Here is a 56,034-nt window from a genome sequence, read left to right as displayed (position 1 = left end):
AATGACGACGGATTGGGGTACAGCGAGGTTTTTGCCGAATGCCCCGGCTGCCATGCCCAGCTGATGAAAAAAAATGCGTACGGGGCAATCGACTCCGTGGAAGATGCATTACATATTCTGCAAAATGAGTGACTTCAAAGGTCCTTGCGTTGAACTGCCGATCGGCAGTTCTTTTTCTAGATTGAGCAAAACAAAAGCCCCTGACCGTAAAGGCCAGAGGCTTTGAATCCTTGATACACAAGGAATATTAACGTTTCGAGAATTGTGGCGCGCGACGAGCCGCTTTGAGACCGTATTTTTTACGTTCTTTCATACGTGGGTCACGAGTCAGGAAGCCTGCTTTTTTCAAAGCTGGACGGAATTCAGGGTCAGCTTTCAGCAACGCACGGGAAATGCCGTGACGGATTGCGCCCGCTTGACCGGAAATGCCGCCGCCGTTAGCGATAACAAGCACGTCGTATTGACCAAGCGTTTCAGTCAATGCCAGCGGTTGTTTAACGATCAGCTTGAGGGTTTCCAAACCGAAATATTCATTGATGTCGCGTTTATTGATGACAATGCGTCCTTCACCCGGTACAAGGCGAACACGTGCTACCGAATGTTTACGACGACCTGTCCCATAGTATTGTACTTGTGCCATGAAACTTGTCCTCCTTTTAATTATCCGCGAAGTTCGTAAACTTCTGGTTTTTGTGCTGCATGTGGATGCTCGGTGCCTGCATATACTTTCAGTCTAAGCTTCATTTTTTCGCCCATACGGGTTTTAGGAAGCATGCCGTGAACAGCGGATTCCAGTACACGTTCAGGTTTGCTGTTCAGCAGGTCTTGAGCGTTGGTCACTTTCAGACCGCCTGGATGCAGGGAGTGACGGTAGTATTTTTTGTTTTGCAGTTTTTTGCCTGTCAGATGGATCTTCTCAGCGTTGATGATCACAACGAAATCGCCGCCGTCAACGTGAGGTGTGAATTGTGGCTTGTGTTTGCCGCGGATCAAAGCAGCTGCTTCGCTCGCCAAACGTCCAAGCGTTTTGCCTTCGGCATCAATGATGTGCCATTTGCGCTCAACTTCATTTGGCTTCGCCATATAGGTGGTACGCATGAATAGTTCCTCCTTGGTTTCATCCGAAAATCATTTATCTTCGTTCATCTTTGTTATTAAAGAAAGTCATTTTGTAATGTTAGGTTGTCGTTTCCTTACTGGGGGCTGTGGGATAGCCATAAGAAAACACAACTTTTATTTTACAGTATAGGCAGATAAATCGCAAGCCGATTTTCAATGTTTTTGATCAAAATTCTCATACTCTACATTCCACAGCATAAGTCCCTTCGATTCAGCCGTCGGCCCTGCCTTCATCCGGTCTTGGGCCTGAAGAATCTTGGCGATGTCTTCAGGTTTCTTACGGCCTTTTCCCACCTCCAGCAATGTGCCCACAATAATGCGGACCATATGCTGCAGAAAACCGTTCCCCGTAATATAGACATGGATCAAGCCCTGATCCCGGGTCCCCGGACGGCACATGGATTGATCCCTTTCGATATGGGCATCATATACCGTGCGAATATGAGAAGGCTTGGTAGAGTGGCGCGAAGCAAATGAAGTAAAGTCATGGGTCCCAATCAAATGCTGCAGTCCTTCGGACATCGCCTCGACATTCAGCCTGCCGGGATGATGGAGTTCCGTATTCCTGCGGAACAGATCCGGGAACTGATTGGCATTGATGGTGTAACGGTACGTCTTACGCTTCGCGTTCCTTCTGGAGTGGAAATCGAGCGGAACCTCCCTGGCCTCGGTGACCATAATGTCGTGAGGGAGTCTGGAGTTCAGCGCCAGGCACCATCGTTCCACCGGAATTTGGGATTCCGTATGAAAATGAAACACCTGACCGACCGCATGAACGCCGGCGTCCGTGCGACCCGATGCGTGTATCTTCACCTGCTCGCCCGTCAGCATTTTAATGGCCTTCTCCAAATGATCCTGAATGGCGTTTCCATCCGGCTGCGTTTGAAAACCGTTGTAATTCGTACCGTCATAGCTGACTTTCATGCATATGTTGCGCATTCCCCATCCTCCTGAACTTGCGTCTGCTACGAACTTGAGTGGCTCGCCGCTTGATGCGCAAACATAAAACGGCTCCGCCGTAATTCACGGCGAAGCCGTTCCAAGGTATTGTTCATGGAACACGAATCGGGGCCTGTTATGCGGATAAGAACAATCTTATTCCGTATTCAGGCCCCGGACGTGAAAAAAAGGGTTCGATCAGAATCATGCGATTCCTTCCCCCCTTTCCCCATCCTCACCTGTTTACGCGCGGTCAACCAGTTCCAGATAAACCATAGGCGCGGAATCACCGCGGCGAGGTCCGAGCTTCAGGATACGAGTGTATCCGCCTGGACGCTCAGCGTAACGGGTAGCCAGCTCGCTGAACAGTTTTTGGATAGCGTCTTGCTCTCCGTCAACCGTTTCACGACGAACGAATGCTGCCACTTGTCGGCGAGCATGAAGGTCACCCTTCTTCGCTTTCGTGATCAGTTTCTCAGCGATGGAACGGACTTCCTTCGCTTTCGCTTCCGTTGTTTGAATGCGCTCATATAAGAACAGGTCGGTTACCAGGTCACGGAACAAAGCTTTACGTGCGCTGGAATCGCGGCCCAACTTTTGGTATGCCATGTTTTCCCCTCCTTCGCTAACGAATCTAAGATGCTATTCTTCTGTACGAAGTCCCAGTCCAAGTTCCTCGAGCTTTTCCTGTACTTCTTCCAAAGACTTGCGGCCCAGGTTGCGGACTTTCATCATGTCTTCTTCCGTTTTGGTAGTCAGCTCTTGTACCGTGTTGATGCCGGCACGTTTGAGGCAGTTGTAGGAACGAACAGAGAGATCCAGCTCTTCGATCGTCATTTCAAGCACTTTTTCTTTTTTGTCTTCTTCTTTTTCGACCATGATTTCCGCATCTTTCGCTTCATCGGTCAAGCCGACGAACAGCATCAAATGCTCGGTCAAAATTTTGGCGCCGAGGCTTACAGCCTCTTCCGGACGAATGCTGCCATCAGTCCAGATTTCAAGCGTCAATTTGTCGTAGTTGGTCACTTGACCAACCCGCGTATTCTCCACGCCATAGTTGACGCGGCTAATCGGGGTATAGATAGAATCGACCGGGATGACGCCAATCGGTTGATCATCACGTTTATTCTTATCTGCTTGGACATAGCCACGACCGCGGTTAGCAAAAATACGCATGTGAAGTCTCGAACCTGGCCCCATGGTAGCAATATGCAGGTCTGGGTTGAGAATTTCAACGTCGCTGTCCGCCCGGATGTCTCCTGCCGTCACGACTCCTTCGCCCTCTGCATCAATCTCGAGGACTTTCTCCTCATCGGAATGAATTTTCAGGGAAAGAGCCTTCAGGTTCAGAATAATTTCCGTCACGTCTTCCATTACGCCCGGAACCGTTGAGAACTCGTGCAGCACGCCGTCGATTTGGACGGATGTTACGGCTGCGCCTGGCAGCGAGGAGAGAAGGATCCGGCGAAGGGAGTTCCCCAACGTCGTACCATATCCACGCTCAAGCGGTTCTACTACAAACTTGCCATAGGCCCCGTCTTCACTGACGTCTACGGTCTCAATTTTCGGCTTTTCGATTTCAATCACGCAAGTACCCCTCCTTCAAGCGTCGCTCCTATTTGAAACTGTTACCTTACCCTTGTGTTATCATGTAGTATGCCTAAACAACCATTATTAGCAGATTGTGCCGGAAATATACCACATTTTCTCAGGTTTGCTTCAATTAGACACGACGACGCTTAGGCGGGCGGCAACCGTTGTGCGGAACTGGAGTTACGTCTTTGATCAGGTTGACTTCCAGACCAGCAGCTTGCAAAGAGCGGATCGCTGCTTCACGGCCAGCACCTGGACCTTTAACCATAACCTCTACCGATTTCATTCCATGTTCCATAGCAGCTTTAGCCGCGGATTCAGCAGCCATTTGAGCTGCGAACGGAGTCGACTTACGGGAACCTTTGAATCCAAGGCCGCCGGAGCTTGCCCAGGAAATCGCGTTTCCATGAGGATCCGTAATCGTTACGATAGTGTTATTGAACGTGGAACGGATATGAGCCACTCCGGATTCAATATTTTTGCGGTCACGACGTTTAGTACGTACGACTTTTTTCGGTTTAGCCATTGTCTTTTATCCCCCCTTCTTATTTCTTCTTGTTCGCTACAGTACGACGAGGGCCTTTCCGTGTACGAGCATTCGTTTTAGTACGTTGTCCACGAACCGGCAGACCGCGGCGATGACGCACTCCACGATAGCAGCCGATCTCAACGAGACGTTTAATATTCAAGGAAATTTCACGACGCAGGTCACCTTCAACCTTAACCGTTTTGTCGATCGTTTCACGCAGTTTGCTGACTTCATCTTCCGTCAAATCACGAACACGAGTGTCCGGATTGATGCCTGTTTCGCTCAGAATTTTCTGGGAAGTCGTTTTACCGATTCCGAAAATATAAGTCAAGGCGATCTCAACGCGTTTGTCACGTGGCAAATCCACACCAGCTATACGAGCCATTTTACGCTACACCCCCTTCTCTTAACCTTGTTTTTGTTTGTGCTTCGGATTTTCACAGATAACCATTACAGTCCCTTTGCGGCGAATGACTTTGCATTTTTCGCAAATAGGCTTTACAGAAGGTCTTACCTTCATGTTAATTACCTCCCTCAAGTTTTGCAAAAAACAAAACTCGCTTCGTAAGGATTGACTAAAGCTTTGCTTTACGCAAAACTCTCTTCAGAGAATTTACTCCCATCGTGAAGGAAGCAAATTCATATTTAGATCAACAGGACTTTACAAGTGTAAACCTGCGGTCAAACATTTTCAAGCGCCCTATAGGATCATAACATCCAGGGCAACCTAATGAAAGAAACGGTAAAATTTACTTGCGGTACGTTATACGGCCTTTGGTTAAATCATAAGGCGATAACTGTACGACCACTTTGTCGCCTGTCAGAATACGGATAAAGTGCATCCGCAGCTTACCGGAAACATGGGCAAGAATTTGATGACCGTTCTCAAGCTCAACTTTGAACGTTGCGTTCGGCAGCGGCTCGATGACCGTGCCTTCCACTTCAATAACATCTTCTTTGGCCACAGTCAGTCTCCTTTCTCTTCAGCATGGGTTTCGGTGGACTTCATAAACTTCATCACCGCGTAACGCAGTTTTCCGTTTGTGACCCGACCGCTTTCATTTAAACTGTTTGCGACCTCGCTGCTAATGAAGGACTGGGGCTCGAGATGAAGAAGGTTTTTCTTCTTTCTCTGATCAAACTTTCGTTTGTTCCCGTCCGCAATATACACGAACCTGCTGTCTTCGATGGATACGACCACGGCCACCTGACCGGCGTCTTTGCCTTTCAGGATCTTCACAATCTGGCCGATTTGCAGGGTGCTTTGATGACTCAAGAACAATCACCTACATATCAGAGTTTTGTGAGAATTTCATGACCATCGGCAGTAACGGCAACCGTATGCTCAAAATGGGCACACAAGGAACCGTCGACCGTAACGACCGTCCAATTATCTTCCAGCGTTTTGACATAACGGGATCCGGCATTGACCATCGGTTCAATCGCCAGCACCATGCCGGGTTTGAGCCGCGGGCCCCGGTCCGGAACGCCAAAGTTCGGAATTTGCGGTTCTTCATGCAGTTCTGCCCCAACTCCGTGTCCGACATACTCCCGAACAACCGAGAAGCCGGCGTCTTCGATGACGCGTTGGATGGCATGTGAGATCGTGAACAGGCGCACATCTGGTTTGACAAGCTCCAAGCCTGCGTACAAAGATTGTTCGGTAACGTCCAGCAGACGCTGGGCTTCCTCCGAGATCTTGCCTACAGGATAGGTCCAAGCGGAGTCTCCATGGTAACCACGGTACTGCGCACCGATGTCTAGCGTAACAATGTCGCCTTCGTTTAATTTGCGTTTGCCGGGAAATCCGTGCACCAACTGATCATTGACTGAAGCGCAAATGCTGGCAGGAAAACCATTGTAGCCCTTAAAAGACGGCAGTGCATTCTGACTGCGAATGTAGTGGTCAGCAATAGCGTCCAGTTCCCCGGTCGTGATGCCCGGTTCGATGTGCTTTGCCATAAGACGGTGCGTTTCCGCCACGATTCGCCCTGCTTCCCGCATAAAGCCGAGTTCCGTTTCGGACTTACAAATGATCATTACGACTAACCTCGCAGCACCGATACGATTTCTTTCGATACCGCATCGATTTCTTGATCACCATCGATCTGACGCAAAAGACCTTTGTTCTCATAAAATGCAAGGAGTGGTGCTGTTTTGTTGATATATTCGTCCAGACGGGTACCGACGCTCTCTTCGTTGTCATCCGAGCGCTGATACAACTCGCCTCCGCATTTATCACAAACACCTTCCTGTTTAGGAGGGTTGAAGATCACATGGTACGTGGCGCCGCAGCTTTTGCAAATCCGCCGGCCCGTCAAGCGGGCGAGCAGTTTGTCGCGGTCCACTTTCAGATTGATGACATGATCCAGCTTGGTATTCAGTCTGCCAAGGATATCATCCAGCGCTTCCGCTTGCGAAAGAGTTCTTGGAAAGCCGTCCAATAAAAAACCTTTTTCGCAATCGGACTGCTGCAGACGTTCCTCCACGATGCCGATCGTGACATCATCCGGTACCAAAAGCCCTTGGTCCATGTATTCTTTGGCTTTAACCCCAATAGGTGTTCCCTGTTTAATCGCCAGACGAAACGCATCGCCGGTGGAAATGTGGGGAATGCCGAATTCATTGACAATGACTTCTGCCTGCGTTCCTTTCCCTGCCCCAGGAGGGCCCATGAATAGTATGTTCACGTTTCTCTCTCCCTCCGACTTGCTCCTTACAAGAAACAAGGCAATAAGTTGCCGGGAAGCGCCAAAACGACTTCACCGGAACCTATTACTTATTTATTGATGAAACCTTTGTAGTGGCGTTTGATCAACTGACTTTCGATGGTCTTCATCGTATCGAGCGCAACCCCGATGACGATCAGAAATGAAGTCCCCCCGATTTTAACTGCGCTAGGCAATTGCGCCAGTGTACCGAGGCCGATCGGCAAGAGAGAAATAGCAGCCAGGAAAAGTGCACCGGTCATGGTAAGCCGGGACATTACGCGGGTCAGATATTTCTCGGTCGCTTTACCTGGGCGAATGCCCGGGATATAGCCGCCGTTTTTCTTCATGTTGTCTGCCATCTGGTTCGGGTTCATCTGCACGAAGGTGTAGAAGAACGTGAAACCGATGATCATCAGGACATACAGAACCATACCAAGAGGGTAATCATATCTCAAGTTTGTTTGGATCCATTGGGCCCAAGCATAAGTGTTAAAGAATCCCGCGATAATGGTAGGGAACTGAAGCAAGGATACGGCGAAGATGACTGGAATAACGCCGGCCGCATTGATTTTCAATGGGATATGCGTATTCTGACCACCGTACATCTTGTTACCGACCACACGTTTGGCATATTGCACAGGAATTTTACGAATCGCCTGCTGGATGTAGATGACACCCACGATAATCGCCACGATGACAATCAGGAGGATCACCGTTTTCAGCGTATTCATAAAGGCCTGGCCTTCTTGAATGAAATTGGATTGAGCCGTAGAACGGATATATGTCGGAATGTTGGCGACAATCCCGGAGAAGATCAAAATGGAAATACCGTTGCCGATTCCTTTTTCCGTAATTTGCTCACCCAGCCACATCAAGAACGCGGTACCTGCCGTTAACACGATCGCAATCAGCAAGTAATCCACGAAAGTGGCGTTGGGAATCATCTGCGTACCGTACAAACGGTTAAAACCGATGGACATCGCAAATGCTTGGATGAGACCCAACACGATCGTACCATACCGGGTCAATTGAGCCGATTTCTTTTTCCCGTGCTCGCCTTGTTTTGCCCACTCGGCCAGCTTCGGAATAACGTCCATCGAGAGCAATTGCACGATAATGGACGAGGTAATATACGGCACGATCCCGAGGGCAAAGATAGAGAACTGATGCAGTGCTCCCCCTGAGAACGTGTTTAAGAGACCAAACAATTCTGAACCTTGCTGATTCGTCTGTTCCAGGACATCTTTATTGACGCCAGGAACAGGAACGAATGAACCAATACGATAAATGATCAGCACTAACAAGGTAAACAAAATTCTTTTTCGTAGGTCCTCAACCCGCCATATATTCTTCAGGGTCTTAAACATTAGATCACCTCGGTTTTACCGCCGGCAGCCTCGATCTTCTCTACCGCAGATTGAGAGAACTTATTTGCTTTTACAGTCAACTTCACGGTCACTTCACCGTTGCCAAGAATTTTGATGCCGCTTTTCGTGTTTTTCACTACGCCGCTCTCCACCAAAATTTCAGGAGTAACTTCTGTGCCCTCTGCAAAGCTGTTCAGTTCCTCGATGTTAACAATCGCATACTCTTTCCGGGTAGGATTTACAAAACCACGTTTTGGCAAACGACGATACAGCGGGTTTTGGCCACCCTCGAATCCAGGACGTACACCGCCGCCGGAACGAGCGTTTTGACCTTTGTGACCGCGACCGGATGTTTTGCCCGTACCGCTACTTGTACCGCGACCTACGCGCTTGCGGTCTTTACGGGAACCCGCAGCAGAAGTAAGTTCATGTAACTTCATCGTTCGTTGCACCTCCTTAATATTTGTAGGTTAATCTGCCTGTGAGATTAACCTTCAATTTCTTTTACAGATACCAGATGGCTTACTTTGTTGATCATACCGCGAATCGCGGGATTGTCGTTGTGCACCACGCTGGAGTTGATTTTACGCAAGCCGAGAGTTTTCACGGTTGTACGCTGAGTTTCAGGACGACCGATCACACTGCGGACGAGGGTAATTTGAAGTTTAGCCATGACATTCCCTCCTTAACCGAGCAGCTCTTCGACAGATTTGCCACGAAGTTTGGCAACCTCTTCAACGCGTTTCAGACGGGACAAGCCTTCCAAAGTCGCGTTGACCATGTTCATGGAGTTCGAAGAACCCAAAGATTTTGTCAAGATGTCACCTACACCTGCCAGCTCAAGTACTGCACGAACAGGACCGCCGGCGATTACTCCGGTACCTTCGGAAGCTGGTTTCAACAGAACGCGTCCAGCGCCAAAGTGGCCGGTAACCAGGTGAGGAATGGTTGTTCCTACGATCGGAACGTGGATCAAGTTTTTCTTCGCATCTTCGATGCCTTTGCGGATCGCGTCAGGTACTTCACCGGCTTTACCGATACCTGCACCGACCCAGCCTTTGCCGTCGCCGACAACAACCAGTGCGCTGAAGCTGAAACGGCGTCCGCCTTTTACAACTTTAGCTACGCGGTTAATATTTACAACTCTTTCAGTCAGTTCTAAAGTGTTCGGATCTACACGCAAGTCGTTTACCTCCTTTTTAGAAATTCTTAGAATTCCAAGCCTGCTTCGCGTGCCGCTTCAGCCAGGGCTTGAATCCGTCCATGATACAGATATCCTCCACGGTCGAATACAACCGCTGTGTGTCCTTTTTCTTTCGCACGTTTTGCAACCAGTTCGCCGACTTGACGAGCTGCTTCCACGCTGCCGCCGTTTTTCACGGAACCGCTCAGTTCTTTGTCAACCGTAGACGCGGATACAAGCGTTACGCCTGCAACGTCATCGATCAATTGAGCATAGATATGTTTAGAAGAACGGAATACGTTCAAACGTGGACGAGCTGCAGTACCTTGGATTTTCTTGCGTACACGCAGATGACGTTTGACACGTGCTTTGTTCTTATCCTGTTTTGTAATCATGACTTCCTTTTCACTCCTTTCAGTTTGCCATTACAGCTTCACTTTAAGACGCACAAGGCAAAAGACCGGTAAGCTTAGAAAGCTTATTTCTTCTTACCAGCTTTACCTTCCTTACGGATAATGCGTTCGCCTTCGTACTTAATCCCTTTGCCTTTATACGGTTCAGGTTCGCGAACGGAACGGATTTTAGCGGCGTATGCACCTACGCGCTCTTTGTCGATCCCGCGAACGATGATTTTCGTATTTGCAGGCACTTCGAATTCAATACCCGGTTCTGGAGTGATTTCAACCGGATGAGAGTAACCAACGTTCAGGACCAGTTTCTCTCCAGCCTTGTTTGCACGATATCCGACCCCAACAAGTTCCAGAGATTTCGAGAATCCTTCGGTTACGCCGCTTACCATGTTGTTGACAACGCTGCGGGTCGTGCCGTGAAGGGAACGATGCAGTTTGTTGTCGGATGGGCGTTCAACGACGATTTCGTTGTTCTCAACCGTTACTTTCATATCTTTGTGAAGTTCACGAGTCAAAGAGCCTTTAGGTCCTTTAACAGTGATTACGCTGTTGCTCAGTGTGACATCCACACCGCTAGGTACTGCGATTGGTTTGCGACCAATACGGGACATGTGTTGCACCTCCTTGTTCTGTGACGTGTATTACCAAACGTAGCAGACAACTTCTCCGCCAGCTTTGGATTGACGAGCTTCTTTGTCGGTCATAATCCCCTTAGAAGTGGAGATAATCGCAATGCCGAGACCGCCGAGTACACGAGGAATTTCGTTGCTCTTCGTGTATACGCGCAGACCTGGTTTGCTGATTCTCTTCAACCCGGAGATAACGCGTTCGTTGTTAGGACCGTATTTCAGGAAAACACGGATAATCCCTTGTTTGTTGTCTTCGATATATTCTGCATCACGGATGAAACCTTCACGCTTCAGGATTTCAGCGATTTGTTTTTTCATCGTCGAAGCAGGCATCTCAACTGTTTCGTGACGCACAGTGTTCGCGTTACGAATACGAGTAAGCATATCTGCAATTGGATCAGACATAGTCATGTGTGTGAACCTCCTTCCCGATTATAAACTTCTTACCAGCTTGCTTTTTTCACGCCAGGAATCTGGCCTTTATAAGCTAATTCACGGAAACAAATTCTGCAAATTTTGAACTTTTGCAGTACCGAATGTGGACGACCACAACGTTCGCAACGTGTGTAAGCACGAACTTTGAATTTAGGCGTACGTTGTTGTTTTACTTTCATCGAAGTTTTTGCCACTTAGCCTGACACCTCCTAAAAATTTTCGGAGAAATGGATTCGCGATTACTTCGCGAAAGGCATTCCCAATTGAGCGAGCAGCTCGCGGGACTCTTCGTCAGTTTTAGCCGTCGTTACGATAACGATGTCCATGCCGCGGACTTTATCCACTTTATCGTACTCGATCTCAGGGAAGATCAGTTGCTCCTTGAGGCCAAGCGTGTAGTTTCCGCGTCCGTCGAATGCTTTCGTGGACACGCCGTGGAAGTCGCGCACGCGTGGAAGGGTGATGTTGAACAATTTGTCCAGGAAGTAATACATGCGCTCACCGCGCAGCGTTACTTTCACACCGATCGGCATATTCTCACGCAATTTGAATCCAGCGATGGATTTTTTCGCACGAGTGATAACCGGTTTTTGACCAGCGATCAGCTGCATATCATTTACTGCGGAATCAAGCACTTTCGAGTTGGATACGGCATCACCCACACCCATGTTGATGACAACCTTCTCGACTTTAGGTACTTGCATTACCGTCGAATAGTTGAACTTCTGCATCAAAGCAGGAGTAATTTCGTTCAGAAAACGTTCTTTCATTCTTGCTGCCATGAATCATAAACCTCCTTTCTTTAGCTCTCGATTAGTCGATAACTTCTCCGGATCTTTTCGCTACGCGAACCTTTTTACCGTTATCGAGCACTTTATAACCGATACGGGTTACTTTGCCGCTCTTCGGATCAAGATGCATCACGTTGGATACGTGGATTGGCGCTTCTTGTTCGATGATTCCGCCTTGCGGGTTCATTTGGTTAGGCTTTTGGTGTTTTTTCACCATGTTCACGCCTTCCACCAGCACGCGGTTTTCACGAGGATAAGCTGCAATGACACGGCCTTTTTTGCCTTTGTCTTTACCGCTGATCACCATAACCGTGTCGTCTTTTTTGACGTGAAGCTTGTTGTTGTGGGATTCCAGAACCTTTTTCACTTTTGGCATTTGTTACACCTCCTGCAGCTTGCCGCTTTGGCAAGATAACTTGGAACGATCTATTCTATCGGTTATCCGATCGATTCAGTCTTAGATAACTTCCGGTGCCAAGGAAACGATTTTCATGAAGTCTTTATCACGAAGTTCGCGTGCCACTGGTCCGAAAATACGAGTTCCGCGCGGGCTCTTGTCTTCTTTAACAACAACCGCTGCGTTTTCGTCAAATGCGATGTAAGATCCGTCCTTACGGCGTACGGAACGTTTCGTACGAACGACAACAGCCTTGACTACGTCACCTTTTTTGACAACGCCGCCTGGTGTTGCTTGTTTTACGGAACAAACGATCAAATCGCCGATTGCTGCAGTACGACGTCCTGTTCCTCCCAATACGCGGATACACATCAGTTCCTTCGCACCGGAATTGTCAGCTACTTGCAGACGTGTAAATGGTTGAATCATTGAAATTTCCTCCTTTCGGAAAAACTGTCGCTATATCTTTAGATGATAACCGCTTTTTCAACGACTTCTACCAGTCTCCAGCGTTTGTCTTTGGAGATTGGACGAGTTTCCATGATTTTAACGGTATCTCCGATTTGTGCAGTGTTGTTCTCGTCATGCGCTTTAAATTTTTTCGTGTATTTAATGCGCTTGTGATAGAGATCGTGTTTCTTGTAAGTTTCAACAGCTACGACGATGGTTTTATCCATTTTGTCGCTGACAACTTTACCGATTTGCACTTTACGAGCATTGCGTTCTTCGCTCATCGTTAGCCTCCTTCCTGAATACAGGCAAAAATGACTGCATCAATTAACTAATCCCAAGTTCTCTTTCACGGATGACGGTTTTAGCACGAGCTATTTCCCTGCGCACATCACGGATCCGAGTCGGGTTATCAAGCTGTCCGGTAGCCAATTGAAAACGGAGGTTAAAGAGTTCTTCTTTAAAGCCCGCAATCTTTTGCTCAATTTCTGCAGTGGTCAAGTTACGCAGATCATTAGCTTTCATTTGCTTCACCACCCAATTCTTCACGTTTCACAAACTTCGTTTTGATCGGCAGCTTGTGAGCGGCGAGACGCATCGCTTCGCGAGCAACTTCCTCCGGCACGCCTCCAAGTTCAAACATAATCTTGCCTGGTTTGACTACTGCCACCCATTTTTCAACGTTACCTTTACCGCTACCCATACGAACCTCAAGAGGTTTTTGAGTGATCGGCTTATCTGGGAAAATTTTAATCCAAACTTTACCGCCGCGGCGGATGTAACGAGTCATCGCGATACGCGCTGCTTCGATTTGACGGTTCGTAATCCAGGATGGCTCCAAAGCTTGCAAGCCGTATTCGCCGAAGCTCACTTCAGTGCCGCCTTTTGCCATACCTTTCATGTGACCGCGCTGTTGCTTGCGGTGTTTTACACGTTTTGGTACCAACATGATTAGTTGCCTCCTTCCTGAGCTACTTGTTTCTTAGCTGTAGGAAGAACCTCTCCACGATAGATCCATACTTTTACGCCGATACGGCCGTAAGTCGTATGCGCTTCAGCTGTACCGTAGTCGATGTCAGCACGAAGTGTATGAAGTGGAACAGTTCCTTCACTGTAGCCTTCTGTACGAGCGATTTCAGCGCCGCCAAGACGTCCGCTGACTTGAGTTTTGATACCTTTAGCGCCTGCACGCATCGTTCTTTGGATTGCTTGTTTCAGTGCACGACGGAAAGAAACGCGGCGTTCCAATTGTTGTGCAATGCTTTCTGCAACCAGAATAGCGTCCATGTCCGCTTGCTTGATTTCAGAAATGTTGATGTGAACTTTTTTGCCGCCTGCAATTTTCGTAACTTGGTTCCGCAGTACTTCGACTTCAGAGCCACCTTTACCGATAACCATGCCTGGTTTCGCAGTGTGGATCGTTACGTTCACACGGTTTGCCGCTCTTTCGATTTCGATGCGAGATACGGCAGAGTCTTTCAATTTATTTTTAAGGTATTCACGAATTTTAACGTCTTCCAGCAAAAGATTTCCGAAATCTTTGCCTGCATACCATTTCGATTCCCAATCACGGATAATACCGATCCGGAGTCCGACTGGATTTACCTTTTGGCCCACACGTTATCCCTCCTTATTTTTCAGATACCACCAAAGTAATGTGGCTGGTGCGCTTGTTGATTCGGCTCGCACGGCCCATGGCGCGTGGACGGAATCTCTTCATGGTTGGCCCTTGGTTCACGAAAACCTGGCTAACAACCAAATTGTTAATGTCCATCGAGTAGTTATGCTCAGCATTGGCGATCGCCGAGTTCAGCAGCTTCTCTACGACCAGGGAAGCCGACTTTGGAGTGTGGCGAAGAATCGCGATGGCCTCGCCAACTTGCTTACCACGGATCAAGTCAACCACGAGCTTGACTTTACGAGGAGCAATCCGGATCGATCTGGCATGTGCTTTTGCTTCCATTTGTTTTACCTCCTCTCAAACAAAGAGCTTCAAATTTATCTTCTTGTTTTCTTGTCATCGTCCGTATGACCTTTGTAAGTACGCGTCGGCGCGAATTCGCCCAACTTGTGACCTACCATGTCTTCCGTTACGTATACAGGAACGTGCTTGCGTCCATCATATACACCGAACGTGTGACCGATAAATTGCGGGAAAATCGTAGAGCGGCGGGACCAAGTCTTGATAACAGCCTTTTTGTTCGACTCGTTCATCACTTCTACCTTTTTCAGCAGGTACCCATCAACGAAAGGTCCTTTTTTCAAACTGCGACTCATCTATAAAATCCTCCCTTCGTCCAATCTCTCGTTACTTTCGGCACTTCACAAAGTTATGCACAGCGTGCATTATTTTGTGCGGCGGCGAACGATATATTTGTCAGAAGCTTTTCCTTTTTTACGCGTTTTGTAACCAAGGGTTGGTTTGCCCCATGGAGACATAGGCGATTTACGTCCGATTGGAGCGCGGCCTTCACCACCACCGTGAGGGTGATCGTTAGGGTTCATGACGACACCGCGAACTTCAGGACGTTGTCCGAGCCAGCGGCTGCGGCCTGCTTTACCGATTTTGACCAATTCATGGTCTCCGTTGCCCACGGAACCGATCGTTGCGCGGCAAACTTTCAGAAGCTTGCGAACTTCGCCGGAAGACAAACGTACGGATACGTATTTTTCTTCTTTACCAAGAAGCTGAGCTTCCGTACCGGCAGCGCGAACCAATTGTCCGCCTTTGCCTGGCTGCAGTTCGATGTTGTGGATAACGGTACCTACCGGAATGTTTTCCAGCGGAAGCGCGTTACCGATTTTGATGTCGGCGTTAGGGCCGGATTCGATCTTATCTCCGACTTTCAGACCTTTTGGAGCGAGAATGTAACGTTTCTCTCCGTCTGCATAGTGGATCAGAGCGATATTGGAAGTACGGTTCGGATCATACTCGATCGTAGCAACGGTACCTGGTATGCCGTCTTTCGTACGTTTGAAATCGATGATGCGGTATTTACGCTTATGTCCGCCGCCGTGGTGACGAACAGTAATTTTACCTTGGTTGTTGCGGCCGGCTTTTTTGCTCAGCGGCGCAAGCAACGATTTCTCCGGCTGGTTTGTCGTGATCTCTTCGAACGTAGAGACAGACATGTTACGTCTTGCCGGGGAAGTCGGTTTATACTTTTTAATAGGCACGTTTACTCCTCCTTACTCTACAGATTCAAAAAACTCAAGCGGCTTGCTGTCTTGGCTCAGCGTTACGATGGCTTTTTTCCACTCGGTCGTGTAACCGTTGTAGCGGCCATAACGTTTTGGCTTCGCTGGGACGCGCATAGTATTAACGTTAGTCACTTTCACTTTGAAAATAGACTCAACGGCTTGCTTGATCTCGGTTTTGTTGGCACGGATATCAACTTCAAAAGCGTATTTCATGTCGCTCATGTAGTCGGCCGTACGTTCCGTAATCACCGGACGTTTGATAATATCACGAGGGTCTTTCATTACGCGAGCACCTCCTCTACCTTCTGAACTGCTTCTTTCGTAATGATCAGCTTGTCGTACAGAAGTACGTCAAGAACATTAATGCCGTCTGCCGCTACGAATTTCACACCAGGAATATTACGAGCGGAAAGAGCCACATTATCATCATAGCTAGGAGCCACGATCAGAGCTTTGCGTTCCACTTTCAGGTTGTTCAGGATGGTTGCGAATTCCTTGGTTTTAGGAGTGTTCAACGCAAGTGCATCCAGAACGATGATGTTGTTGTCGATCACTTTGGAAGACAACGCGGATTTGATCGCCAGACGACGAACTTTCTTAGGAAGCTTGAACGAGTAGCTGCGTGGCGTTGGGCCGAACACAGTACCGCCGCCTTTCCATTGTGGTGCACGGATCGAACCTTGACGAGCACGGCCTGTGCCTTTTTGTTTCCAAGGCTTACGTCCGCCGCCGCGTACTTCAGAACGGCCTTTCACTTTATGCGTACCGCGACGCAAAGATGCTCTTTGCAGCAATACCGCTTGGTTCATGACATGAACGTTTGGCGTAATACCGAATACCGCTTCGTTCAGTTCCAATTCTTCAACTTGGCTTCCGCTAACGTTAAACACGGATACTTTTGGCATTTATTGTTCCTCCTTTCCTTAGGTGATTATTTTTTCACCGTTTCACTAATTTTCACGAAGCTGTTTTTAGGGCCTGGGATGGCGCCTTTGATCAGCAGCACATTGCGTTCTGCGTCAACTTTAACAACCTCAAGCTTTTGAACCGTAACGGTCACATGACCCATATGTCCTGGAAGGTGTTTGCCTTTAGGAACACGGTTTGCTTGAATGGAGCCCATGGAACCAGGTCCGCGATGGTAACGGGAACCGTGAGCCATTGGTCCGCGGCTTTGTCCCCAACGTTTGATAACGCCTTGGAAACCTTTACCTTTGGACGTGCCAGTTACGTCAACATACTCGCCTTCCGCAAAAATGTCAGCTTTCAGCTCTTGGCCAACCTCGTATGCTCCGAGGTCAACACCGCGGATTTCGCGAACGTAGCGCTTAGGTGCAGTATTAGCCTTTTTGGCATGTCCTGCTTCCGGTTTATTGGCACTTTTCTCTTTTTTGTCGGAGAAACCGATTTGAATCGCTTCGTATCCATCGTTCTCGACATCTTTCTTTTGCAGAACAACGCAAGGACCTGCTTCCACTACAGTTACAGGAATTACATTACCTTCAGCGGTAAATACTTGAGTCATTCCGAGTTTTTTTCCTAAGATACCTTTCATGTTGACACCTCTTTTCCCTTCTTAATCCCTTTGATTCGGAAATTACAGTTTGATTTCGATATCTACACCGGACGGCAGGTCCAAGCGCATAAGAGCATCCACAGTTTGTGGAGTTGGGTTCACAATGTCGATCAGGCGCTTATGAGTGCGCATTTCGAATTGCTCCCGAGAATCCTTATACTTGTGTACCGCACGGAGAATGGTAATGATTTGTTTTTCAGTCGGAAGCGGAATCGGTCCGGATACACCTGCACCAGAACGTTTCGCAGTCTCAACGATTTTCTCAGCGGATTGATCAAGAATTCTGTGATCGTAAGCTTTCAAACGAATACGAATTTTTTGCTTTGCCATTTTAGTCCCTCCTTCTATCGCCCAATTTGGTATCGGACATACTCCGTGAAAATTTTCTAACACACTGCTCCATGGCAAAGGGGCCGGGTGTGTCAGTAACCTCTCACATCATCGCAACGTCTCAGAACAACATTCACTATTATATAGAAAGAATGGGCGTAATGCAAGCTTTAATATGAAAAAAAGCAAAAGGCACTTCCCGGAAAAAGAAGCGCCTTTTGCGATCCTTGCGTTTACATCACAATGTTACTCGTTCCAGCACAATGTTGCATATCGTAAGGCTTGCGCCTTTATTTGAAATCGAAGAATTCTTAAGCTTCAAAAAAGCGAATTCATTCTAGGATCATTACTTGATGATGCTTGCTACCGCACCAGCGCCAACCGTACGTCCGCCTTCGCGAATGGAGAATTTCGTTCCTTCTTCGATCGCGATTGGGGAGATCAGTTGTACAGTTACAGTGATGTTGTCGCCAGGCATAACCATTTCAGTTCCTTCTGGCAGGTTGATGATACCAGTTACGTCCGTTGTACGGAAGTAGAACTGTGGACGGTATCCAGTGAAGAAAGGCTTGTGACGTCCGCCTTCTTCTTTAGTCAGTACGTAAACTTGAGCAGTAAACTCAGTGTGCGGGTTTACGGAAGCCGGTTTAGCAAGTACTTGACCGCGTTCGATTTCTTTACGGTCTACACCGCGAAGAAGAGCACCGATGTTGTCGCCTGCTTGAGCGGAATCAAGCAATTTACGGAACATTTCAACGCCCGTAACGACGGATTTCTTCGTTTCTTCAGCGATACCAACGATTTCAACTTCGTCGCCGACTTTAACTGTTCCACGCTCTACGCGGCCTGTAGCAACGGTACCGCGTCCAGTGATGGAGAACACGTCTTCGACTGGCATAAGGAAAGGCTTGTCAGTGTCGCGTTCTGGAGTTGGGATGTACTCGTCGATGATGTTGAACATTTCAACGATTTTTTCAGCCCACTCGCCGTCTGGGTTTTGCAGAGCTTCACGAGCAGAACCTTGGATGATTGGAGTGTCGTCGCCTGGGAATTCATATTCGCTCAGGAGATCGCGTACTTCCATTTCAACCAGTTCAAGAAGTTCAGCGTCTTCAACCATGTCGCATTTGTTCAAGAATACAACGATGTAAGGAACGCCTACTTGGCGGGACAACAGGATGTGTTCGCGAGTTTGCGGCATTGGGCCGTCAGCTGCGGATACAACCAGGATTGCGCCGTCCATTTGAGCTGCGCCGGTGATCATGTTTTTAACGTAGTCGGCGTGTCCTGGGCAGTCAACGTGTGCATAGTGACGAGCAGGAGTTTCGTATTCTACGTGTGCAGTAGAGATCGTGATACCGCGTTCGCGCTCTTCTGGAGCTTTGTCGATTTGGTCGAATGCTACGGCAGCGCCACCGTATTTTTTGGACAATACAGTTGTGATCGCTGCAGTCAAAGTAGTTTTACCATGGTCAACGTGACCGATCGTGCCGATGTTAACGTGCGGTTTAGTACGTTCAAATTTAGCCTTTGCCATTTTGAACAATTCCTCCTTAAATGGAATAAATGTGTATGTTTATGCTGGCCGGCATTTATGCAGGGTTTCTTGGATGTTGATGGTCCGGCCAGTCTTAAAAACGAAAAACTTATTACTCGGCAGAGCCTTTGGACTTGGAGATAATCTCTTCAGCGATGTTCTTAGGAACCTCTTCGTAGTGGGAGATTTCCATGGAGAACACGCCGCGTCCTTGGGTACCGGAACGAAGTGTCGTCGAGTATCCGAACATTTCGGACAGAGGCACCTTCGCACGGATGATTTGAGCACCGGAACGGGAATCCATACCTTCGATCCGTCCACGGCGGGAGTTGAGCATACCCATTACGTCGCCCATGTATTCCTCAGGGACCGTAACTTCGACTTTCATGATTGGCTCGAGCAGAACAGGACTACATTTGTCCTTAGCTGCTTTAAGCGCCATGGAACCGGCAATCTTAAACGCCATTTCATTGGAGTCGACATCATGGTAGGAACCGTCTACGATTGTAGCTTTAATGTCTACAAGCGGGAAGCCGGCGAGTACACCATTCTTCATGGCTTCCTCGATACCATTCAGTGCAGGCTGGATATATTCTCTTGGAACGGCGCCACCGACGATTCTGCTATCGAACTGGCTGCCCGTACCTGGCTCCAAAGGTTCGAACTCAACCCATACGTGACCGTATTGACCACGACCACCGGACTGACGAACGAATTTGCCTTCGACGCGAGCAGGTTGACGGAAGGTTTCGCGGTAAGCAACCTGTGGTTTACCCACGTTGGTTTCTACCTTGAATTCGCGACGCATGCGGTCGATGATGATATCGAGGTGAAGTTCACCCATACCAGCCAAAATCGTTTGACCGGTTTCTTCATCCGTATGAGCGCGCAGCGTAGGATCTTCTTCTGTCAATTTGCCCAAAGCAACGCCCATTTTATCTTGGTCGGCTTTGGTTTTAGGTTCAACGGCAATCTCGATAACCGGTTCAGGGAAGTTCATCGATTCGAGAATTACCGGAGCTTTTTCGTCACAAAGCGTGTCGCCCGTGCCCGTATCTTTCAAACCTACGGCAGCCGCGATATCACCAGCGTGAACTTCAGTGATTTCTTGACGGCTGTTCGCATGCATTTGAAGAATACGGCCAATGCGTTCACGTTTGCCTTTGGTAGCATTCAATACGTAAGATCCGGACTGAAGAATACCGGAATATACGCGGAAGAATGTCAATTTACCAACGTAAGGGTCTGTCATGATTTTGAATGCCAAAGCCGCAAACGGCTCTTCGTCGGAAGAGTGGCGTTCAACTTCGGTTCCGTCTTCAAGATGACCTTGGATCGAAGGAACGTCCGTAGGAGCAGGCAAGTAATCAACAACAGCGTCCAGCACAAGCTGAACCCCTTTGTTGCGGTAAGAAGAGCCGCAGACAACCGGGAAGATCTTAACTTCTACAACACCCTTACGAAGTGCTGCTTTCAGTTCAGGAACGGTGATTTCTTCGCCTTCCAGATACTTCATCGTCAATTCTTCGTCGAGTTCTGCCACTTTCTCGATCAGTTCAGCGCGAAGTTCTTCGACTTTGTCTTTGAACTCGGCTGGAACTTCGGTTTCTTCGATGTTTTGACCCAGATCGTCTTTGTACATATAAGCCTTTTGTTCGATCAGGTCGATGATGCCTCTGAAGTCGTTTTCTGCGCCGATCGGCAATTGAATCGCAACCGCGTTCGCTTGCAGACGTTCACGCATATCCTTAACAACGTTCAGGTAGTCGGCACCGATAATATCCATTTTGTTTACATATGCGATCCGTGGTACGCCGTAACGGTCAGCCTGTCTCCATACGGTTTCAGACTGAGGCTCAACGCCCTCTTTCGCACTGAAAACGCCTACTGCCCCATCCAATACACGAAGGGAACGTTCAACTTCAACAGTGAAGTCAACGTGCCCTGGGGTATCAATGATATTGACGCGGTGGCCTTTCCAAGAAGCGGTCGTCGCAGCGGAAGTAATCGTGATCCCGCGCTCCTGTTCCTGCTCCATCCAGTCCATCGTAGCCGCACCCTCGTGTACTTCACCGATTTTGTGCGTACGGCCTGTGTAGAACAAGATCCGTTCTGTGGTGGTGGTTTTACCAGCGTCAATATGCGCCATGATCCCGATATTACGTGTATTTTTCAAGGAGAACTCTCTTGCCATGAAAATAGTCTCCCTTCAAAATTGAAGTGTAATATATGATGAACTGAATCCTACCAGCGGTAGTGAGCAAACGCTTTGTTTGCCTCAGCCATTTTGTGCGTGTCTTCGCGTTTCTTGACGGAAGCGCCTGTGTTGTTGGATGCATCGATGATCTCTGCAGCCAAACGCTCTTCCATCGTTTTCTCACCGCGGGTGCGGGAGTAGTTTACGAGCCAACGAAGACCCAAAGACGTACGTCTTTCTGGCTTCACTTCGATAGGCACCTGGTAGTTCGCACCACCGACACGGCGAGCTTTAACTTCCAGTACTGGCATGATATTTTTGATGGCTGCTTCAAACACTTCCATAGGATCTTTACCCGTACGTTCTTGAATCAGGTTGAACGCGTTGTAAAGAATGCTTTGAGCAACACCTCTCTTACCATCCAGCATGATGCGGTTGATCAGACGAGTAACCAGCTTGCTGTTGTACACCGGATCTGGCAGCACGTCTCTTTTGGCAACTGGACCTTTGCGTGGCATGGATATCCCCCTTTCTTACGTCATGAATTTACTAAAGCGGCTTTCCGCTTATTTTTTTGCTTTTGGACGCTTAGCGCCGTACTTGGAACGAGCCTGCATGCGGTTGTTTACACCAGCCGTATCAAGCGCGCCGCGAACGATATGGTAACGTACACCCGGAAGGTCTTTTACCCGTCCACCGCGAACCAATACCACGCTGTGCTCTTGCAGGTTGTGACCGATTCCCGGAATGTAAGCTGTCACCTCGATGCGGTTCGTCAAGCGAACACGGGCATACTTACGAAGTGCGGAGTTCGGTTTTTTCGGAGTCATCGTACCTACACGGGTGCAAACCCCACGTTTTTGAGGAGCGCTCAAATCCGTATCTTCACGCTTCAAAGCGTTGTATCCTTTCTGCAGAGCAGGGGACTTCGATTTGTAGATTTTTGCTTGACGTCCTTTGCGAACCAGTTGGTTAATTGTTGGCATTGTTAGCCACCCCCTTCCAATATGTTCATTCTCCTTACAAACCTCTTTTTAAGTCCACAGACCCAGGCGGTTCATAAAAGAACAAATGAAAAGTTTTTGCCGAGATAAGCCGGGCTTATCTAACAAAAACGTTTCTTACCGTATGAACTTGCTTTCCATATCACTATGGTTTCACGATGGCAGCCATGGCTGCGCCCACTTCGATTCCGCATGCTTTCCCCAAATGCTGCATGGTGTCCACATAGGTGATCTTCACGCCGTGCTTATTGCACAGAGCTTCAATCTTCGAAATAAGCCGGTATTCCGCATCCTCAGCCACATAAACCTCTGCGGCTTGGCCCAGCTCCACAAGTTTCATGGTCTGTTTGGCCCCGATTTTCACATGAGCATCCTGTAATCCTTTATCATTAGACATCTTAACGATTCCTCCAAAAGCACAGGGATGTTGCTACTCACGCACCTTTGATATATTAGCACCTGCATTCGCCGATGTCAAGGAGATCCGCTATTAATTTTCGCTAGGAAAATCATTCAAAAAAAGCTTTTTGCGAGAGCGGTCGCTCAAACCGTCCGCCCTCGCAGGCCGCTTTTGTTTGGAACGTTATTCTACGTTAGCCGTTTCCAGCTCTTTCGAGCTGTCTTCTTCCGCGTTCGGGTCATCGAATCTGACGTTGCGGTAACGGTTCATACCGGTACCCGCAGGGATCAGCTTACCGATGATGACATTTTCCTTCAGGCCGAGCAGTTGGTCGACTTTGCCTTTGATGGCGGCGTCGGTGAGTACCCGGGTCGTTTCCTGGAAGGAAGCTGCGGACAGGAACGAGTCGGTTTCAAGCGATGCTTTCGTAATACCGAGCAGGACCGGTTTTGCGACAGCCGGTTCTTTGCCCGAAAGAATCGCTTCTTTGTTGGCCGTTTCGTATTCGTAAATATCGACGAACGATCCCGGCAGAAGCGGCGTATCTCCCGCATCGACGATACGGATTTTGCGCAGCATCTGCTTGATCATGACTTCGACGTGTTTGTCGTTGATTTCTACGCCCTGGTTCCGGTAAACGCGCTGAACTTCCTGAAGGATATAGTTCTGCACGCCGCGGATACCTTTGATGCGCAGCATTTCTTTCGGGTCGATCGAACCTTCGGTGAGCTCGTCGCCTGCTTCGATTTCCATTCCCTCTTGTACGCGCAAACGGGAACCGTAAGTGACGGAGTACACCTTGGTTTCGGCTTCGCCTTGAATTTCGATTTCGCGGCGGTCTTTCGCTTCGCGAATTTCCTTAACTACGCCGTCGATTTCGCTGATTGTCGCCTGACCTTTCGGATTACGGGCTTCAAACAGCTCCTGGATACGCGGAAGACCTTGCGTGATATCGTCCCCTGCGACACCACCGGTGTGGAACGTACGCATGGTAAGCTGGGTTCCCGGTTCACCGATGGATTGCGCGGCGATGATGCCGACTGCTTCGCCGATCTCCACGAATTTGCCTGTAGCCAGGTTTCGTCCGTAGCACTTCTTACATACGCCATGGCGGGCGCGGCAGCTGAGCACGGAGCGGATTTGCAGTTTCGTAATTCCGGAGTTCACGATCAGGTTCGCTTTATCGGAGTCGATCAGCTCGTTGCGGTTCACCAAAATTTCGTTCGTTTCCGGATGGCGAACCGTTTCGAAGCAGTAACGACCTTCGATGCGGTCGTAAAGATCCTCGATAATCTCTTTACCGTCTTGGATACGGCTAACTGTGATGCCTTTATCCGTACCGCAATCTTCCTCGCGAACGATCACGTCCTGGGCAACGTCGACCAAACGGCGGGTCAAGTAACCGGAGTCCGCCGTACGAAGTGCCGTATCCGCCAGACCTTTCCGGGCACCGTGAGTGGACAGGAAGTACTCGAGGACGGTCAGGCCTTCGCGGAAGTTCGACTTGATCGGGAGTTCGATGATCCGGCCGGACGGGTTGGCCATCAGACCCCGCATACCGCCGAGCTGAGTGATCTGCGATTTGTTACCCCGCGCTTTGGAGTCGACCATGAGCATGATGGAGTTGAAGCGATCCATCGATTTCATGAGGACGTCCGTAATATCGTCCTTGGCTTTGGACCAAATGTCGATAACCCGGTCGTAACGTTCTTCGTTGGTGATCAGACCGCGGCGGTACTGGTTGGTAACGACCGCAACCTTCTCTTCGGATTCTTTCAGGATCTCTTGTTTCTCGTCAGGCACGATAACGTCCGCCACCGCAACCGTTACGCCGGCACGGGTCGAATACGTAAATCCGAGTTGTTTGATTTTATCCAAAATAACGGAGGTTTCCGTCGTATGGTAAATTTCGAAACAGCGGGCGATAATTTGGCCCAGGTACTCCTTGCCGACAGCGCTGCTTACAGGCAGCTCGTTCATACGTTCGCGGATGTCCGCGCCTTTTTCGTAAACGAAATATTTCTCAGGCGTACCGTTGAACAGGTTGTCGCGGGTCGCTTCGTTGATATACGGGAAGCTGCTTGGGAAAATTTCGTTGAAAATGATGCGTCCGACCGTCGTCATAAGCATCGCGTCTTGCTGTTTTTCGGTAAAGCTGGTTTTGCCGAGCGCTTTAACCGGTATGGCAACACGCGCATGCAAACCTGCCGATCCGCGTTGGTAAGCGGAAACCGCTTCGTTGATCGAACCCAAAATCATGCCGGAACCTTTTTCTTCCTTGTTGTCCATCGTCAGATAGAAGGAACCGAGGACCATATCCTGGGAAGGGGTAACGACCGGTTTGCCGTCTTTAGGGTTCAAGATGTTGCCGGATGCGAGCATCAACAGACGCGCCTCTGCTTGAGCTTCGGCGGACAGCGGTACGTGCACCGCCATTTGGTCGCCGTCGAAGTCGGCGTTGTACGCCGTACATACGAGCGGATGCAGACGGATCGCATGGCCTTCGACCAGAATCGGTTCGAATGCCTGAATACCCAAGCGGTGAAGCGTAGGGGCACGGTTCAGCAGTACCGGATGTTCCTTGATAACTTCCTCAAGCACGTCCCATACTTCCGGGCTTACGCGTTCCACTTTGCGCTTCGCGCTTTTAATGTTATGAGCAAGGCCTTTGTTGACCAGTTCTTTCATGACAAACGGTTTAAACAGCTCAAGAGCCATTTTCTTCGGCAGGCCGCACTGATACATTTTCAGGTACGGACCTACGACGATAACGGAACGGCCGGAGTAGTCGACGCGTTTACCGAGCAGGTTTTGGCGGAAACGTCCTTGCTTACCTTTCAGCATATGGCTGAGGGATTTGAGCGGACGGTTGCCCGGACCAGTAACAGGACGGCCGCGGCGGCCGTTGTCGATCAAGGCGTCTACCGCTTCCTGCAGCATCCGTTTTTCGTTTTGCACGATGATGTCCGGAGCGCCCAGATCAAGCAGGCGTTTCAGACGGTTGTTACGGTTGATGACGCGGCGGTACAGGTCGTTCAAGTCAGACGTTGCAAAACGTCCGCCGTCCAGCTGTACCATCGGACGAAGTTCCGGAGGAATGACCGGAAGGACGTCCATGATCATCCACTCCGGCTTGTTGCCGGAATTGCGGAACGCTTCGATCACTTCAAGGCGTTTGATCGCGCGGTTGCGGCGTTGGCCTTGAGCGGTGCGGAGCTCTTCTTTGAGGAATTCGAGCTCTTTTTCCACGTCCAGATCTTGAAGCAGCTTTTTGATGGCTTCGGCGCCCATGCCCGCTTGGAATCCGTAGCCGTATTTTTCACGGTAGCTGCGGTATTCTTTTTCGGACAGAAGCTGTTTCTTCTCCAGAGGCGTATCTCCTGGGTCCGTAACGACATAAGATGCAAAGTAGATGATCTCCTCGAGAGATCTTGGCGACATATCCAAAGCGAGACCCATACGGCTCGGAATGCCTTTAAAGTACCAGATATGGGAAACGGGAGCTGCCAGCTCAATATGGCCCATCCGTTCACGGCGCACTTTCGAGCGGGTCACTTCGACGCCGCAGCGGTCGCAGACTACGCCTTTGTAACGGACACGCTTATATTTGCCGCAATGGCATTCCCAGTCTTTTTGCGGTCCAAAAATCCGTTCGCAGAACAGGCCTTCCTTCTCCGGTTTCAGCGTACGGTAATTGATGGTTTCCGGTTTTTTTACTTCTCCGCGGGACCATGAACGAATTTTTTCCGGGGATGCAAGCCCGATTTTCATGAATTCGAAATTGTTTACGTCCAACAAGGAGCAACCCTCCTAGTCCTATTGATTTAATCCGCGAATGAGGCAGACGGGTTTGCCCCGTCCGCCGTCCATCCACGAACTTATTCTACTCCGACTTCCGTGCCTTCCAAATTGAGGCTTAGTTTATCGCCTGCAGTATCATCGTCGTCATCGAGCTCTTTCATCTCGATTTCCTGCTCGTCGCCGCTCAGGATCTTCACGTCCATACCGAGAGACTGGAGCTCTTTGATCAAGACTTTGAACGATTCCGGAACGCCCGGTTCCGGAACGTTTTCGCCTTTGACGATCGATTCGTACGTCTTCACCCGGCCAACCACGTCGTCGGATTTGACGGTGAGGATTTCTTGGAGCGTGTACGCTGCGCCGTAGGCTTCCAGCGCCCACACTTCCATCTCCCCGAAGCGCTGGCCGCCGAACTGAGCTTTACCGCCCAGAGGCTGCTGCGTAACGAGAGAGTAAGGACCCGTGGAACGGGCATGGATTTTATCGTCAACCATGTGCGCGAGTTTGATCATGTGCATGACGCCGACGGTAACTTCGCGCTCGAAACGCTCGCCGGTACGGCCGTCATACAGCACGGTCTTACCGTTGCGCTGCATGCCTGCTTCTTCCATCGTGTCGAATACGTCGTATTCGTTGGCTCCGTCGAATACCGGCGTTGCCACGTGAATGCCGAGCTGCATGGCCGCAAAGCCCAAATGGACTTCTAGCACCTGCCCGATGTTCATCCGCGAAGGTACGCCGAGCGGGTTCAGCACGACCTGTACAGGCGTGCCGTCCGGCAGGAACGGCATATCTTCTTCCGGAAGGATCCGGGCCACGACACCTTTGTTGCCGTGACGTCCGGCCATTTTGTCGCCCTCGGAAATTTTACGCTTCTGGGCGATGTACACGCGAACCAGCTGGTTTACGCCAGGAGGCAGCTCATCGCCGTTCTCGCGGGTAAACACTTTGACGTCAACGATAATGCCGTCGCTACCATGCGGTACGCGAAGGGACGTGTCGCGAACCTCGCGGGCTTTTTCGCCGAAAATCGCGTGCAGGAGACGTTCTTCCGCAGTCAGTTCCGTTACGCCTTTCGGAGTTACTTTACCGACCAGGATGTCGCCGGCGCTGATTTCGGCACCGATGCGGATAATGCCGCGCTCGTCAAGGTTCTTGAGCGCATCTTCACCTACGTTAGGAATGTCGCGGGTGATTTCTTCAGGTCCAAGCTTGGTATCGCGGGCTTCGGACTCGTATTCCTCGATGTGGATCGAAGTGTACACGTCCTCTTTAACCAGCTTCTCGCTCAGCAGGATGGCATCCTCGTAGTTGTAGCCTTCCCAAGTCATGAATGCAACGACGACGTTGCGTCCGAGAGCGAGTTCGCCCATTTCGGTGGAAGGTCCGTCCGCCAGGATGTCGCCTTTTTTGATGATGTCGCCTTTTTTGACGATCGGACGCTGGTTGATGCATGTTCCTTGGTTGGAACGCATAAATTTGTGCAATTTATGTTTAACGATATCGCCTTTGACTTCTTTGCCGTCCACAGTCTCGATCCGGCGTACCCAAATCTCGTCTGCGCTGGAACGTTCCACGATGCCGTCGTGCTTGGAAACGATACATACGCCCGAATCCTTCGCGGCTTTGTGCTCCATGCCGGTTCCGACCAGCGGAGCTTTCGGCACGAGCAGCGGCACCGCCTGACGCTGCATGTTCGATCCCATGAGCGCACGGTTGGAGTCGTCGTTCTCGAGGAACGGAATGAGAGCCGTCGCGACGGATACGACCTGCTTTGGAGATACGTCCATGTAATCGACCCGGTCGCTCGGCATCGGCAAAATGTTGTCGGACTGCTTGTTGTAACGAACGATAACCATATCTTCCGCAAACGTTCCGTCTTCGTTCAACGCCGCGTTCGCCTGGGCGACGACATAGTTGTCTTCCTCGTCGGCCGTCAGGTAGTCGATATGATCGGTGACCACGCCCGTCTTCGGATCGACCCAACGGTATGGAGCTTCGATGAAGCCGTACTCGTTAATGCGGGCGAACGTGGACAAGGAGTTGATCAAACCGATGTTCGGACCTTCCGGCGTTTCGATCGGACACATCCGGCCGTAGTGACTGTGATGGACGTCGCGGACTTCGAAGCCCGCGCGCTCACGCGTCAAACCGCCCGGTCCGAGCGCGGACAGACGGCGTTTATGCGTCAATTCCGCAAGCGGGTTCGTTTGGTCCATAAACTGCGAAAGCTGGGAGCTACCGAAGAACTCCTTGATCGAAGCGATAACCGGACGAATATTGATCAGAGCCTGCGGCGTGATCACGTTCGCGTCCTGGATCGACATTCTTTCGCGGACTACGCGTTCCATACGGGACAAGCCGATACGGAACTGGTTTTGCAGCAATTCGCCGACGGAACGGAGACGACGGTTGCCCAGATGGTCGATGTCGTCCGTGTTGCCGATGCCGTGCAGCAAGTTAATAAAGTAGCTGATCGAGGAAATAATATCAGCAGGCGTAATGTGCTTCACCGATTTGTCGATGTTGCCGTTCGCGATGACTTTCACGACTTTGCCGTCTTCGATCGGCGAGAACACGTCGATCGTTTGCAGCGGAATGTCGTTGGCATCGAGCACGCCGTTGGATACATGGTAGGTTTTGTGGCCGACCATCGTATCCAGATGCGGCAAAATCTCGTCCAGCAAACGGCGGTCAACCATTTGTCCGGCTTCCGCGATGATTTCGCCCGTTTGGGTATCGATCAGCGATTCGGCAAGACGCTGGTTGAACAGGCGGTTTTTGATGTGCAGCTTTTTATTGATTTTATAACGGCCGACATTGGCCAGATCATATCTTTTTGGATCGAAGAAACGCGCTACGAGGAGGCTTTTCGCATTGTCCAGCGTAGGCGGTTCGCCCGGACGGAGGCGTTCGTAAATCTCGATGAGCGCTTTTTCCGTCGAGTCGGTGTTGTCCTTGTCAAGTGTGTTGCGAATATATTCGTCGTTACCGAGCAGGTCCAAAATTTCGGCGTCGCTGCCGAAACCAAGCGCTCTCAGCAAAACGGTAACCGGAATTTTGCGGGTACGGTCAATACGGACATACATGATGTCCTTCGCATCCGTCTCCAGTTCAAGCCATGCGCCGCGGTTCGGGATGACCGTCGCGGTGTAGGTCTTTTTGCCGTTTTTATCGACTTTCGTGCTGAAGTAGACGCTAGGAGAGCGTACCAACTGGCTGACAATGACCCGTTCTGCGCCATTGATGATAAACGTACCGGTTTCCGTCATCAGAGGGAAATCACCCATGAATACTTCCTGTTCTTTGACTTCTCCGGTTTCTTTGTTGATGAGCCGCACCTTCACCCGCAAAGGCGCCGCATACGTCACGTCGCGTTCCTTCGCGTCATCGACGGTGTATTTCGGTTCACCAAGGCTGTAGTCAATGAACTCCAGCACCAAATTTCCCGTAAAATCCTGAATTGGCGAGATATCCTGGAACATTTCGCGCAATCCTTCCTCCAAAAACCATTCGTATGATTTTTGTTGGATTTCGATCAGGTTCGGAACCTCAAGTACTTCATTAATTCGCGCATAACTTCGCCGAGTGCGTCGACCATACTGAACAAGATGTCCTGCCAACTTTAACTCACCCCTCATGTCTACTCACTTCAAAAATTGATTGCGAACCTCTGTTTGGAACCTTATAATGGATTCATGCAGAGGATTCATCCACAAATAAAGAAAAGCCCTTACCCGAATGCTTTCGAACAAAGAGCAACTTATCCATGGTCTTCCTAGCTAAACACGGAAGTGGCTTCATATCCTGTAGATTTGCCCAAAATGTACATATTATACGTGAACATGCTCTTGTTTATGCATCTCTCCGCATAAAAACTATTGACATTTCAGCCAACTAAAGACAAGAAGCCTATCCTAATACTGACATTTTATAATAATATCACATCAGTTTTTCCAAGTCAATAGTCCTATTGCAATTCATTGAGAAGTTTTTGTAGCCTTAAAAATCCGGTACCCCTTATCCTTCGTCACTTCTTCGACTTGACCAAAGAGACTTTCCAGCTTCGCTTTCGCGGAAGGCGCCCCCTGCTTCTTCTGAATGACGATCCACAAAGAACCTCCGCTTTTCAAATGCGCATAAGCCTGTTCGAAAATCGTATGCACCGTTTCTTTCCCGGCACGGATCGGCGGGTTGGTCAGCACCACGTCAAAGGTTTTCCCTTGGACAGCCGCAAACAAATCGCTTTCGAGAATGGTTACGTTTTGAATGCCGTTCAGCTTTGCGTTTTCTTTTGCCAGGGCTACCGCACGGGAGTTCACGTCAAGCATGGTCACATGACCGCTGCCGGCAAGCCTCGCTGCCGCAAAACCGATCGGGCCGTACCCGCAGCCCACGTCCAAAACTTCGGCATGGTTTGGAATATCCATCGCTTCGATCAGCACTTTGCTCCCGTAGTCGACCCCTTTTTTCGAAAATACGCCGGCGTCGCTTATAAACCGGAAGGTCTGACCGCGCAGTTTTTCCGTCAGCTCGCGCCGATCGTGGCCGGCTTCCGGCTGGTTCGAATAATAATGCTGTGACATGCCATCCCTCCGCATCTTCTCGTCTTTTCTTTACAGATTCTCCCGTTTGGCTTCATTTCAATCAAGGGAGAGCCCTTTACAAAAACAAACCCCTTGAATTTTCAAGGGGTTTGTTATGTTCATTCACAGCGCAAGAAGGAATTACTTCACTTCTACAGTAGCGCCTGCTTCTTCCAATTTAGCTTTGATGGAGTCAGCTTCTTCTTTACCCACTTTTTCTTTCAGTGGTTTTGGTGCGTTGTCAACGAGGTCTTTAGCTTCTTTCAAGCCGAGGCCAGTGATTTCGCGAACCGCTTTGATAACGTTGATTTTGGAAGCGCCAGCGTTAGCCAGGATTACGTCGAACTCAGTTTGCTCAGCAGCTTCAGCACCGCCAGCAGCGCCGCCTACTACAGCAACTGGAGCTGCAGCAGTTACGCCGAATTCTTCTTCGATTGCTTTAACCAGATCGTTCAGTTCCAAAACAGTCATGCCTTTGATTGCTTCCAAGATTTGCTCTTTACTCATGGTTAAACCTCCATTTTATAATTAAAGTTTTTGTGGTTGTATTTCATATTGCCTGAAGCAACAGGTGCTTACGCGCCTTGTTCTTCTTTCTCTGCAACGGCTTTAACTGCAAGCGCGAAGTTGCGCACAGGAGCTTGAAGCACGCTGAGGAGCATGGAAAGGAGACCTTCGCGGGATGGCAGTTCCGCCAGCGCTTTGACTTCGTCAACGCCAACGACACGGCCTTCGACCACGCCACCTTTCAATTTCAATGCATCGTTTTTCTTAGCAAAATCGTTAAGGATTTTCGCTGGAGCCACGGCATCGTCACCACTGAACGCGATCGCTGTAGGACCGGTCAATGCTTCGTCCAGTTCTGACAGCTCGGCAGCAGCGGTAGCGCGACGCAGCAATGTGTTTTTGAGAACCTGGAATTCGATGCCGGCTTCGCGAAGCTGCTTACGCAGTTCGGTCACTTGGGCAACGTTCAATCCACGGTAGTCGGCAACGACGGTTGTTGCGCTTCCGCGCAGTTTAGCCGTGATTGCTTCCACTGCTTCTTGTTTCGCTTGAATCACTTTTGCGTTTGCCAATGTTCACACCTCCTGAAAGTTTCGCTGTCCGGTGTCCGAAGACGGCCGGAACATGTACTGCAATCGTTTGGATGAAAAGTCTGACTTGCTTCCCGTCCCTAATGATTCTAGGCATGTAAAAAGCCTCCGTAGAATCACGAAGGCCTGATAAACGATGATTGTCCACACGAACGTCAGGAGCAACCATCCTTATTCTATCACAACACCTCGGTAGGAAATTAAGCCTTTATGGGGCACCTACTGTCTACGGTAAGCATATTCAACTTTAGTGGGTCAGTTCTTTCACAACAACTTTTACAGATTATCAGATAACGCGACGGAAGTCAACGTTATTTTCTTATCTGAAAGAAGCTGTGTTCACGCGAGCGCTTGGGCCCATCGTCGAGGATACTGCGATCCCTTTCAGATAAACGCCTTTTGCAGCTGCCGGTTTAGCACGGTTGAGGGCGTCGATGAGAGCTTTGAGGTTCTCATTCAGTTTCGCCGCATCAAAGGATACTTTACCGATTGGAGCGTGAATTTGACCTGCTTTATCCAGACGGTATTCGATTTTACCCGCTTTGATCTCTTGAACCGCTTTGGCAACATCGAATGTAACCGTACCTGCTTTAGGGTTAGGCATGAGGCCTTTACCGCCGAGCAGACGGCCCAGTTTACCGACTTCGCTCATCATGTCAGGTGTAGCTACGCAGACATCGAATTCGAACCAGCCTTGTTGGATTTTGTTGATCATGTCCTGATCGCCAACATAATCCGCGCCAGCCGCTTCCGCTTCTTTCGCTTTGTCACCTTTTGCAAATACCAGCACGCGCTGCGTTTTACCCGTGCCGTGAGGCAGGACAACGACGCCGCGAACGGCTTGGTCTTGTTTACGTGGGTCTACGCCCAAACGAACTGCAACTTCAACGGTTTCGTCGAATTTGGCAGTCGCAGCCTTCTTCACAAGCTCAACGGCTTCTGCTGGCTCGTAAAATGCTTCGCTGTCAATCAGCTTGGCAGCTTCAACATATTTCTTACCATGTTTCGCCATGTTTGTTCCTCCTTTGTGGTTTTAACGGAAATTCCTCCCACATATACCGGCCCATATGACCGGTTGTCGCAGAAAAACCGAAAATAAAATTAGTCTTCGATCGTGATGCCCATGCTGCGGGCAGTACCTTCGACCATGCGCATAGCAGCTTCAACGGAAGCGGCGTTCAGGTCAGGCATTTTGGTTTCAGCGATTTCACGAACCTTGTCACGTTTAACCGTTGCCACCTTTTTCTTGTTAGGTTCGCCGGAACCTTTCTCGATTTTAGCAGCTACGCGAAGCAGAACTGCAGCCGGTGGAGTTTTGGTGATAAACGTAAAGGAACGGTCTTCAAATACCGAAATTTCAACCGGAATGATCAGACCAGCTTGGTCAGCGGTACGAGCGTTGAATTCTTTACAGAATGCCATGATGTTGACACCTGCTTGACCCAATGCTGGACCTACTGGCGGCGCCGGATTCGCTTTACCTGCAGGAATTTGCAGTTTTACCATTTTGATTACCTTTTTTGCCATGTAAGACACCTCCTTCAAAAGTGGTTAACGGGACGCTTGGCCCCTCCCACAAGAAACCTGAAGAAATATTTATATCTTCTCCACCTGAGTATAATCCAGCTCAAGCGGGGTTTCCCGTCCAAACATGTTGACGTGAACTTTGAGTTTGCTCTTGTCGGCGAGAATTTCCTCTACAGAGCCCACAAAATTCGCAAATGGACCAACTTTGATCCGCACGGATTCCTTGATATCGAATTCGATTTTCGGTTTTGGTTCTTCCATGCCCATATGCTTCAGAATCTGATCCACTTCTTCCGGAAGCAAAGGCGTCGGCTTGGAACCCGAACCTGTCGAACCGACAAATCCCGTTACCCCGGGCGTGTTGCGAACAACATACCAGGAGTCGTCGGTTTGGATCATTTCAACCAAGACATACCCCGGGTAAACCTTTCTCATGACGGTTTTTTTCTTGCCGTCCTTGTTTACCACTTCTTCTTCCATCGGAACAAGAACGCGGAATATCTTGTCTTCCATGCCCATGGACTCGACGCGTCTCTCCAAATTGGCCTTGACCTTGTTCTCATACCCGGAATAGGTATGAACAACGTACCATCTTTTTTCCATAGTTTCCATATCAAGCCACCGGGACCCTTCTTAAATAATCGCTTCGATCACAGCGGAAATGCCGATATCCAGAACCCAAAAATAAATCGTGACGAATACAATGGTGCCGAGGACGATCAGAGTATAATTCGTCAGCTCTTTACGATTAGGCCAGCGAACTTTTTTGAGCTCCGCCCAGCTTTCAGAGAAAAAGGAAAACAGAGACTTGAAACTACTTTTCACGCCGACTACACCTCCAAAAAACTATCTGGTTTCGCGATGAGGAGTTTGCTCGTTACAAAACTTGCAAAATTTCTTCATCTCCATGCGGTCGGGGTGATTTCGCTTGTTTTTGGTAGTTGTGTAGTTTCTTTGTTTGCAGTTTGTACAAGCCAAAGTGATAATTACCCGCATGCTGTGCACCTCCCGAAGACGTCCTTCTTTTCAGAAGGCTCATTATTTCCTTGTAGAACAGCCCAAGCCCTTCATTGCTGAAAAGAAAAAACCGTTCCTGCGAAATGAATAATAAACAAAAACCTATTGGTCTTTGCTTGATCATCCACTAAAACACGCGAATTTAGGCCTACCTAAAACACTTTATCATAAGGGTCAAACCGTGTCAACGAAAGAATGGCCCTGTTCCCGGCACGCCGGGACCGCTTCATCCCTAGTATTTTCAAGCCTTTTTTTCTCTCGAAAGCCGCCCTGCAATCATTTACCATTATGATTCATTCCTGGGACGCTTAAACCCGATCATTGTCCGATTGTGAAAAAAAAGACTCCGTACAGAGCCTTTTCGTTCCAAGCGTCTAATTGTCGCGAACTTCCAAATAACGTTCCAATTTGCGTTTGACACGCTGCAGAGCGTTGTCAATCGATTTCACATGCCGCTTAAGGTCAACCGCAATCTCCTGATAGGAGCGGCCGTCCAAATACAGCATCAGCACTTTGCGTTCCAGGTCGCTTAAAATCTCGGACATCTTGTCCTCCAGACCTACGAACTCTTCCTGGTTGATGATCAGTTCCTCCGGGTCCGACACCTGCGAACCGCAAATAACGTCAAGCAGCGTCCGGTCGGAATCTTCATCGTAAATCGGCTTGTCCAAAGAGACATAGGAATTCAGCGGAATATGCTTCTGTCTCGTCGCCGTCTTGATCGCCGTAATGATCTGCCGCGTGATGCACAGCTCGGCGAAAGCTTTGAACGAAGACTGCTTGTCCACCCGAAAATCACGGATCGATTTGTATAGGCCGATCATGCCTTCCTGAATGATATCCTCCCGGTCGGCGCCGATCAAAAAGTAAGACCTGGCTTTGGCGCGCACGAAATTCCGGTACTTGTTAATCAAGAACTCAAGCGCCTCGCTATCGCCTTCACGAAAATATTCGACAACGTCCTCATCCGACTTGTACTCGTAATCCGACAACGTTAATTCTTTGAGGTCTACACTCACCAAGAATCCCCCCGGCTGCAACGCAAGGTACCCGTTACTCTGTGAAATATACGAACAGTATAAATGATGGCGGTTGGCACCGTCAACCACGTATTACCTAAAAAAGAACACGACTAACAAAATTGTCAAGAGATGCAAATTTGTAATCACTGCCATTTTCTGTTATTGCCTGCGCCACTTTTCGAATATTTCCCGAAGCTCCGGTTTAAGCTTGCTGTCCAGCGTATTTCGCGTCTTCGGAGCATGCTCCCGCTCAATCCTTTGCTGGATCGCCTTCTCGCAGTTTTCGACCTCGTTCAAAAGTTCGCGGGCCGAAAGCCGCAGCGCGCCGCGGGCGAAGATGACATGCTGCTCGATGAAATCGCTGGTGGCCACATAGATTTTGCGGCTGCGGAGACTGAGCTCTCCGACAAGCCGCTCTATACATTCATCGGCAGTTTCCTTCTCTTTTGTGAAGAAAACTTGGATTTTGCTTTGGGAAAAAGCTTTGCCAAGGCCCGGAACCCGGTACGCATCGAAGACCGCGATGACTTTGCGGCCGGTAAAAGCCTGATAGTCCGCCAGCTTGCCCAGCAGCTCGTCGCGCGCCTCCTGCATGCTGATTTGCGACAGCTTCGCAAGAGACGGCCAAGCTCCGATCATGTTGTAGCCGTCCACCAGGAGCACATCCCGCAAATCCGCCATCCCGCGTTAACCTTGGGCGCGGCGACGCAATACTTCGTACATCACAACGCCGGCGGCCACGGAGGCGTTCAGCGAGTTGATCCGTCCGTTCATCGGCAGCTTGACCAGAACGTCGCATTTTTCGCGGATCAGCCGCCCCATGCCCTTGCCTTCATTGCCGATCACGATGGCTACGGGGCCGTCAAAGACGTTCGTTTCGTAAATGCCCGCCGCGGCCGATACGTCCGTGCCAACGACCCAAATCCCTTTTTCCTTCAAGGAGTCGATGGTTTGCCCCAAGTTCGTGACTCGGGCAACGGGAACGTATTCAGCCGCGCCCGCGGAAGTTTTGGACACGGTCGCGGTGACCTGCGCCGAGCGGCGTTTCGGAACGATGACGCCATGCACGCCGGTGCAGTCGGCCGTACGCAGGATCGACCCCAAATTGTGCGGATCCTCGATCTCGTCCAAAAGCAAAATGAACGGCGGCTCGCCTTTGCTTTCGGCGGCCCGCAAAATGTCCTCCACTTCGGCGTAGGCGTAAGGGGCGACCTGAGCCACGACCCCTTGGTGCTGGACGCCCGGCGCCAGCTGGTCAAGCTTGCGCTTGTCCACGTGCTGAATGATCACGCCGAGCTTTTTCGCCTCGATGACGATCGGCTGCGTCAAATGTTTTTGCGCGTTTTCCGCAACCCATATTTTATTGATCGTGCGGCCGGATTTCAGCGCTTCGATGACCGAATGCTTCCCGCCGATAATTTCTTCCTCCATGTTATCCTCCACAAGCTTTATTTGATGTGCCTTTGCTGCTCCATATATTCGATCCCCATCCCGATCAGCTCCCGCATCCGGCCATGCCGCTGCGTGTAATACAAATATCCGATCAGGCTTTCGAATGCGGTGGCGTGACGATATTCGAGCACGTTCGCGTTTTTGGGGATGGTGCCGGACTTGGCGTTGCGTCCCTGTCTTACGACGTCCTTCTCCTCGTCCGTCAGGACCGGTTCGAGCACAGCCAAGATCCGGCTTTGCGCCTTTGCGGATACGATGCCGGTCGCCTGATGGTGAAGCTGGTTCGGCTTCAGGTTCGGTTTGGAAATCAGGTATTGCCTGACCGCCACTTCATAAACGGCATCCCCGATGTACGCGAGCACGATCGGGGGAATCAGCCGGGGCTGCCGGGAAGGCGGGTATTCGAACCAGCCCGCCCATTCCGCGCCCGCTTCCGGCGGCAGCCCTCCGTTGTCCCGGCCGCTCATTTCCGGCGCCAGCGCATGCCCTGCGCCGTATCCTCCAGCACGATTCCTTGCGCTGCCAATAGATCGCGGATTTCATCGGCGCGGCTCCAGTTTTTCTCCTTGCGGGCCTGGGTCCGTTCCGCGATGAGCTTCTCCACTTCCTCGTCCAGAAGTTCGTTTTCTTCGCCGCCATACAGACGGAGCACCGCGTTTAATTGTTCAAAGGCAGACAACATCAGTTTCAGCTCTTCCGGATTGACGACAGGCTCCTTCAGCAGCATATTCGCTTCGTTCACCCATTCGAAAAGCGTGGTGATCGCGTCCGGCGTATTAAAATCGTCGTTCATCTTCTCGTAATACTGCTGCAAAATGCCGTCAAGCTTCTGCTTTAACTCCTCGCGGACCGCTCCGTGCCCGTCAGGCGTTACCGTTTCGAGGCGGTGCTTCAGGTTGGAGACGGCATTGGCGATGCGCTCCACGCTGTTCATCGCCTGATCCATCGTTTCGGCGTTGAAGTTCAGCGGGTTGCGGTAGTGGGTCGAAAGCATGAAATAACGAATCGCTTCTTTTTTGAATTCCTTGCGCAAATCCTTTACGAGAATGCCGTTGCCGAGCGATTTCGACATTTTTTCGTTGTTGATTTTGATATAGCCGTTATGCATCCAATAGCGGGCCAGCGTTTTGCCCGTCAACGCTTCCGACTGGGCCACCTCGCATTCGTGGTGCGGGAACTGCAAATCCTGTCCGCCCCCGTGGATATCGATCGTGTCTCCCAAATAGCGGCGGGCCATAGCCGAGCATTCGATATGCCAACCCGGGCGTCCGTCGCCCCATGGGCTGGACCAGTAAATTTCGCCCGGCTTCGCCGCTTTCCAAAGCACGAAATCCTCCGGGCTTTCCTTCCGCTCGTCGACGTTGATGCGGATGCCGAACTGCAGTTCATCCAGCTTTTGGTGCGACAGCTTGCCGTAATCCGGGAACTTGTTCGTCCGATAGAAGACGTCGCCGCCTTTTTCGTAAGCAAAGCCCTTTTCCTCCAGCTCGCGGATGAAAGCGATGATATTGTCCATGTTTTCGGTCACGCGCGGGTTAACGGTCGCTCTTTCGATGCCGAGTCCTTCCAAATCCTCGTAATAGGCCTTGATAAACGTATCGGCGACCTCCGGCACGGTTCTTCCCGTCTGCTCCGCCTTCCGGATCAGCTTGTCGTCCACGTCCGTGAAGTTGACGACGTAGTTCACCTCGTTGCCGATCTGCTCGAGGTACGAGCGAACGACGTCGAAAAAGATCATGGGACGCGCGTTTCCGATATGAATGTAGTCATAGACGGTGGGGCCGCATACGTACATTTTTACTTTTCCGGGTTCCATCGGAACGAACTCTTCTTTGGATCGTGTCAATGTATTATATATTTGAAGCGCCATAGTCACATTTCCTTTCATTCGGGATTTTATGCCAAAATCCTCATTTCTTATTATAAACTAAAAGCTGTAAAGCCATTGCAAGAGCGAAACCGGAACATCGCCAAAAATAAGCCTCGGGGTTAACCCCCTTCCCCCGGCAGAGGTCATTCCCCTTGCTCCCGGCTTGGGACGGCGTTGATTCGAACCAGATCGCCGCGTTCGTTTGTCAAGTGTTCGAGTTCCTTTCGAAGCCGGTTGATTTCCTCCTGCATGCTGCGGAGCGAGTCGACGATCGGGTCCGGAAGCTGATGGCTGAGGCGGTCGACGCGGCGGCCGTCCTGCTTCACGATCCGGCCCGGAATGCCGACGACCGTACTGTTGGGCGGTACTTCCTTCAGCACGACGGAATTGGCTCCAATGTTGCTTTGGTCGCCCACTTTAAAAGAACCGAGAACCTTGGCACCGGAAGCAATGACGACGTTGTTGCCGATCGTTGGATGCCGCTTCCCTTTTTCCTTCCCCGTACCGCCGAGCGTTACGCCCTGGTAAATGACGACATCGTCGCCGATTTCGCAGGTTTCCCCGATCACCACACCCATGCCGTGGTCGATAAAAAGCCGGTTGCCGATTTTAGCGCCGGGATGGATTTCGATCCCCGTCATGAATCTGCTGAACTGCGAAATGGCACGGGCAAGGGTGAACCATCGTCGGGTGTACAGCTTATGTGCGATCCGGTGGGCCCAGATGGCATGCAAGCCCGAATAGGTGAATACCACCTCGAACAAACTTCGGGCGGCCGGATCGTTTTCAAATACCGTCTGGATATCCGATCTGATTCTTTTGAACATGTCCGTTCCCCTCTTTGTCCTCTTCTCTTCCTTCGCTCCCATAAGCACAGGCTGCCGCCCGTTCGGCGGCTTGCCTGAAGACCAAAAAACGCCCCGGCAGCTTTCGCTGCAGAGGCGTTTGATACGCGGTTCCACTCTGCTTGAACCTGAACACGGATGCATGGCAACTTCATATGCACGCGGCTTCAGATTCCACTCGATTGCCCGATAACGGGGGCCTTCCGGCACAGTCTAACGGCTTCAATAACGAAACCGCTCATCCATGCAGCTCACAGGCGCATTTCCGCAGCCGGCATATGGATAACTTCCAGCCAGCATGGAAAGCAAATTCTCCATGAGGTTATCCTCTCTGGTAAATGCCTGAGGCTAAAGCGTACTTCTCCTGCTCATCGCTTCTTCATCACTTCGTCTATGTTCGGCCTGCTCTTATAGACAGGCTTTATAGATCTTATTTTGGTAGTTATTATAGCCGAAAATACGTCGGGCTGACAAGAAAGTTTTCGGCATTTGGGCTCATTCCGCGGACGGCCGCCCGCGATCAAGCTCCTTTGATATGCGATCTCAAACGTTCGATGACGCGATCTTTGCCGAGCAAATAAATCGTTTCGTTCAGGTCGCGTCCATGCATCTGGCCCGTCAGCGCCACGCGGATCGGCATAAAGAGCTGCTTGCCTTTAAAGCCCGTTTCTTTCTGCACCTCTTTGATCAAAGCGGCGATATGAGGCGCCGAGTACTCCTCGGAAGCTTCGATTTTTGCAAGCAACGCCTTCAGCACGGTCGGTACATGCTCCTCGCCCAAAATCGGCTGGGCTTCGGCGTCCACTTCCAGATGGGTGCGGAAAAACATGGCCGACAATTCGACGATATCCGAAGCGGCCACCATTTGCTCTTGATACAAGGCAACCAGCTTTTTCGCCCATGCTTCCTGTTCGGCGTTAAGGTCTGCAGGCAGACGGCCCGCTTTCTGCAGATGCGGAATGGCAAGCTGCGCAATACGCTCCGGATCCGCTTTTTTAATGTATGCGTTGTTGAGGTGCGCCAGCTTGTTCTGGTCGAACACCGCCGGGCTTTTCGACAGCCGGTCCGGATTGAAGATTTTGATCAATTCTTCAAGGCTGTAAATTTCCTCTTCTCCTTCCGGCGACCAGCCGAGAAGGGCGATGAAGTTGACCAGCGCTTCCGGCAAATAGCCGAGCTGATCGTACTGCTCGATGAACTGGATGATCGATTCGTCCCGTTTGCTGAGCTTTTTATGATGTTCGTTGACGATCAGCGTCATATGGCCGAAACGCGGCGGCTCCCAGCCGAGCGCTTCGTAGATCATCAGCTGCCGCGGCGTGTTGGAGATATGGTCTTCCCCGCGCAGCACGTGGCTGATCTCCATCAGGTGATCGTCGATGACGACCGCGTAGTTGTACGTCGGAATGCCGTCTTTTTTTACGATGACGAAATCGCCGGTATCCTGGGTATTAAACGAAATCGTTCCTTTGACCATGTCGTCGAACGTATACGTTTTGTCGTCGGGAACGCGGAAACGGATGCTTGCGACGCGGCCTTCCGCTTCGTATGCTTTCCGCTGCTCCTCGGTCAAATTACGATGTTTGCCGGAATAACGGGGAGTTTCGCCGCGCGCAATCTGCTCTTCGCGCTCCTTTTCCAGCTCTTCTTCCGTGCAGTAGCAGTAATAAGCAAGCCCTCTGTCCAGCAGCTCCTGCGTGTATTTGTTGTAGATGTCGAGACGTTCCGTCTGACGGTAAGGACCATAGCCGCCGCCGATATCGATGCTTTCGTCCCAATCGAGGCCGAGCCATTTCAAATATTTCAGCTGGCTTTCTTCGCCCCCGGCAATGTTCCGCTTGACGTCGGTATCCTCGATCCGGATCACGAAGTCTCCGCCCTGGTTACGGGCGTATAAATAGTTAAACAGCGCCGTTCTGGCGTTTCCGATATGTAAATGTCCCGTAGGACTCGGTGCGTACCGTACGCGAACTTTATCAGTCATGGTCATACCCCTCCGCTTTGTGTTTACTCGGTTCAATCTGCAATTTAGTTCATACAGTGCAAAGTGACCGCTACGTGTTACGGATCGTTCTTCCGATCGCTGTTGTCTCCAAATTTCATGATCAAGATTTCCAACATGGTAGAAATCCGGAGACAAAGCTTATGCTTACGATGCTAGCTTTCCTTCGGAAAGCTTTTAGGCGACCGCTAGCGTATGCTTATGAAGCAGCTTTTTTTTCAAAAAGCTTTCAGCTTCGAAAGAATCGATTCCGCCCCCTTCGCTACTTTCACTGTAACTATTCAACTAACCGGCGATGAACCGTTTACTTACGTTTCTGCCGCTCAAATCCTTCAAGATGATAGCACATCTTTGACAAGGCAGACAACCGATTGCGCCGCGATTCCTTCGCCGCGTCCGGTAAAACCGAGCTGCTCGGTCGTCGTCGCCTTGACGTTCACCTGCTCCGGCTCCGCATCAAGGGCACGTGCGATGACGTCAACCATTTGCGGGATGTACGGCGCCATTTTCGGCTTTTGGGCGATGATCGTGGAATCGATGTTCCCGAGCCGGTATCCCCGCTCCTTGACCATCTCCCATACATGAAGCAGCAACTTCAAGCTGTCCGCGTCCTTGAAGGCGGGATCGGTATCCGGAAAATGCTTGCCGATATCGCCGAGCGCCAGCGCGCCGAGAATCGCATCCGTTACTGCATGCAGCAGCACGTCGGCGTCGGAATGGCCGAGCAAGCCCTTGTCGTAAGGGATGGTAACTCCCCCGATAATGCACGGCCTGCCTTCCACAAGCTGATGCACGTCAAATCCTTGTCCTACTCGTATCATCTATCCTTCTCTCTCCCCACGTTTTAACATAAATGCGGCATATTCCAAGTCTTCCGGCGTGGTGATCTTGATGTTGGTATAGCTGCCTTCCACGACTGCAACCGGAATGCCCATCCGTTCTACAAGCATCGAATCGTCCGTACCGGCAAAACCGTCGGCCTCCGCCTGCTCATGCGCCTTTAGTAAATCGGAAAGACGAAAAGCCTGTGGGGTATGGATTGCCCACAGACTCCGGCGGTCGGGGGTCGCTTCGATCATTCCCGAACCGCTCACCTGCTTGATCGTATCCTTCACGGGAACCGCAAGCACCGCCGCCCCGGCAAGCAGAGCTTTTTGATAGCATGCTTCGATTCGTTCCGGTTCGATGAACGGTCTGACGCCATCATGAACCATTACCCATTCCGTGCTGATTTCTAACAAGCCTTTATATACGGATTGCTGTCTTTCTTTGCCGCCCGGCACGATGTTAACGACCTTGCGAAGCCCGTAATGGGCGATCCACCCGGCGCACCGCTCGACGTCTTCCGCCCCGGTAACCAGCACGATTTCGTGTACCAGCGGCATCCGGTCGAAGACTTCCAGTGTATGCATAATGATGGGCTTGTTCTCAAGCAGCAGGTACTGCTTGCTTTCGCGGGTTCCCATTCTCGAGCCTCTGCCCGCGGAAACCACCACGACGCCCACGCGATTTTGAGTGTCCAAGCTGCAATTTGCCTCCTCGATCAACCGAAAGAAAAAATGTATACCCCCATCATACCCCTTTTACTGGGCTTTTTCCAACAGTTTCGGTTTGGCAAATATCATCCGTCCGGCGGAAGTTTGAAGCACGCTTGTCACCAGCACTTCCATCATGCTGCCGATGTAATCGCGCCCGCCTTCAACCACGATCATCGTTCCGTCGTCCAGATAGGCTACGCCTTGGCCATGTTCTTTTCCGTCCTTGATGACCTGCACCATGATTTCCTCTCCCGGCAGGACGACCGGTTTTACGGCGTTGGCCAGATCGTTGATGTTCAGAACCGACACGCCTTGCAGCTCGCACACTTTGTTCAGGTTGAAATCATTGGTGACAACTTTCCCCTGAAGAACCTTGGCCAGCTTGACCAGCTTGCTGTCGACCTCGGAAATCTCCTCGAAATCTCCCTCGTAGATCAGCACCCGGACATCCAGCTCCTTTTGGATTTTGTTCAAAATATCCAGCCCTCTGCGGCCGCGGTTGCGTTTGAGCAAATCCGACGAATCCGCGATATGCTGCAGCTCTTCCAGCACGAATTCGGGGATGACGATCGTTCCTTCGATAAAGCCGGTTTTGCAAATATCCGCGATCCGCCCGTCGATGATGACGCTGGTATCCAAAATCTTATGCTCTTCGATTTTCCGGTCCTCGTATGCGTCGCCCTTGCTCCACCGTCCCGAGGTCCACAGCGTGGCCAGCTCGTCTTTTTTGTCCAGGCCGATCCGGAAACCCATATATCCGCAAAAAAGGGTTAATCCCACGGCGGCAAGCTCGCCCGCTTTGCCCGCCCATGCCAGGCTCGGGTAGATCAGGAGCGACAGCAACAGCCCTCCGGTCAACCCGGCGGCCCCGGCCGCCAGATCGTTCATCGGCATGCCCGCCAGCGTCTGAATCATCGATTGAAAACGTGCCGCAAGCGCGTGGGCGCACAGAGAACCTATCAACAGAAATAAAATTGCTCCAAGTCCTGCGAACATCAAGCGTCCCCATACGGATTGATCAATACCTAAATTCGGGAACGTCCATCCGGCTGATTGATGAAGGGTATAACCCGCCCAAGCGCCGCACAATCCGGCAAACGCCACGATGAATTTTCTCAGCATAAGTTCCCACACCTCCTTAAACTGTATCAGTTATACATATTTCCTTAGCAGTATGGTCCAAATTCGGCGCTCATAATCCTGAAGGGCCCAAATTTTTCTATCGCGGGTATCGAATACGCTTCTGAAGGACGTGTCATTTTTGGTTGAAAATGGGCAAATGCCTGGCATATAATGAACTCAATTCTTATGCTAGAGGTGAAAAGGAAAATGAGCGCACCAAGTTTACAGGCTTTTCAGGATCAGGTTTCCGAATTGTTGCTCCGTCACCGCAGTCTGCTGGATGTGTTGTCCAAAAACGGGCAAAGCAGCGCATCCGTCAACCGGGCTGTCGCCAAGGCCGTTACGGACTGCGGCTGTATCGAACTCCATGCCACCAAACAGTCCTTTGAGTCCGAAGTGAGCCTGGAAGAGGCCAAGGACGTCGTCCGTACCCATGTTCGCGGAGAGTTATGCGAAAATTGCAGGGAAATCATCAGCGCCGAACTGGGACGCAACATTTTCTACATGTCGGCTTTATGCAACCTGCTGGGCATCAACATGGACGAAGTCGTCCAGAAGGAATCGCAAAAATGTTCTACGCTTGGCTTGTTTAATCTGTCATAGACTTGTGGCAATCCCGTTATGGAATACAAGGCAAACAAAAAAGCATTTATTTCCGCTGCGAGCAGCGGGAAATAAATGCTTTTTATTTTTGCGGCTATGAATGATCATTGAACACTTTTTGGTCCGTCGATTGATCTTGATGGCGCCTGCGGGTCAGCTTCTCCACATTTTGCTTTAATCCGTAGGCTGCATAAAGAACCAGCGGAACGAAAATAAGCTTGGATAGTTGATCCGGAAAAATAACGGCGACGGCGACTCCCGCGATAATGACGACGGGGGCGTACATCACGGCTTTTTTCGGGAGCCCCACCTTTTTGAAGTTCGGATACTTCACCGTGCTGACCATCAGATACGACAGAATCAACATGCCAATAATCATGTAAGGGGCCGAAATTTCTTTATGAAACAGCGACAACGTGGCCAAAACGCCACCTGCAGCCGGTATAGGCAATCCAATAAAATATCCCGGAATCCCGGATTGAACGTTAAATCGCGCCAAACGCAGCGCGCCGCAAATCGGAAATATGGCCGTTACGGTCCAGATAAGCGCATGGTGCATGCCGTGGAAAGAAGTAACATACATGATAAGTGCGGGTGCTACACCAAAAGAAATGACATCCGAGAGAGAATCCAGTTCCTTGCCGAATTCACTTTGTGCATTGAGCGCCCGGGCCACCCGGCCGTCCAATCCGTCGCAAAGCATCGCAATAATGATCATGATGGCCGCCAAACTTAATTTGTTGTCGAAAGCCAGCATAATTCCTACCATTCCGAGAAACAAGTTACCTAACGTAAACATGTTCGGAATTGATTTCGTAAACATTTTTTCACCTCGAATTTTTTTAGTACCCCCGTATCATCACTTGATTGTATGGCATTTAAATTTGTCTGTCAATGAATACTTGTTCCTGTAAACGTTTCAAACCTTCCTTAATGTTGCGGGCTCTGACTTCGCCAATTCCATCCACTTCATCCAATTCTTCGATGGTTGCCATCATGATGTGCGGCAGCTCTCCGAATTGCTCAACCAAGTTATGGATGATGACGTTCGGCAGCCGCGGAATTTTGTTCAGGATGCGGTATCCGCGCGGTGCGATGGACTCCTCCGAGTTCGCCGCGGAGATCGGGTAGCCGAGCAGCCGCACGACATAATGAATGTCGAGCAGTTCATCGTCCGTGGCCCGCTTCAGTCCGGCAATGATTTCGCGGATTTTTTCGTCGTTGTCTTCCCGGGCGTAATCCTTGTACAGAAGCCATGCTTCCTCTTCCATATTGCTGACGAGCTCTTCCATCTGCATGCTGATCAGCCGGCCTTCGTTGCCCAGCTCATTGATATAGCGCTTGATTTCCATTTTGATCCGCAGCACCATTTCAACCCGCTGAATGACGTTGACGACCTCGGGAACGGTTACGAGTTCTTCGAATTCCGATGCAGACAGGTTGGTGAGCGACTGGTTCAAAACCGCGCGGTATTTTTCGAGCGTCTGAAGCGCCTGGTTCGCCTTCGTCAAAATAACGCCGATTTCCTTCAGCGCATATCGGAGCGTGCCTTGATACAACGTGATAATGTTGCGGCGCTGGGAAATCGACACGACCAGTTTGCCGGTCTGCTTGGCGACACGCTCGGCGGTGCGATGGCGGATACCCGTTTCGGTCGAGGAAATGGAGGAATCCGGAATCAGCTGGGTGTTGGCGTACAAAATCCGCTTCAGGTCCTCGCTTAATATGATCGCTCCGTCCATTTTGGCGAGCTCGTATAAATAGTTCGGCGAAAAATCGCAGTTGATCGAAAAGCCGCCGTCGACCACTTCCATGACTTCCGGGCTGTAGCCGACGACCAGCAGACCTCCGGTTTTGGCGCGCAGCACGTTTTCCAGGCCGTCCCGAAACGGAGTGCCCGGTGCGACCAGCTTGAGCAGGTCGTTCATTTTATCCAATTGGCTCGGTTCCTTCATCTCTTTATGCCCCCTAATCTAACGCGACCGCTAGCGCATCTGCCACGGTATTGATGCCAATGATTTCAATTCCTTTGGGGTGTTTCCACCCCTTTAAGCTTTTTTCCGGCATGATAATCCGTTTGAAACCAAGCTTCTCGGCTTCCCTTACCCGCTGCTCGGCGCGCGAGACCGCCCGGACCTCGCCGGTCAAGCCTACCTCGCCGAACATGACGTCATACGGTTTTGTCGGAATATCTCGAAAGCTGGAGGCGATGCTGACGGCAATCGCCAAATCGACTGCCGGTTCATCCAGCTTCACGCCTCCCGCTACGTTCAAATATGCATCCTGGTTCTGCAAAAACATGCCCATCCGCTTTTCCAGCACGGCGATAATGAGGCCCATCCGGTGATGGTCCACGCCCGTACACATCCGGCGCGGCGACGGGAAATGCGTCGCGGACACCAGCGCCTGGAGCTCGACCAAAACCGGACGGGTTCCTTCCATGCTGGCAACCACCGTCGAACCGGCAACGCCAAGCGGACGTTCGGATAAAAACAGCTCGGACGGGTTGCCCACTTCCGTCAGCCCGGATTCGTTCATTTCGAAAATGCCGATCTCGTTCGTCGACCCGAAACGGTTTTTCACCGCCCGAAGCAGACGGTACGTATGATGCCGCTCTCCCTCGAAATACAATACGCAGTCCACCATATGTTCAAGCAGTCTCGGACCCGCGATGGCTCCTTCCTTCGTAACATGCCCGACAAGCACCGTTGCAATGCCCATGCCTTTGGCAACGCGCATAAACCGGGCTGTGCATTCCCGCACCTGGGCCACGCTGCCCGGTGCGCTTGTCACCTCGGGAATGTACACGGTTTGGATGGAGTCGATCACGAGAAACTGAGGCTGAATGCTGTTGATCGCTTCCTCGATCAGATCCATGTTCGTCTCGCAAAGCACGTACAGCTCCGGAGACAACGCCCCGAGCCGATCCGCGCGAAGTTTGGTTTGCCGCACCGATTCCTCGCCGGATATATAGAGAACACGCAGACCGGATGTCGTTAATGCATGCGAGGTTTGCAGCAGCAGCGTCGATTTCCCGATCCCAGGGTCTCCGCCGACCAAAATGAGCGAGCCCGGCACGATCCCGCCGCCAAGGACGCGGTTCAATTCGCCGATACCGGTGTGCACGCGCGCTTCATTGCTGCTCTCTATATCTATGATCGAAAGCGCCTTTTCTTTACTATGAAACAGCGGAGAATTCATTCCCTGCGTTTTAATGACGCTTTCAGTTTCTTCCACCATGGTATTCCAAGCTTGACAACCGGGACATTTACCATACCATTTGGCAGCTTCATAGCCGCATTCCGTGCAATAAAATTTCGTTTTTGTTTTAGCCATGACCTCTCCTTGTTGGTGATGGATTTTGTCTGAATTTGTCGATCACTCAGAAAATTGGCATTATTTTAATTTTACCATTTATTAAGTTTTATCGTAAAGTATTTGCAAAAAGTTTACATGTGTTTCAGAGCGTCTTTCGACGATCTGCAAGAAAAATAGAACGTATGAGCCAAACTTGTACATTCGACATCTAAAAAGGGGATTGACCTGCCGCTCATGATCAGCGGCGAGTCAATCCCCCTACATTAAACCATATTTTTATTTTCTTTTATTCTTAGGACGTTGCCGACACGTTGTCTGCTTTTCTTACCGTCAGTTCGCCGTTTTCTTCATCGATCACAAGCGAATCGCCCTTGGACACTTTGCCCGTCAGAAGCTCTTCGGACAAGCGGTCCTCGATATGCTTCTGAATCGCGCGGCGCAGCGGACGGGCGCCGAAGGCCGGATCGTATCCTTCCTTCGCCAGGAACGCTTTGGCCTTGTCGGTCAGCGTGAAGTCCACGTCGTATTCACGCAGCCGTTTGCGCAGCTCTTCGGCCATCAACGAAACGATTTCGGCGATATGCTTCTCTTCCAGCGAGTGGAAGACGATAATTTCGTCGATCCGGTTCAGGAATTCCGGACGGAAGCTTTTCTTCAGCTCGCCCATCACTTTGTCCTTCATGTTGTTGTAATCGGCGCCGGCATCGTTGACCGCCGTAAATCCGAGCGTGGAGTTCCGTTTGATCGCTTCCGCCCCGACGTTGGAGGTCAGGATGATCAGCGTGTTGCGGAAATCGACCACGCGGCCTTTGGAGTCGGTCAGGCGTCCGTCTTCAAGCACCTGCAGCAGAATATTGAATACTTCAGGATGCGCCTTTTCGATCTCGTCGAGCAGCACTACCGAATACGGCTTGCGGCGCACTTTTTCGGTCAGCTGGCCGCCTTCTTCGTATCCGACGTATCCCGGAGGCGCTCCGACCAGTCTCGACGTGGAGTGTTTCTCCATGTATTCGGACATGTCGATGCGGATTACCGCATTTTCGTCGCCGAACATCGCTTCCGCGAGCGCGCGGGCCAGCTCGGTTTTACCTACCCCGGTAGGACCGAGGAAAATAAACGATCCGATCGGACGTTTCGGATCCTTCAGCCCTGCGCGGGAGCGGCGTACAGCCCGGCTGACAGCCTTGACGGCTTCTTCCTGGCCGATGACGCGCTCATGAAGAATATTCTCCATGTTCAGCAGGCGTTCGGTCTCTTCTTCCTTCAGCTTGCGCACCGGAATTCCGGTCCAGTTCGATACCACTTGCGCGATATCCTCCGGCGTCACCTCGGAGTCGGTGCGGCCTTGTTTTTCTTTCCATTGGTTTTTCGTGGTCTCAAGCTCTTCGCGGATCTTTTGCTCGGTGTCGCGAAGCGCAGCCGCCTTTTCGAATTCCTGGCTTTGCACCGCCGAATCCTTTTCCTTGCGGATGTCTTCGAGGCGGCTTTCCAGCTCTTTCAGATTCGGCGGGATCGTGTACGTGTGCAGCCTTACTTTGGAGCCCGCCTCGTCGATGAGGTCGATCGCTTTATCCGGCAGGAACCGGTCGGAAATGTAGCGGTCAGACAGCTTCACGGCTTCCACGATCGCTTCGTCCGTAATTTTCACGCGGTGATGGGCTTCGTAACGGTCGCGCAGTCCGAACAGGATTTGAATCGCTTCTTCCGGAGAAGGCTGATCCACCATAATCGGCTGGAACCGGCGTTCCAAAGCGGCATCTTTTTCAATGTATTTGCGGTATTCGTCCAGCGTCGTGGCGCCGATGCATTGCAGCTCGCCGCGGGCCAGCGAAGGCTTCAGAATGTTCGAGGCGTCGATGGCGCCTTCCGCGCCGCCTGCGCCGATCAGCGTATGCAGCTCGTCGATGAACAGGATGATATTGCCGGCTTGGCGGATCTCATCCATAATTTTTTTCAAGCGGTCCTCGAATTCGCCGCGGTATTTGGTGCCGGCAACAACCGACCCCATATCCAGCGTCATAACGCGTTTGTCGCGCAGCGTTTCCGGAATTTCGTTGTTGATGATTTTTTGGGCGAGGCCTTCCGCGATCGCGGTTTTACCTACCCCAGGCTCGCCGATCAGCACCGGGTTGTTTTTGGTGCGGCGGCTGAGAACTTGAATGACGCGTTCAATTTCGTTGCTGCGGCCGATCACCGGATCCAGGTTGCCTTCCTTGGCAATGGCCGTTAAGTCGCGGGCCAAAGAGTCCAGCGTCGGCGTGCTGACGTTAGCCTGGGAGCCGTGATGGCTGGATACCGCCTCGCTGCTTCCAAGCAGCTGCAGCACTTGCTGGCGCGCTTTGTTCAGGCTGATGCCCAAATTGTTCAATACGCGGGCCGCAACGCCTTCACCTTCGCGGATCAGTCCGAGCAGGATATGCTCCGTTCCCACGTAGGTATGACCCAGCTTGCGTGCTTCGTCCATGGACAACTCAATGACTTTTTTGGCGCGCGGAGTGTAGGCGATATTGGTCGGCTGCTCCTGCCCTCTGCCGATGAGCGTTTCCACTTCATCCTGGATTTTTTCGAGTCCGAGGCCAAGTCCGATCAATGCCTTCGCGGCAATGCCGTCACCCTCGCGAATCAGCCCGAGCAAAATATGCTCCGTGCCGATGTTGTTATGTCCCAAACGAACGGCTTCCTCCTGAGCGAGTGCCAGCACTTTTTGAGCGCGTTCCGTAAATCTTCCGAACATCATTCTCCTGCACCTCCATGAGTTTGAAATATATCGAATTCTTGTTTGCTTTTCAGTCTAAATCTTCGGCTCAGGCTTTCGCCAGAGTCTCGCGAATCAACCTTGCCCGGTAAATGTCGCGTTCCTCGCTGTTCATGTCGTGGCCGTATTTTTTTTGCAAAAAACCCGGCTGCGTCATAACGTTCAGTTCGTTCATCACCGGAATGGAAGGCCCCTGTACGATCCCCAGGTCAATCCCCAGACGCACGTCCGAGAGCCGCTGACCGGCCTCTTTGGAATCCATGACCTCCGCGTACGATAAAATGCCGTAAGACCGTTTGATCCGGTCCGTGATGCGAAGACGGGAATCGTTCATGAGACGCGTGCGCGCATTTTTCTCGTGTTCGATGATCTGCAGCACGACGCTGTGCAGGTTATCGATGATTTCGTATTCGGTTTGCCCGAGCGTGATCTGGTTGGAGATTTGAAACAGGTTCCCTATTGCTTCGCTGCCCTCGCCGTAAATTCCTCTAACGGTTAAGCCAACTTGGGAGACCGCGGACAAAATCCGGTTAATCTGCTGCGTCATGACAAGCGCCGGCAGATGCATCATCACCGATGCCCTAAGCCCCGTCCCCACGTTGGTCGGACAGCTGGTCAGGTAGCCGCGCTTGTCGTCAAAAGCGTAATCCACCTCGGCCTCGAATTGGTCGTCGATGGCCGTCGCTTTTTCCCACGCCTCGCGGACCTGAAAACCCGGATAAAGACATTGGATGCGAAGATGGTCTTCTTCGTTAATCATGATGCTGACCGACTCATCCTCGCTGATCATGACGGCCCCGTTCTGGGACTCGTTCGCGAGGCTTGGGCTGATCAGGTGTTTTTCGACCAGCACCCTTTTGTCGATCGGCTCGATCTCATCCAGCTTAACGGTATAAAACGTCCCCAAGGACTTGATCGCCTGTGTATCCGCCACTTTGGCCAGCCGATTCAGCACTTCCTCCGACTGCTGGCGCGTTGCCAAGAGGGGAAAGGGCATGTGCTGCAGGTTCCGTGCGATCCGTACCCGGCTGCTGATCACGATATCGGAGTCGCTTGCCGTCCCCCGCATCCATTCGCTCAGCGCTTTCTCGGTAAACCTGAGATTGGGCATCACGCATTCCTCCTTAAGCGTACATTACTGTCCTGCCATTTCTTTTTCAAGCGTTCTGATTCGATCCCGAAGCTGGGCGGCTTCCTCAAATTCCTCCTGCTGAATCCGCCGCTGAAGCTCGAGTTTCAGATCGTCGATTTGACGTTTCAATTGAATCCGGCTGCCGCTTCTTTTCGGTACCTTGCCGACATGGACGGTGTTCCCGTGCACCCTTTTGAACAAAGGATCGAGACGGTCGCCAAAATATTTATAACAGGAGCTGCAGCCGAACCGGCCGATTTTGCTGAACTGGGAATACGTCATTCCGCATTCTTCGCACCGCAGGGATTGGGGCGTTTTGACGCTGCTGGTCATCCCTTTGCCCGCGGAATCAAAATCGAGCAGCCCTGATAGCAAGCTGTGTATCGAGAACCCACCCGACGTACCGGGGAGCATCTCTCCTTTTTCCCTTGCGCAAGTTTCGCAAATGTGGAATTCATTTTTTTCGCCGTTTACGATTTTGGTGAAATGGAGCGTTGCGGGTCTTTTGCCGCATTCTTGGCATAACATATCGCTGTACCTCCTTTTCTCCGTAGACTCATTTGCCTAACAAAGAAATCAGCATCGCCTTCATGATTCTTGCACGCAATTCATCCCTGTACGGAAGTTTGATCATCAAAGCCTCTCTGGAAACGGCTGCCCGCATCATGTTTGCTTCCCGTTTGGTCAGTAACCGGGCCTCCTCCAGCTGGTAAATGAGCCCTTCCGCGACCGTCTGGTCTATGGTATCGCCAATCGTCTGATGCAGATGAGTATGAAGCGCCGAATATTGCGGCAGACTGATACGCCTGATCCGGATGTAACCGCCGCCTCCGCGCTTGCTTTCCACGAGATAACCTTTTTCCAGCGTAAACCGTGTGCTTATGACATAGTTGATTTGGGAAGGTACGCAGGAAAAATGGTCCGCCAAATCGTTGCGCTGTATTTCGATCAACCCGTCGGGACTCTCATGCAAAATACTCTTCAGATATTGTTCAATAACATCAGAGATATTACGCATCGTTCATCCTCCACTTTAGTTCAGGATTTTGCCAAACCAAAACCGGTTTACGGGCAAAATCCCCGTACTGCTATTAGAAAGCCGGTTACAGATGCGCGTCCGATCCCCTTCGGGATATACAACCAAATTAACCAAAGGATCGGTGTGCGAACCGCATAAAATGAACGGCCAACCATGGCTGCATATGATGCAGCGCGGCATGGTTAGTGTAACTTCAGACAATTCAGATCATACATAAACTGTGCGATTCCAACAGGATATGCAAATTTGATCAGCAATTGACTTTGACTTTCTTTGACTATATTATAACACATTCTCGCGTTTTGCCAAGGGGCAAGCCTTAAATTACGCCGCAAACGGTATTTTTCGCCTTTGACTTTTCGAACATCGTTTAATCATCTGATATCATTTTTGACCTTTTTGCTCCATTCCATCCCTTGGGTGCTGAAGAAATTCAGCGTTGGGCGTTTCAAATCGAGCAGATTGTATAAAAAAACTCCCCCGCGGTGCTGCGGGAAAGTCTTGATCAGTAACTATTTTTTAGAAAAAGTCCAGCAAAAATGTCCGGCCGGCAGGGATGACCCGTTCCAACAGCGCAGCAGCCTCCGGATCACCGGCTAATCTGCCCATGTTCACCAATTCGCCGGGACGCTTGTAGCCAAACATCAGCGTTGTCAGCGTTTGAATGTCGCAGCTCAGCTGGGCCGGTTCCCCTTCGTCTTCTTTCGATACGGCAGCATTACCCTCAGGAGAGACGGTAATACGCCAATTCCCTTCGTTCCATGGGGCGTAAGGATCCCGGAGCCGAACCGTCCATGTCTGCTCCTCCCCGGTGCCCTGGAATGCATACGCCTCGATAAAGCCGGCAACATTCACGATTCGGGCCATCCCGAAAGGATGGATTTCCTGCGTAATCCGGGGATCCGCCAGCATATACGTCAATCCGTCGTCCATCGGCATTTGAGCAAGCACGGCTTGTTTGATCATCGAATCATGATTGCAGATAAACGTCCATAAGGCCCTTCTGGATTCTTCCGTCAGCCAGACAAACTCATGCACTTCCATTTCCTGCTTTTCGACTTTATACAATAGGAAACCTTGCGGTTCTCCCGATGCATCGTAAAAGACGGCGGTATGGTCCTCGTCACCCAAAATCGCATGCTTCCACCGGTCCTCGCTCCGAACCATCATACCGTTATACCGGCTCGCGTACGCTTCATAAATCCGGTTCAAAACGGGAATATCCTTGACGTCGCGGCGAACGGTTCCTTCGGTCACCTGCTTGGCGGGGAGCTTCTCGGTCGGAATGACGTACTTTTTATAATCGTTGAACATTTCCCAGCCGTATTTACGGTAAAACGCAAATGAAAACGGATGCAGCATGGACAGCAGCTTGCCCGATTCGTTCATGACCTTAAGAGAGTGCGTAAGCAGCTGTTTAACCAGCCCTTGCCTGCGGTTTTCCGGCCATGTAGCTACCCCCGCAACCCCGGACATCGGCATCTTTCTGCCATTGACGAAAATGTCCACGTTCAGCAAGCCCAGCTTGGCGCTTAAACGTCCATCCTCGTCAAAAATGCCCCACGTATTCTCGGGCTTAAACCGTTTTCTGGCTTTTTCCTTTTCCTCCGCGGTCACCCGGTATTGGAAGGCATATTCGCCCAGTTCCATCGAGGCATCGAATTCCTCGGGTTTCAATGTTCTGATTTCCATCCCATTTCACCTCGCCTATGTATTCGAAAAGCTTTTAATGAACAAATCATTAGCAAATAGCTGTGGATTACACATCGAGTATGTCAAACGGGCATGGCAAAGTCAATGAATTACCCACAAGATTTGGGATGCAAAATGCAAAAACGGTCTTTAATGGTCAAAACCGAAGCTACACCTGTGAATGTTGGGGATGAATTTGTGAATTTGTGGACGAAATTTCGAGCAAAATGGAGGATGCATGTGCACGGATGGGATAAGTTTGTGTACAAAATTGAAATTGCGGCGGCATTGCCAATCATGCTGTGGATGATCCGGCATGATCCGCGTTCATCCACAGCCAACCCTGGACAATGTGAACGAAAATGTGTTTGAAAGTGTGGGGTTGAGCGATCATGCCGCGTGTTATCCACTGTTATTTAATCATGCAATTTTATTATTCACAGCAAAATAAAAAAACCACCGTCGATTATACATCAACAGTGGTCCTTCGCTTGGCGGCGTCCTACTCTCCCAGGACCCTTCGGTCCAAGTACCATCGGCGCTGGAGGGCTTAACGGTCGTGTTCGGGATGGGTACGCGTGGAACCCCTCCGCCATCGCCACCAAACAGGATTTTTGCGCTGCCTTTGCTTCGATGATTATTCACCGGCAAAATATCCATCCTTAGAAAGGACTTGCAGCCTTAAAATCAGTTCAGATGTTTGATCACCTGAAAACTAGATACGAAACGTTTTGCGTTTTAAATACTCCGTAGCGTTACCCTTCACTTTTTGTTCCGGGCCCCGCCAAAGTACTCGGAATCAGCTACGAAGCTGCTCT

Annotated in this window: 69 protein-coding genes, 1 rRNA gene and 1 other annotated feature (1 of these 71 only partly in view); of the genes, 2 read left to right on the top strand and 68 right to left on the bottom strand. The window is 50.7% G+C overall.

Annotated features, from left to right (window positions below; all coding sequences use genetic code 11):
* Window positions 1-132, top strand: the 3' portion of a protein-coding gene (locus RJP21_RS28445; protein WP_160045399.1) for a hypothetical protein. 96 nt of this gene lie to the left of the window's left edge; only the last 132 of its 228 coding nucleotides appear in the window; the start codon falls outside the window, past its left edge; it ends in the stop codon at window positions 130-132.
* 115 nt (window positions 133-247) lie between these two features.
* On the opposite strand, the gene rpsI is transcribed toward RJP21_RS28445, so the two are convergent.
* The 59 genes from rpsI to RJP21_RS28150 form a co-directional block, all read right to left on the bottom strand.
* Window positions 248-640, bottom strand: a complete 393-nt coding sequence (rpsI, locus tag RJP21_RS28440; protein WP_036712641.1) for a 30S ribosomal protein S9 — start codon at window positions 638-640, stop codon at window positions 248-250.
* Between the two features lie 20 nt (window positions 641-660).
* Entirely contained in the window at window positions 661-1,098 is a 438-nt protein-coding gene (gene rplM / locus RJP21_RS28435) for a 50S ribosomal protein L13 (protein ID WP_310862219.1), read from the bottom strand.
* A 174-nt stretch (window positions 1,099-1,272) separates the two neighbouring features.
* Entirely contained in the window at window positions 1,273-2,058 is a 786-nt protein-coding gene (gene truA, locus RJP21_RS28430; protein ID WP_310862218.1) for a tRNA pseudouridine(38-40) synthase TruA, read from the bottom strand.
* Window positions 2,059-2,301: 243 nt separating this feature from the next.
* Window positions 2,302-2,667 carry a 50S ribosomal protein L17 gene (rplQ, locus tag RJP21_RS28425; protein ID WP_036712632.1) on the bottom strand — a complete coding sequence of 122 codons (366 nt, stop codon included), beginning with the start codon at window positions 2,665-2,667 and terminating at the stop codon, window positions 2,302-2,304.
* Window positions 2,668-2,700: 33 nt separating this feature from the next.
* On the bottom strand, window positions 2,701-3,645 hold the full coding sequence (locus tag RJP21_RS28420; protein ID WP_127606487.1) for a DNA-directed RNA polymerase subunit alpha: 945 nt from the start codon (window positions 3,643-3,645) through the stop codon (window positions 2,701-2,703).
* A gap of 136 nt (window positions 3,646-3,781) precedes the next feature.
* On the bottom strand, window positions 3,782-4,177 hold the full coding sequence (rpsK, locus tag RJP21_RS28415; RefSeq protein WP_127606489.1) for a 30S ribosomal protein S11: 396 nt from the start codon (window positions 4,175-4,177) through the stop codon (window positions 3,782-3,784).
* A gap of 19 nt (window positions 4,178-4,196) precedes the next feature.
* Entirely contained in the window at window positions 4,197-4,565 is a 369-nt protein-coding gene (gene rpsM, locus RJP21_RS28410; protein ID WP_160045392.1) for a 30S ribosomal protein S13, read from the bottom strand.
* Between the two features lie 21 nt (window positions 4,566-4,586).
* The gene (rpmJ, locus tag RJP21_RS28405; RefSeq protein WP_003322638.1) at window positions 4,587-4,700 is read right to left on the bottom strand and encodes a 50S ribosomal protein L36; all 114 of its coding nucleotides are present in this window, start codon (window positions 4,698-4,700) and stop codon (window positions 4,587-4,589) included.
* A gap of 229 nt (window positions 4,701-4,929) precedes the next feature.
* Entirely contained in the window at window positions 4,930-5,145 is a 216-nt protein-coding gene (infA, locus tag RJP21_RS28400; RefSeq protein WP_006212898.1) for a translation initiation factor IF-1, read from the bottom strand.
* A gap of 2 nt (window positions 5,146-5,147) precedes the next feature.
* Complete coding sequence (locus RJP21_RS28395; RefSeq protein ID WP_373309307.1) at window positions 5,148-5,462, bottom strand: KOW motif-containing protein; 315 nt, start codon at window positions 5,460-5,462, stop codon at window positions 5,148-5,150.
* 11 nt (window positions 5,463-5,473) lie between these two features.
* A complete protein-coding gene (map, locus tag RJP21_RS28390; protein WP_160045390.1) occupies window positions 5,474-6,220 on the bottom strand; it encodes a type I methionyl aminopeptidase in 747 nt (248 codons plus the stop codon).
* 5 nt (window positions 6,221-6,225) lie between these two features.
* Entirely contained in the window at window positions 6,226-6,870 is a 645-nt protein-coding gene (locus RJP21_RS28385) for an adenylate kinase (protein ID WP_160045389.1), read from the bottom strand.
* An 89-nt stretch (window positions 6,871-6,959) separates the two neighbouring features.
* On the bottom strand, window positions 6,960-8,258 hold the full coding sequence (gene secY / locus RJP21_RS28380; protein WP_310862217.1) for a preprotein translocase subunit SecY: 1,299 nt from the start codon (window positions 8,256-8,258) through the stop codon (window positions 6,960-6,962).
* Window positions 8,258-8,698, bottom strand: a complete 441-nt coding sequence (gene rplO / locus RJP21_RS28375) for a 50S ribosomal protein L15 (RefSeq protein WP_036712615.1) — start codon at window positions 8,696-8,698, stop codon at window positions 8,258-8,260. The genes secY and rplO overlap by 1 nt, the downstream gene beginning before the upstream one ends.
* Window positions 8,699-8,745: 47 nt before the next feature.
* Window positions 8,746-8,931 (bottom strand): 50S ribosomal protein L30, encoded by a 186-nt coding sequence (gene rpmD, locus RJP21_RS28370; protein ID WP_160045387.1) that lies wholly within the window; start codon window positions 8,929-8,931, stop codon window positions 8,746-8,748.
* Window positions 8,932-8,943: 12 nt separating this feature from the next.
* Window positions 8,944-9,441 carry a 30S ribosomal protein S5 gene (gene rpsE / locus RJP21_RS28365; protein ID WP_036712609.1) on the bottom strand — a complete coding sequence of 166 codons (498 nt, stop codon included), beginning with the start codon at window positions 9,439-9,441 and terminating at the stop codon, window positions 8,944-8,946.
* Window positions 9,442-9,467: 26 nt separating this feature from the next.
* Window positions 9,468-9,836, bottom strand: a complete 369-nt coding sequence (gene rplR, locus RJP21_RS28360; protein WP_160045386.1) for a 50S ribosomal protein L18 — start codon at window positions 9,834-9,836, stop codon at window positions 9,468-9,470.
* Between the two features lie 83 nt (window positions 9,837-9,919).
* Window positions 9,920-10,462: a 50S ribosomal protein L6 gene (gene rplF, locus RJP21_RS28355; protein ID WP_310862216.1), complete on the bottom strand. Its 543-nt coding sequence runs from the start codon at window positions 10,460-10,462 to the stop codon at window positions 9,920-9,922.
* Window positions 10,463-10,492: 30 nt separating this feature from the next.
* The gene (gene rpsH / locus RJP21_RS28350) at window positions 10,493-10,891 is read right to left on the bottom strand and encodes a 30S ribosomal protein S8 (protein ID WP_160045384.1); all 399 of its coding nucleotides are present in this window, start codon (window positions 10,889-10,891) and stop codon (window positions 10,493-10,495) included.
* A 32-nt stretch (window positions 10,892-10,923) separates the two neighbouring features.
* Entirely contained in the window at window positions 10,924-11,109 is a 186-nt protein-coding gene (locus RJP21_RS28345; RefSeq protein ID WP_013312154.1) for a type Z 30S ribosomal protein S14, read from the bottom strand.
* Between the two features lie 45 nt (window positions 11,110-11,154).
* Window positions 11,155-11,697 carry a 50S ribosomal protein L5 gene (gene rplE, locus RJP21_RS28340; protein WP_160045383.1) on the bottom strand — a complete coding sequence of 181 codons (543 nt, stop codon included), beginning with the start codon at window positions 11,695-11,697 and terminating at the stop codon, window positions 11,155-11,157.
* A gap of 31 nt (window positions 11,698-11,728) precedes the next feature.
* Window positions 11,729-12,082: a 50S ribosomal protein L24 gene (gene rplX, locus RJP21_RS28335; protein ID WP_160045382.1), complete on the bottom strand. Its 354-nt coding sequence runs from the start codon at window positions 12,080-12,082 to the stop codon at window positions 11,729-11,731.
* Between the two features lie 81 nt (window positions 12,083-12,163).
* Window positions 12,164-12,532 (bottom strand): 50S ribosomal protein L14, encoded by a 369-nt coding sequence (gene rplN, locus RJP21_RS28330; RefSeq protein WP_160045381.1) that lies wholly within the window; start codon window positions 12,530-12,532, stop codon window positions 12,164-12,166.
* A 38-nt stretch (window positions 12,533-12,570) separates the two neighbouring features.
* Complete coding sequence (gene rpsQ, locus RJP21_RS28325) at window positions 12,571-12,837, bottom strand: 30S ribosomal protein S17 (protein WP_160045380.1); 267 nt, start codon at window positions 12,835-12,837, stop codon at window positions 12,571-12,573.
* A gap of 43 nt (window positions 12,838-12,880) precedes the next feature.
* Window positions 12,881-13,078 carry a 50S ribosomal protein L29 gene (rpmC, locus tag RJP21_RS28320; protein WP_036712586.1) on the bottom strand — a complete coding sequence of 66 codons (198 nt, stop codon included), beginning with the start codon at window positions 13,076-13,078 and terminating at the stop codon, window positions 12,881-12,883.
* Window positions 13,068-13,502 (bottom strand): 50S ribosomal protein L16, encoded by a 435-nt coding sequence (gene rplP, locus RJP21_RS28315; protein ID WP_036712583.1) that lies wholly within the window; start codon window positions 13,500-13,502, stop codon window positions 13,068-13,070. The genes rpmC and rplP overlap by 11 nt, the downstream gene beginning before the upstream one ends.
* A 2-nt stretch (window positions 13,503-13,504) precedes the next feature.
* Window positions 13,505-14,170, bottom strand: coding sequence for a 30S ribosomal protein S3 (gene rpsC, locus RJP21_RS28310; protein WP_036712579.1), 666 nt, complete (start codon window positions 14,168-14,170; stop codon window positions 13,505-13,507).
* Between the two features lie 13 nt (window positions 14,171-14,183).
* Window positions 14,184-14,516, bottom strand: a complete 333-nt coding sequence (gene rplV / locus RJP21_RS28305) for a 50S ribosomal protein L22 (RefSeq protein ID WP_076176740.1) — start codon at window positions 14,514-14,516, stop codon at window positions 14,184-14,186.
* 35 nt (window positions 14,517-14,551) lie between these two features.
* Window positions 14,552-14,830 carry a 30S ribosomal protein S19 gene (gene rpsS, locus RJP21_RS28300; RefSeq protein WP_160045379.1) on the bottom strand — a complete coding sequence of 93 codons (279 nt, stop codon included), beginning with the start codon at window positions 14,828-14,830 and terminating at the stop codon, window positions 14,552-14,554.
* A 69-nt stretch (window positions 14,831-14,899) separates the two neighbouring features.
* Window positions 14,900-15,730, bottom strand: coding sequence for a 50S ribosomal protein L2 (gene rplB / locus RJP21_RS28295; protein WP_160045378.1), 831 nt, complete (start codon window positions 15,728-15,730; stop codon window positions 14,900-14,902).
* Between the two features lie 12 nt (window positions 15,731-15,742).
* Entirely contained in the window at window positions 15,743-16,036 is a 294-nt protein-coding gene (rplW, locus tag RJP21_RS28290) for a 50S ribosomal protein L23 (protein WP_160045377.1), read from the bottom strand.
* Window positions 16,036-16,659 (bottom strand): 50S ribosomal protein L4, encoded by a 624-nt coding sequence (gene rplD / locus RJP21_RS28285; RefSeq protein WP_310862215.1) that lies wholly within the window; start codon window positions 16,657-16,659, stop codon window positions 16,036-16,038. The genes rplW and rplD overlap by 1 nt, the downstream gene beginning before the upstream one ends.
* A gap of 26 nt (window positions 16,660-16,685) precedes the next feature.
* Window positions 16,686-17,309, bottom strand: a complete 624-nt coding sequence (gene rplC, locus RJP21_RS28280) for a 50S ribosomal protein L3 (RefSeq protein WP_160045375.1) — start codon at window positions 17,307-17,309, stop codon at window positions 16,686-16,688.
* 42 nt (window positions 17,310-17,351) lie between these two features.
* Window positions 17,352-17,660: a 30S ribosomal protein S10 gene (gene rpsJ / locus RJP21_RS28275; protein WP_005544556.1), complete on the bottom strand. Its 309-nt coding sequence runs from the start codon at window positions 17,658-17,660 to the stop codon at window positions 17,352-17,354.
* A 346-nt stretch (window positions 17,661-18,006) separates the two neighbouring features.
* Window positions 18,007-19,197: an elongation factor Tu gene (gene tuf, locus RJP21_RS28270; RefSeq protein WP_160045374.1), complete on the bottom strand. Its 1,191-nt coding sequence runs from the start codon at window positions 19,195-19,197 to the stop codon at window positions 18,007-18,009.
* Between the two features lie 112 nt (window positions 19,198-19,309).
* Entirely contained in the window at window positions 19,310-21,391 is a 2,082-nt protein-coding gene (gene fusA, locus RJP21_RS28265; protein ID WP_160045373.1) for an elongation factor G, read from the bottom strand.
* A 50-nt stretch (window positions 21,392-21,441) separates the two neighbouring features.
* Entirely contained in the window at window positions 21,442-21,912 is a 471-nt protein-coding gene (gene rpsG, locus RJP21_RS28260; RefSeq protein WP_160045372.1) for a 30S ribosomal protein S7, read from the bottom strand.
* 48 nt (window positions 21,913-21,960) lie between these two features.
* Window positions 21,961-22,380, bottom strand: coding sequence for a 30S ribosomal protein S12 (rpsL, locus tag RJP21_RS28255; RefSeq protein WP_036712553.1), 420 nt, complete (start codon window positions 22,378-22,380; stop codon window positions 21,961-21,963).
* A 163-nt stretch (window positions 22,381-22,543) separates the two neighbouring features.
* A complete protein-coding gene (locus RJP21_RS28250; protein WP_160045371.1) occupies window positions 22,544-22,795 on the bottom strand; it encodes a ribosomal L7Ae/L30e/S12e/Gadd45 family protein in 252 nt (83 codons plus the stop codon).
* Window positions 22,796-22,981: 186 nt separating this feature from the next.
* The gene (gene rpoC / locus RJP21_RS28245) at window positions 22,982-26,596 is read right to left on the bottom strand and encodes a DNA-directed RNA polymerase subunit beta' (protein WP_310862214.1); all 3,615 of its coding nucleotides are present in this window, start codon (window positions 26,594-26,596) and stop codon (window positions 22,982-22,984) included.
* A gap of 80 nt (window positions 26,597-26,676) precedes the next feature.
* The gene (gene rpoB / locus RJP21_RS28240; protein ID WP_310862213.1) at window positions 26,677-30,222 is read right to left on the bottom strand and encodes a DNA-directed RNA polymerase subunit beta; all 3,546 of its coding nucleotides are present in this window, start codon (window positions 30,220-30,222) and stop codon (window positions 26,677-26,679) included.
* Between the two features lie 357 nt (window positions 30,223-30,579).
* Window positions 30,580-31,185: a class I SAM-dependent methyltransferase gene (locus RJP21_RS28235; RefSeq protein WP_310862212.1), complete on the bottom strand. Its 606-nt coding sequence runs from the start codon at window positions 31,183-31,185 to the stop codon at window positions 30,580-30,582.
* Window positions 31,186-31,326: 141 nt separating this feature from the next.
* The gene (gene rplL / locus RJP21_RS28230) at window positions 31,327-31,692 is read right to left on the bottom strand and encodes a 50S ribosomal protein L7/L12 (protein ID WP_160045367.1); all 366 of its coding nucleotides are present in this window, start codon (window positions 31,690-31,692) and stop codon (window positions 31,327-31,329) included.
* 68 nt (window positions 31,693-31,760) lie between these two features.
* The gene (gene rplJ, locus RJP21_RS28225; protein ID WP_160045366.1) at window positions 31,761-32,264 is read right to left on the bottom strand and encodes a 50S ribosomal protein L10; all 504 of its coding nucleotides are present in this window, start codon (window positions 32,262-32,264) and stop codon (window positions 31,761-31,763) included.
* Between the two features lie 107 nt (window positions 32,265-32,371).
* Window positions 32,372-32,532, bottom strand: a sequence feature (ribosomal protein L10 leader region).
* A 69-nt stretch (window positions 32,533-32,601) separates the two neighbouring features.
* Window positions 32,602-33,294: a 50S ribosomal protein L1 gene (rplA, locus tag RJP21_RS28220; RefSeq protein WP_160045365.1), complete on the bottom strand. Its 693-nt coding sequence runs from the start codon at window positions 33,292-33,294 to the stop codon at window positions 32,602-32,604.
* Between the two features lie 89 nt (window positions 33,295-33,383).
* On the bottom strand, window positions 33,384-33,809 hold the full coding sequence (gene rplK, locus RJP21_RS28215; protein WP_036712539.1) for a 50S ribosomal protein L11: 426 nt from the start codon (window positions 33,807-33,809) through the stop codon (window positions 33,384-33,386).
* Window positions 33,810-33,878: 69 nt separating this feature from the next.
* Window positions 33,879-34,412, bottom strand: coding sequence for a transcription termination/antitermination protein NusG (nusG, locus tag RJP21_RS28210; RefSeq protein ID WP_160045411.1), 534 nt, complete (start codon window positions 34,410-34,412; stop codon window positions 33,879-33,881).
* A 30-nt stretch (window positions 34,413-34,442) separates the two neighbouring features.
* Complete coding sequence (gene secE, locus RJP21_RS28205; RefSeq protein ID WP_036712533.1) at window positions 34,443-34,634, bottom strand: preprotein translocase subunit SecE; 192 nt, start codon at window positions 34,632-34,634, stop codon at window positions 34,443-34,445.
* A gap of 21 nt (window positions 34,635-34,655) precedes the next feature.
* Window positions 34,656-34,805 (bottom strand): 50S ribosomal protein L33, encoded by a 150-nt coding sequence (gene rpmG, locus RJP21_RS28200; protein ID WP_076176720.1) that lies wholly within the window; start codon window positions 34,803-34,805, stop codon window positions 34,656-34,658.
* Window positions 34,806-35,200: 395 nt separating this feature from the next.
* On the bottom strand, window positions 35,201-35,845 hold the full coding sequence (sigH, locus tag RJP21_RS28195) for an RNA polymerase sporulation sigma factor SigH (protein ID WP_036712530.1): 645 nt from the start codon (window positions 35,843-35,845) through the stop codon (window positions 35,201-35,203).
* 162 nt (window positions 35,846-36,007) lie between these two features.
* Window positions 36,008-36,529 carry an NYN domain-containing protein gene (locus tag RJP21_RS28190; protein WP_160045364.1) on the bottom strand — a complete coding sequence of 174 codons (522 nt, stop codon included), beginning with the start codon at window positions 36,527-36,529 and terminating at the stop codon, window positions 36,008-36,010.
* 6 nt (window positions 36,530-36,535) lie between these two features.
* Complete coding sequence (gene rlmB, locus RJP21_RS28185; RefSeq protein ID WP_310862211.1) at window positions 36,536-37,279, bottom strand: 23S rRNA (guanosine(2251)-2'-O)-methyltransferase RlmB; 744 nt, start codon at window positions 37,277-37,279, stop codon at window positions 36,536-36,538.
* A 17-nt stretch (window positions 37,280-37,296) separates the two neighbouring features.
* Window positions 37,297-37,767, bottom strand: a complete 471-nt coding sequence (locus RJP21_RS28180; protein ID WP_310862210.1) for a Mini-ribonuclease 3 — start codon at window positions 37,765-37,767, stop codon at window positions 37,297-37,299.
* On the bottom strand, window positions 37,764-39,170 hold the full coding sequence (gene cysS, locus RJP21_RS28175; RefSeq protein ID WP_310862209.1) for a cysteine--tRNA ligase: 1,407 nt from the start codon (window positions 39,168-39,170) through the stop codon (window positions 37,764-37,766). Before cysS ends, RJP21_RS28180 begins: the two co-directional genes overlap by 4 nt.
* Window positions 39,171-39,313: 143 nt before the next feature.
* A complete protein-coding gene (gene cysE, locus RJP21_RS28170) occupies window positions 39,314-39,997 on the bottom strand; it encodes a serine O-acetyltransferase (RefSeq protein WP_160045360.1) in 684 nt (227 codons plus the stop codon).
* A gap of 538 nt (window positions 39,998-40,535) precedes the next feature.
* Window positions 40,536-41,999 (bottom strand): glutamate--tRNA ligase, encoded by a 1,464-nt coding sequence (gltX, locus tag RJP21_RS28165; RefSeq protein ID WP_310862208.1) that lies wholly within the window; start codon window positions 41,997-41,999, stop codon window positions 40,536-40,538.
* A 350-nt stretch (window positions 42,000-42,349) separates the two neighbouring features.
* Complete coding sequence (gene ispF, locus RJP21_RS28160; RefSeq protein WP_310862207.1) at window positions 42,350-42,838, bottom strand: 2-C-methyl-D-erythritol 2,4-cyclodiphosphate synthase; 489 nt, start codon at window positions 42,836-42,838, stop codon at window positions 42,350-42,352.
* Window positions 42,839-43,540 (bottom strand): 2-C-methyl-D-erythritol 4-phosphate cytidylyltransferase, encoded by a 702-nt coding sequence (gene ispD, locus RJP21_RS28155; protein WP_268895085.1) that lies wholly within the window; start codon window positions 43,538-43,540, stop codon window positions 42,839-42,841.
* 60 nt (window positions 43,541-43,600) lie between these two features.
* Window positions 43,601-44,677 (bottom strand): PIN/TRAM domain-containing protein, encoded by a 1,077-nt coding sequence (locus RJP21_RS28150; RefSeq protein ID WP_160045357.1) that lies wholly within the window; start codon window positions 44,675-44,677, stop codon window positions 43,601-43,603.
* Window positions 44,678-44,884: 207 nt separating this feature from the next.
* Between RJP21_RS28150 and RJP21_RS28145 the strand changes: the two genes are divergently transcribed.
* Window positions 44,885-45,280 (top strand): nucleoside triphosphate pyrophosphohydrolase family protein, encoded by a 396-nt coding sequence (locus RJP21_RS28145; RefSeq protein WP_160045356.1) that lies wholly within the window; start codon window positions 44,885-44,887, stop codon window positions 45,278-45,280.
* 94 nt (window positions 45,281-45,374) lie between these two features.
* Here RJP21_RS28145 and pssA read toward each other — a convergent pair whose 3' ends face one another.
* From pssA to rrf, 9 genes are all read right to left on the bottom strand, one after another.
* The gene (gene pssA / locus RJP21_RS28140; protein ID WP_310862206.1) at window positions 45,375-46,103 is read right to left on the bottom strand and encodes a CDP-diacylglycerol--serine O-phosphatidyltransferase; all 729 of its coding nucleotides are present in this window, start codon (window positions 46,101-46,103) and stop codon (window positions 45,375-45,377) included.
* Between the two features lie 55 nt (window positions 46,104-46,158).
* Window positions 46,159-47,235: a DNA integrity scanning diadenylate cyclase DisA gene (gene disA, locus RJP21_RS28135; protein WP_160045354.1), complete on the bottom strand. Its 1,077-nt coding sequence runs from the start codon at window positions 47,233-47,235 to the stop codon at window positions 46,159-46,161.
* A gap of 13 nt (window positions 47,236-47,248) precedes the next feature.
* Window positions 47,249-48,616 carry a DNA repair protein RadA gene (gene radA / locus RJP21_RS28130; RefSeq protein WP_160045353.1) on the bottom strand — a complete coding sequence of 456 codons (1,368 nt, stop codon included), beginning with the start codon at window positions 48,614-48,616 and terminating at the stop codon, window positions 47,249-47,251.
* A 274-nt stretch (window positions 48,617-48,890) separates the two neighbouring features.
* The gene (gene clpC / locus RJP21_RS28125; protein WP_160045352.1) at window positions 48,891-51,335 is read right to left on the bottom strand and encodes an ATP-dependent protease ATP-binding subunit ClpC; all 2,445 of its coding nucleotides are present in this window, start codon (window positions 51,333-51,335) and stop codon (window positions 48,891-48,893) included.
* 67 nt (window positions 51,336-51,402) lie between these two features.
* Entirely contained in the window at window positions 51,403-52,464 is a 1,062-nt protein-coding gene (mcsB, locus tag RJP21_RS28120; RefSeq protein ID WP_160045351.1) for a protein-arginine kinase McsB, read from the bottom strand.
* A 24-nt stretch (window positions 52,465-52,488) separates the two neighbouring features.
* Window positions 52,489-53,013, bottom strand: coding sequence for a protein-arginine kinase activator protein McsA (gene mcsA, locus RJP21_RS28115; RefSeq protein WP_160045350.1), 525 nt, complete (start codon window positions 53,011-53,013; stop codon window positions 52,489-52,491).
* 28 nt (window positions 53,014-53,041) lie between these two features.
* On the bottom strand, window positions 53,042-53,503 hold the full coding sequence (locus RJP21_RS28110; protein WP_160045349.1) for a CtsR family transcriptional regulator: 462 nt from the start codon (window positions 53,501-53,503) through the stop codon (window positions 53,042-53,044).
* A 540-nt stretch (window positions 53,504-54,043) separates the two neighbouring features.
* Window positions 54,044-55,216 carry a GNAT family N-acetyltransferase gene (locus RJP21_RS28105; protein ID WP_310862205.1) on the bottom strand — a complete coding sequence of 391 codons (1,173 nt, stop codon included), beginning with the start codon at window positions 55,214-55,216 and terminating at the stop codon, window positions 54,044-54,046.
* Between the two features lie 489 nt (window positions 55,217-55,705).
* Window positions 55,706-55,822, bottom strand: a 5S ribosomal RNA gene (rrf, locus tag RJP21_RS28100).
* Window positions 55,823-56,034: the final 212 nt, after the last annotated feature.

Source organism: Paenibacillus sp. VCA1 (genome assembly GCF_031583795.1).
Lineage (GTDB): Bacteria > Bacillota > Bacilli > Paenibacillales > Paenibacillaceae > Paenibacillus_AQ > Paenibacillus_AQ albilobatus.
This window is presented reverse-complemented; position numbering and strand designations above follow the sequence as displayed.

Coding starts and splice junctions, on each gene's coding strand:
- rplE (WP_160045383.1), bottom strand. CDS start 11,697: ATGGCAGCAAGAATGAAAGAACGTTTTCTGAACGAAATTACTCCTGCT.
- rpsK (WP_127606489.1), bottom strand. CDS start 4,177: ATGGCTAAACCGAAAAAAGTCGTACGTACTAAACGTCGTGACCGCAAA.
- map (WP_160045390.1), bottom strand. CDS start 6,220: ATGATCATTTGTAAGTCCGAAACGGAACTCGGCTTTATGCGGGAAGCA.
- rplF (WP_310862216.1), bottom strand. CDS start 10,462: ATGTCCCGTATTGGTCGCAAACCAATCGCAGTACCTAGCGGTGTGGAT.
- clpC (WP_160045352.1), bottom strand. CDS start 51,335: ATGATGTTCGGAAGATTTACGGAACGCGCTCAAAAAGTGCTGGCACTC.
- cysS (WP_310862209.1), bottom strand. CDS start 39,170: ATGGCGCTTCAAATATATAATACATTGACACGATCCAAAGAAGAGTTC.
- secY (WP_310862217.1), bottom strand. CDS start 8,258: ATGTTTAAGACCCTGAAGAATATATGGCGGGTTGAGGACCTACGAAAA.
- rplL (WP_160045367.1), bottom strand. CDS start 31,692: ATGAGTAAAGAGCAAATCTTGGAAGCAATCAAAGGCATGACTGTTTTG.
- rplW (WP_160045377.1), bottom strand. CDS start 16,036: ATGAAAGACCCTCGTGATATTATCAAACGTCCGGTGATTACGGAACGT.
- rpmC (WP_036712586.1), bottom strand. CDS start 13,078: ATGAAAGCTAATGATCTGCGTAACTTGACCACTGCAGAAATTGAGCAA.
- rpmJ (WP_003322638.1), bottom strand. CDS start 4,700: ATGAAGGTAAGACCTTCTGTAAAGCCTATTTGCGAAAAATGCAAAGTC.
- rplD (WP_310862215.1), bottom strand. CDS start 16,659: ATGCCAAAAGTATCCGTGTTTAACGTTAGCGGAAGCCAAGTTGAAGAA.
- nusG (WP_160045411.1), bottom strand. CDS start 34,412: ATGGAAAAAAGATGGTACGTTGTTCATACCTATTCCGGGTATGAGAAC.
- rpsM (WP_160045392.1), bottom strand. CDS start 4,565: ATGGCTCGTATAGCTGGTGTGGATTTGCCACGTGACAAACGCGTTGAG.
- rplV (WP_076176740.1), bottom strand. CDS start 14,516: ATGGAAGCAAAAGCACATGCCAGATCGATCCGGATTGCTCCTCGTAAA.
- RJP21_RS28190 (WP_160045364.1), bottom strand. CDS start 36,529: ATGGCGGATTTGCGGGATGTGCTCCTGGTGGACGGCTACAACATGATC.
- RJP21_RS28145 (WP_160045356.1), top strand. CDS start 44,885: ATGAGCGCACCAAGTTTACAGGCTTTTCAGGATCAGGTTTCCGAATTG.
- rplM (WP_310862219.1), bottom strand. CDS start 1,098: ATGCGTACCACCTATATGGCGAAGCCAAATGAAGTTGAGCGCAAATGG.
- rpmD (WP_160045387.1), bottom strand. CDS start 8,931: ATGGCTAAACTTCAAATTACCCTCGTCCGCAGTGTGATCGGTCGTCCT.
- rplC (WP_160045375.1), bottom strand. CDS start 17,309: ATGAAAGGTATCTTAGGAAAAAAACTCGGAATGACTCAAGTATTTACC.
- RJP21_RS28250 (WP_160045371.1), bottom strand. CDS start 22,795: ATGTCTAATGATAAAGGATTACAGGATGCTCATGTGAAAATCGGGGCC.
- rpsJ (WP_005544556.1), bottom strand. CDS start 17,660: ATGGCAAAGCAAAAAATTCGTATTCGTTTGAAAGCTTACGATCACAGA.
- rplP (WP_036712583.1), bottom strand. CDS start 13,502: ATGTTGGTACCAAAACGTGTAAAACACCGCAAGCAACAGCGCGGTCAC.
- disA (WP_160045354.1), bottom strand. CDS start 47,235: ATGAAGGAACCGAGCCAATTGGATAAAATGAACGACCTGCTCAAGCTG.
- rpsH (WP_160045384.1), bottom strand. CDS start 10,891: ATGACTATGTCTGATCCAATTGCAGATATGCTTACTCGTATTCGTAAC.
- rplX (WP_160045382.1), bottom strand. CDS start 12,082: ATGCCAAAAGTGAAAAAGGTTCTGGAATCCCACAACAACAAGCTTCAC.
- rplO (WP_036712615.1), bottom strand. CDS start 8,698: ATGAAGTTACATGAACTTACTTCTGCTGCGGGTTCCCGTAAAGACCGC.
- RJP21_RS28235 (WP_310862212.1), bottom strand. CDS start 31,185: ATGTCACAGCATTATTATTCGAACCAGCCGGAAGCCGGCCACGATCGG.
- pssA (WP_310862206.1), bottom strand. CDS start 46,103: ATGTTTACGAAATCAATTCCGAACATGTTTACGTTAGGTAACTTGTTT.
- rpmG (WP_076176720.1), bottom strand. CDS start 34,805: ATGCGGGTAATTATCACTTTGGCTTGTACAAACTGCAAACAAAGAAAC.
- rplN (WP_160045381.1), bottom strand. CDS start 12,532: ATGATTCAACCATTTACACGTCTGCAAGTAGCTGACAATTCCGGTGCG.
- RJP21_RS28105 (WP_310862205.1), bottom strand. CDS start 55,216: ATGGAAATCAGAACATTGAAACCCGAGGAATTCGATGCCTCGATGGAA.
- gltX (WP_310862208.1), bottom strand. CDS start 41,999: ATGACTGATAAAGTTCGCGTACGGTACGCACCGAGTCCTACGGGACAT.
- radA (WP_160045353.1), bottom strand. CDS start 48,616: ATGGCTAAAACAAAAACGAAATTTTATTGCACGGAATGCGGCTATGAA.
- tuf (WP_160045374.1), bottom strand. CDS start 19,197: ATGGCAAAGGCTAAATTTGAACGTACTAAACCGCACGTTAACATCGGC.
- cysE (WP_160045360.1), bottom strand. CDS start 39,997: ATGTTCAAAAGAATCAGATCGGATATCCAGACGGTATTTGAAAACGAT.
- rpsG (WP_160045372.1), bottom strand. CDS start 21,912: ATGCCACGCAAAGGTCCAGTTGCCAAAAGAGACGTGCTGCCAGATCCG.
- mcsA (WP_160045350.1), bottom strand. CDS start 53,013: ATGTTATGCCAAGAATGCGGCAAAAGACCCGCAACGCTCCATTTCACC.
- rpsL (WP_036712553.1), bottom strand. CDS start 22,380: ATGCCAACAATTAACCAACTGGTTCGCAAAGGACGTCAAGCAAAAATC.
- RJP21_RS28110 (WP_160045349.1), bottom strand. CDS start 53,503: ATGCGTAATATCTCTGATGTTATTGAACAATATCTGAAGAGTATTTTG.
- rpsQ (WP_160045380.1), bottom strand. CDS start 12,837: ATGAGCGAAGAACGCAATGCTCGTAAAGTGCAAATCGGTAAAGTTGTC.
- rpsI (WP_036712641.1), bottom strand. CDS start 640: ATGGCACAAGTACAATACTATGGGACAGGTCGTCGTAAACATTCGGTA.
- rplQ (WP_036712632.1), bottom strand. CDS start 2,667: ATGGCATACCAAAAGTTGGGCCGCGATTCCAGCGCACGTAAAGCTTTG.
- RJP21_RS28180 (WP_310862210.1), bottom strand. CDS start 37,767: ATGAGCGGCCGGGACAACGGAGGGCTGCCGCCGGAAGCGGGCGCGGAA.
- ispF (WP_310862207.1), bottom strand. CDS start 42,838: ATGATACGAGTAGGACAAGGATTTGACGTGCATCAGCTTGTGGAAGGC.
- rpsS (WP_160045379.1), bottom strand. CDS start 14,830: ATGAGTCGCAGTTTGAAAAAAGGACCTTTCGTTGATGGGTACCTGCTG.
- rplA (WP_160045365.1), bottom strand. CDS start 33,294: ATGGCGAAACATGGTAAGAAATATGTTGAAGCTGCCAAGCTGATTGAC.
- RJP21_RS28150 (WP_160045357.1), bottom strand. CDS start 44,677: ATGCTGAGAAAATTCATCGTGGCGTTTGCCGGATTGTGCGGCGCTTGG.
- mcsB (WP_160045351.1), bottom strand. CDS start 52,464: ATGCCCAATCTCAGGTTTACCGAGAAAGCGCTGAGCGAATGGATGCGG.
- truA (WP_310862218.1), bottom strand. CDS start 2,058: ATGCGCAACATATGCATGAAAGTCAGCTATGACGGTACGAATTACAAC.
- rplK (WP_036712539.1), bottom strand. CDS start 33,809: ATGGCAAAAAAGGTAATCAAAATGGTAAAACTGCAAATTCCTGCAGGT.
- rplR (WP_160045386.1), bottom strand. CDS start 9,836: ATGATTACAAAACAGGATAAGAACAAAGCACGTGTCAAACGTCATCTG.
- rlmB (WP_310862211.1), bottom strand. CDS start 37,279: ATGGAGGAAGAAATTATCGGCGGGAAGCATTCGGTCATCGAAGCGCTG.
- fusA (WP_160045373.1), bottom strand. CDS start 21,391: ATGGCAAGAGAGTTCTCCTTGAAAAATACACGTAATATCGGGATCATG.